This is a genomic window from Corynebacterium sp. HMSC064E08, assembly GCF_001811805.1.
Taxonomy (GTDB): Bacteria; Actinomycetota; Actinomycetes; order Mycobacteriales; family Mycobacteriaceae; genus Corynebacterium; species Corynebacterium jeikeium_D.
In genome coordinates this window covers 1-57,671 of record NZ_KV806693.1, presented here as the reverse complement: position 1 = coordinate 57,671, position 57,671 = coordinate 1, and the positions used below count along the sequence as shown (strand labels likewise).

The 57,671-nt window shown below is 57.9% G+C and carries 53 protein-coding genes and 1 pseudogene (1 of these 54 running past the window's edge); 13 read left to right on the top strand and 41 right to left on the bottom strand.

Translation table 11 applies throughout. The annotated features are described in order from the left end of the window. From HMPREF2820_RS01810 to HMPREF2820_RS01795, 4 genes are all read left to right on the top strand, one after another. Positions 1–39 carry the end of a DeoR/GlpR family DNA-binding transcription regulator gene (locus HMPREF2820_RS01810; protein WP_016422628.1) on the top strand. The gene continues 741 nt to the left of window position 1, outside the view, so only the last 39 of its 780 coding nucleotides appear in the window; its start codon lies off the left edge, out of view; its stop codon occupies positions 37–39. Then, positions 36–1,007, top strand: a complete 972-nt coding sequence (locus tag HMPREF2820_RS01805) for a 1-phosphofructokinase family hexose kinase (RefSeq protein ID WP_070602489.1) — start codon at positions 36–38, stop codon at positions 1,005–1,007. Before HMPREF2820_RS01810 ends, HMPREF2820_RS01805 begins: the two co-directional genes overlap by 4 nt. Positions 1,008–1,042: 35 nt before the next feature. Then, positions 1,043–3,202, top strand: coding sequence for a PTS fructose transporter subunit IIABC (locus HMPREF2820_RS01800; RefSeq protein ID WP_083308398.1), 2,160 nt, complete (start codon positions 1,043–1,045; stop codon positions 3,200–3,202). A gap of 140 nt (positions 3,203–3,342) precedes the next feature. Beyond that, positions 3,343–3,615 (top strand): HPr family phosphocarrier protein, encoded by a 273-nt coding sequence (locus tag HMPREF2820_RS01795; protein WP_016422625.1) that lies wholly within the window; start codon positions 3,343–3,345, stop codon positions 3,613–3,615. 93 nt (positions 3,616–3,708) lie between these two features. Here the strand turns inward: HMPREF2820_RS01795 and HMPREF2820_RS01790 are convergent, their stop codons facing one another. The 5 genes from HMPREF2820_RS01790 to HMPREF2820_RS10620 form a co-directional block, all read right to left on the bottom strand. Continuing rightward, entirely contained in the window at positions 3,709–5,052 is a 1,344-nt protein-coding gene (locus HMPREF2820_RS01790) for a uracil-xanthine permease family protein (RefSeq protein WP_224784238.1), read from the bottom strand. 116 nt (positions 5,053–5,168) lie between these two features. Then, positions 5,169–6,776 carry a GTPase HflX gene (gene hflX / locus HMPREF2820_RS01785; RefSeq protein WP_141751975.1) on the bottom strand — a complete coding sequence of 536 codons (1,608 nt, stop codon included), beginning with the start codon at positions 6,774–6,776 and terminating at the stop codon, positions 5,169–5,171. Positions 6,777–6,851: 75 nt separating this feature from the next. Next, complete coding sequence (locus tag HMPREF2820_RS10785) at positions 6,852–7,169, bottom strand: FeoC-like transcriptional regulator (RefSeq protein WP_101687554.1); 318 nt, start codon at positions 7,167–7,169, stop codon at positions 6,852–6,854. A 102-nt stretch (positions 7,170–7,271) separates the two neighbouring features. Then, the gene (gene feoB / locus HMPREF2820_RS01780; RefSeq protein ID WP_070602487.1) at positions 7,272–9,245 is read right to left on the bottom strand and encodes a ferrous iron transport protein B; all 1,974 of its coding nucleotides are present in this window, start codon (positions 9,243–9,245) and stop codon (positions 7,272–7,274) included. Between the two features lie 56 nt (positions 9,246–9,301). Then, entirely contained in the window at positions 9,302–9,559 is a 258-nt protein-coding gene (locus tag HMPREF2820_RS10620; RefSeq protein ID WP_083308396.1) for a FeoA family protein, read from the bottom strand. Positions 9,560–9,839: 280 nt separating this feature from the next. Here HMPREF2820_RS10620 and HMPREF2820_RS01775 point away from each other — a divergent pair, with 280 nt between their 5' ends. After that, positions 9,840–10,619, top strand: coding sequence for a hypothetical protein (locus HMPREF2820_RS01775; protein WP_016422619.1), 780 nt, complete (start codon positions 9,840–9,842; stop codon positions 10,617–10,619). Between the two features lie 60 nt (positions 10,620–10,679). Here HMPREF2820_RS01775 and dapF read toward each other — a convergent pair whose 3' ends face one another. The 3 genes from dapF to HMPREF2820_RS01760 are packed head-to-tail and all read right to left on the bottom strand — an operon-like array spanning position 10,680 to position 13,308. Next, positions 10,680–11,603 carry a diaminopimelate epimerase gene (gene dapF / locus HMPREF2820_RS01770; RefSeq protein WP_070602485.1) on the bottom strand — a complete coding sequence of 308 codons (924 nt, stop codon included), beginning with the start codon at positions 11,601–11,603 and terminating at the stop codon, positions 10,680–10,682. Positions 11,604–11,634: 31 nt separating this feature from the next. Then, positions 11,635–12,561 (bottom strand): tRNA (adenosine(37)-N6)-dimethylallyltransferase MiaA, encoded by a 927-nt coding sequence (gene miaA / locus HMPREF2820_RS01765; protein WP_371455652.1) that lies wholly within the window; start codon positions 12,559–12,561, stop codon positions 11,635–11,637. 42 nt (positions 12,562–12,603) lie between these two features. Further along, entirely contained in the window at positions 12,604–13,308 is a 705-nt protein-coding gene (locus HMPREF2820_RS01760) for a hypothetical protein (RefSeq protein WP_070602483.1), read from the bottom strand. Between the two features lie 161 nt (positions 13,309–13,469). On the opposite strand from HMPREF2820_RS01760, the gene HMPREF2820_RS01755 reads away from it, so the two are divergent. Then, positions 13,470–14,834, top strand: coding sequence for a DUF349 domain-containing protein (locus HMPREF2820_RS01755; protein ID WP_016422615.1), 1,365 nt, complete (start codon positions 13,470–13,472; stop codon positions 14,832–14,834). A 164-nt stretch (positions 14,835–14,998) separates the two neighbouring features. Here HMPREF2820_RS01755 and HMPREF2820_RS01750 read toward each other — a convergent pair whose 3' ends face one another. The 5 genes from HMPREF2820_RS01750 to HMPREF2820_RS01730 all read right to left on the bottom strand — a co-directional run bounded on the left by HMPREF2820_RS01750 (position 14,999) and on the right by HMPREF2820_RS01730 (position 19,700). After that, positions 14,999–15,748, bottom strand: coding sequence for an Rv2732c family membrane protein (locus tag HMPREF2820_RS01750; protein ID WP_246822120.1), 750 nt, complete (start codon positions 15,746–15,748; stop codon positions 14,999–15,001). Continuing rightward, positions 15,741–17,288, bottom strand: a complete 1,548-nt coding sequence (gene miaB, locus HMPREF2820_RS01745; protein ID WP_070602479.1) for a tRNA (N6-isopentenyl adenosine(37)-C2)-methylthiotransferase MiaB — start codon at positions 17,286–17,288, stop codon at positions 15,741–15,743. The genes HMPREF2820_RS01750 and miaB overlap by 8 nt, the downstream gene beginning before the upstream one ends. A 106-nt stretch (positions 17,289–17,394) precedes the next feature. After that, entirely contained in the window at positions 17,395–18,003 is a 609-nt protein-coding gene (locus HMPREF2820_RS01740; protein ID WP_070566274.1) for a regulatory protein RecX, read from the bottom strand. 43 nt (positions 18,004–18,046) lie between these two features. Further along, positions 18,047–19,150 (bottom strand): recombinase RecA, encoded by a 1,104-nt coding sequence (gene recA / locus HMPREF2820_RS01735; RefSeq protein ID WP_049189631.1) that lies wholly within the window; start codon positions 19,148–19,150, stop codon positions 18,047–18,049. A 316-nt stretch (positions 19,151–19,466) separates the two neighbouring features. Then, a complete protein-coding gene (locus HMPREF2820_RS01730; protein ID WP_005509697.1) occupies positions 19,467–19,700 on the bottom strand; it encodes a DUF3046 domain-containing protein in 234 nt (77 codons plus the stop codon). Between the two features lie 79 nt (positions 19,701–19,779). Between HMPREF2820_RS01730 and HMPREF2820_RS01725 the strand changes: the two genes are divergently transcribed. From HMPREF2820_RS01725 to HMPREF2820_RS01715, 3 genes are read left to right on the top strand one after another with little or no spacing between them, the layout of a single operon-like run. Next, complete coding sequence (locus HMPREF2820_RS01725; RefSeq protein WP_070602477.1) at positions 19,780–20,397, top strand: biotin transporter BioY; 618 nt, start codon at positions 19,780–19,782, stop codon at positions 20,395–20,397. 34 nt (positions 20,398–20,431) lie between these two features. After that, positions 20,432–21,133, top strand: coding sequence for an energy-coupling factor ABC transporter ATP-binding protein (locus HMPREF2820_RS01720; protein ID WP_070602475.1), 702 nt, complete (start codon positions 20,432–20,434; stop codon positions 21,131–21,133). Beyond that, positions 21,130–21,750 carry an energy-coupling factor transporter transmembrane component T family protein gene (locus tag HMPREF2820_RS01715; protein WP_070602473.1) on the top strand — a complete coding sequence of 207 codons (621 nt, stop codon included), beginning with the start codon at positions 21,130–21,132 and terminating at the stop codon, positions 21,748–21,750. The genes HMPREF2820_RS01720 and HMPREF2820_RS01715 overlap by 4 nt, the downstream gene beginning before the upstream one ends. A 5-nt stretch (positions 21,751–21,755) precedes the next feature. Here HMPREF2820_RS01715 and HMPREF2820_RS01710 read toward each other — a convergent pair whose 3' ends face one another. From HMPREF2820_RS01710 to dapB, 11 genes are all read right to left on the bottom strand, one after another. Further along, on the bottom strand, positions 21,756–22,583 hold the full coding sequence (locus HMPREF2820_RS01710) for a PspA/IM30 family protein (protein ID WP_048733488.1): 828 nt from the start codon (positions 22,581–22,583) through the stop codon (positions 21,756–21,758). 141 nt (positions 22,584–22,724) lie between these two features. Next, a complete protein-coding gene (locus tag HMPREF2820_RS01705; RefSeq protein WP_048733491.1) occupies positions 22,725–23,159 on the bottom strand; it encodes a helix-turn-helix domain-containing protein in 435 nt (144 codons plus the stop codon). 51 nt (positions 23,160–23,210) lie between these two features. Further along, on the bottom strand, positions 23,211–23,753 hold the full coding sequence (locus HMPREF2820_RS01700; protein WP_048733535.1) for a CinA family protein: 543 nt from the start codon (positions 23,751–23,753) through the stop codon (positions 23,211–23,213). Between the two features lie 24 nt (positions 23,754–23,777). Further along, the gene (pgsA, locus tag HMPREF2820_RS01695; protein ID WP_048733493.1) at positions 23,778–24,344 is read right to left on the bottom strand and encodes a CDP-diacylglycerol--glycerol-3-phosphate 3-phosphatidyltransferase; all 567 of its coding nucleotides are present in this window, start codon (positions 24,342–24,344) and stop codon (positions 23,778–23,780) included. Between the two features lie 31 nt (positions 24,345–24,375). Then, a complete protein-coding gene (locus tag HMPREF2820_RS01690) occupies positions 24,376–25,509 on the bottom strand; it encodes a TerC family protein (protein ID WP_070602732.1) in 1,134 nt (377 codons plus the stop codon). Positions 25,510–25,743: 234 nt separating this feature from the next. Beyond that, positions 25,744–29,037 (bottom strand): DNA translocase FtsK, encoded by a 3,294-nt coding sequence (locus HMPREF2820_RS01685; protein WP_070602730.1) that lies wholly within the window; start codon positions 29,035–29,037, stop codon positions 25,744–25,746. 105 nt (positions 29,038–29,142) lie between these two features. Next, complete coding sequence (locus HMPREF2820_RS01680) at positions 29,143–29,760, bottom strand: TIGR03085 family metal-binding protein (RefSeq protein ID WP_070602471.1); 618 nt, start codon at positions 29,758–29,760, stop codon at positions 29,143–29,145. A gap of 89 nt (positions 29,761–29,849) precedes the next feature. After that, complete coding sequence (locus HMPREF2820_RS01675; protein WP_070602469.1) at positions 29,850–31,931, bottom strand: ribonuclease J; 2,082 nt, start codon at positions 31,929–31,931, stop codon at positions 29,850–29,852. Then, positions 31,931–32,836: a 4-hydroxy-tetrahydrodipicolinate synthase gene (dapA, locus tag HMPREF2820_RS01670; protein WP_049170841.1), complete on the bottom strand. Its 906-nt coding sequence runs from the start codon at positions 32,834–32,836 to the stop codon at positions 31,931–31,933. The genes HMPREF2820_RS01675 and dapA overlap by 1 nt, the downstream gene beginning before the upstream one ends. Before the next feature lie 58 nt (positions 32,837–32,894). After that, positions 32,895–33,647, bottom strand: coding sequence for an FAD-dependent thymidylate synthase (thyX, locus tag HMPREF2820_RS01665; RefSeq protein ID WP_016422599.1), 753 nt, complete (start codon positions 33,645–33,647; stop codon positions 32,895–32,897). Positions 33,648–33,667: 20 nt separating this feature from the next. Next, on the bottom strand, positions 33,668–34,420 hold the full coding sequence (dapB, locus tag HMPREF2820_RS01660) for a 4-hydroxy-tetrahydrodipicolinate reductase (RefSeq protein WP_016422598.1): 753 nt from the start codon (positions 34,418–34,420) through the stop codon (positions 33,668–33,670). Positions 34,421–34,683: 263 nt separating this feature from the next. Between dapB and HMPREF2820_RS01655 the strand changes: the two genes are divergently transcribed. Further along, positions 34,684–36,072 (top strand): MDR family MFS transporter, encoded by a 1,389-nt coding sequence (locus tag HMPREF2820_RS01655; RefSeq protein WP_246822185.1) that lies wholly within the window; start codon positions 34,684–34,686, stop codon positions 36,070–36,072. A gap of 99 nt (positions 36,073–36,171) precedes the next feature. Here the strand turns inward: HMPREF2820_RS01655 and HMPREF2820_RS01650 are convergent, their stop codons facing one another. From HMPREF2820_RS01650 to HMPREF2820_RS01635, 4 genes are all read right to left on the bottom strand, one after another. Continuing rightward, positions 36,172–37,128, bottom strand: coding sequence for an aldose 1-epimerase family protein (locus HMPREF2820_RS01650; protein WP_070602466.1), 957 nt, complete (start codon positions 37,126–37,128; stop codon positions 36,172–36,174). 157 nt (positions 37,129–37,285) lie between these two features. Continuing rightward, positions 37,286–39,553, bottom strand: coding sequence for a polyribonucleotide nucleotidyltransferase (locus tag HMPREF2820_RS01645; RefSeq protein WP_070602463.1), 2,268 nt, complete (start codon positions 39,551–39,553; stop codon positions 37,286–37,288). 510 nt (positions 39,554–40,063) lie between these two features. After that, complete coding sequence (gene rpsO, locus HMPREF2820_RS01640) at positions 40,064–40,333, bottom strand: 30S ribosomal protein S15 (RefSeq protein WP_016422594.1); 270 nt, start codon at positions 40,331–40,333, stop codon at positions 40,064–40,066. A gap of 141 nt (positions 40,334–40,474) precedes the next feature. Further along, positions 40,475–41,470, bottom strand: a complete 996-nt coding sequence (locus HMPREF2820_RS01635; RefSeq protein ID WP_070602461.1) for a bifunctional riboflavin kinase/FAD synthetase — start codon at positions 41,468–41,470, stop codon at positions 40,475–40,477. A gap of 64 nt (positions 41,471–41,534) precedes the next feature. On the opposite strand from HMPREF2820_RS01635, the gene truB reads away from it, so the two are divergent. Further along, positions 41,535–42,521, top strand: coding sequence for a tRNA pseudouridine(55) synthase TruB (truB, locus tag HMPREF2820_RS01630; RefSeq protein ID WP_070602459.1), 987 nt, complete (start codon positions 41,535–41,537; stop codon positions 42,519–42,521). A 16-nt stretch (positions 42,522–42,537) separates the two neighbouring features. On the opposite strand, the gene HMPREF2820_RS01625 is transcribed toward truB, so the two are convergent. The 9 genes from HMPREF2820_RS01625 to rimP all read right to left on the bottom strand — a co-directional run bounded on the left by HMPREF2820_RS01625 (position 42,538) and on the right by rimP (position 52,361). After that, a complete protein-coding gene (locus tag HMPREF2820_RS01625; RefSeq protein WP_070602457.1) occupies positions 42,538–43,251 on the bottom strand; it encodes a 4'-phosphopantetheinyl transferase family protein in 714 nt (237 codons plus the stop codon). Next, entirely contained in the window at positions 43,230–44,621 is a 1,392-nt protein-coding gene (locus HMPREF2820_RS01620; RefSeq protein ID WP_083308394.1) for an MATE family efflux transporter, read from the bottom strand. The genes HMPREF2820_RS01625 and HMPREF2820_RS01620 overlap by 22 nt, the downstream gene beginning before the upstream one ends. 4 nt (positions 44,622–44,625) lie before the next feature. After that, positions 44,626–45,687, bottom strand: a complete 1,062-nt coding sequence (locus HMPREF2820_RS01615; protein WP_049170820.1) for a DHH family phosphoesterase — start codon at positions 45,685–45,687, stop codon at positions 44,626–44,628. Positions 45,688–45,729: 42 nt separating this feature from the next. Beyond that, positions 45,730–46,161 (bottom strand): 30S ribosome-binding factor RbfA, encoded by a 432-nt coding sequence (gene rbfA / locus HMPREF2820_RS01610; protein WP_016422588.1) that lies wholly within the window; start codon positions 46,159–46,161, stop codon positions 45,730–45,732. A 361-nt stretch (positions 46,162–46,522) separates the two neighbouring features. After that, positions 46,523–47,251 carry a hypothetical protein gene (locus tag HMPREF2820_RS01605; RefSeq protein WP_070602456.1) on the bottom strand — a complete coding sequence of 243 codons (729 nt, stop codon included), beginning with the start codon at positions 47,249–47,251 and terminating at the stop codon, positions 46,523–46,525. 20 nt (positions 47,252–47,271) lie between these two features. Then, positions 47,272–50,112, bottom strand: coding sequence for a translation initiation factor IF-2 (gene infB, locus HMPREF2820_RS01600; RefSeq protein ID WP_070602454.1), 2,841 nt, complete (start codon positions 50,110–50,112; stop codon positions 47,272–47,274). 129 nt (positions 50,113–50,241) lie between these two features. Continuing rightward, on the bottom strand, positions 50,242–50,634 hold the full coding sequence (locus HMPREF2820_RS01595) for a YlxR family protein (RefSeq protein ID WP_016422585.1): 393 nt from the start codon (positions 50,632–50,634) through the stop codon (positions 50,242–50,244). Between the two features lie 171 nt (positions 50,635–50,805). Continuing rightward, positions 50,806–51,792, bottom strand: coding sequence for a transcription termination factor NusA (gene nusA, locus HMPREF2820_RS01590; protein ID WP_069358754.1), 987 nt, complete (start codon positions 51,790–51,792; stop codon positions 50,806–50,808). Then, a complete protein-coding gene (gene rimP / locus HMPREF2820_RS01585) occupies positions 51,789–52,361 on the bottom strand; it encodes a ribosome maturation factor RimP (protein WP_069358755.1) in 573 nt (190 codons plus the stop codon). The genes nusA and rimP overlap by 4 nt, the downstream gene beginning before the upstream one ends. Before the next feature lie 100 nt (positions 52,362–52,461). Here rimP and HMPREF2820_RS01580 point away from each other — a divergent pair, with 100 nt between their 5' ends. After that, positions 52,462–53,427 carry a DUF4439 domain-containing protein gene (locus tag HMPREF2820_RS01580; protein WP_070602452.1) on the top strand — a complete coding sequence of 322 codons (966 nt, stop codon included), beginning with the start codon at positions 52,462–52,464 and terminating at the stop codon, positions 53,425–53,427. Here HMPREF2820_RS01580 and HMPREF2820_RS01575 read toward each other — a convergent pair. Continuing rightward, positions 53,424–55,196 (bottom strand): proline--tRNA ligase, encoded by a 1,773-nt coding sequence (locus HMPREF2820_RS01575; RefSeq protein WP_070602450.1) that lies wholly within the window; start codon positions 55,194–55,196, stop codon positions 53,424–53,426. The two genes, HMPREF2820_RS01580 and HMPREF2820_RS01575, sit on opposite strands and share 4 nt — an antisense overlap. 60 nt (positions 55,197–55,256) lie before the next feature. Between HMPREF2820_RS01575 and HMPREF2820_RS01570 the strand changes: the two genes are divergently transcribed. Beyond that, positions 55,257–55,994 (top strand): YaaA family protein, encoded by a 738-nt coding sequence (locus HMPREF2820_RS01570; RefSeq protein WP_042389272.1) that lies wholly within the window; start codon positions 55,257–55,259, stop codon positions 55,992–55,994. Here HMPREF2820_RS01570 and HMPREF2820_RS01565 read toward each other — a convergent pair. The 3 genes and pseudogenes from HMPREF2820_RS01565 to HMPREF2820_RS01555 form a co-directional block, all read right to left on the bottom strand. Further along, complete coding sequence (locus tag HMPREF2820_RS01565; protein WP_239271971.1) at positions 55,991–56,272, bottom strand: hypothetical protein; 282 nt, start codon at positions 56,270–56,272, stop codon at positions 55,991–55,993. The two genes, HMPREF2820_RS01570 and HMPREF2820_RS01565, sit on opposite strands and share 4 nt — an antisense overlap. After that, on the bottom strand, positions 56,265–57,356 hold the full coding sequence (cobA, locus tag HMPREF2820_RS01560; protein ID WP_070602448.1) for a uroporphyrinogen-III C-methyltransferase: 1,092 nt from the start codon (positions 57,354–57,356) through the stop codon (positions 56,265–56,267). The genes HMPREF2820_RS01565 and cobA overlap by 8 nt, the downstream gene beginning before the upstream one ends. 10 nt (positions 57,357–57,366) lie before the next feature. Beyond that, positions 57,367–57,671 (bottom strand): annotated as a pseudogene (locus HMPREF2820_RS01555) (cobyrinate a,c-diamide synthase); the annotation flags it as partial.

Sequence of the window (57,671 nt, the reverse complement as noted above, 5' to 3'; positions counted from 1 at the left end):
CTCAGGGAGCAAGGTGTCGAGGTTGTGGTTGCTTCATGATCCTGACCTTGACTGTAAATCCGTCAATCGATCGACTTGCTCGACTCGATACGGAGCTCAAGCGAGGTGGCGTGTTCCGTCTACCAATGGCTGAGGACATGGCTGGTGGCAAGGGAATTAATGTGTCCAAGGCGTTGCACTACGCCGGAGAAAAGACGCTCGCGCTCTACCCGGCATCGGACTCCGGAAAATTCACGCGCCTGTTGGAAGTCTCTGGCATACCCCATGAAGCCATCAACACGACTAACGAAGCCCGCGTTAATCTCACACTCGCAGAGCCAGATGGGACAACCACCAAGCTCAATTCCCCCGGCATGACATTGACGAAAGCGCACCGTAGGCGTGTCCTGGAGAAACTTATCCACCATGCTAAACACGCCACGTGGGTAGTTTTCGCAGGTTCATTGCCCCCTGGTGTCCCCAGGGATTTTTACGTTCAATGCACCGAGGCGGTGTATTCGGTCAACCCGAATATTCGTGTTGCTATGGATACGAGCGACGGCCCACTGACTGAGGTCGTTCGCGCATTTCCAAAGGTGCGACCTTTTTTGATGAAGCCGAACGCCTACGAACTTGGTCAAATCATTGATCAGGACGGCGAAGAACTTGAGGCCGCTGCAGCCGAAGGGAACTATCTTCCCGTAGCGCAGGCTGCTCGTGCGCTGAACGAGCTTGGCGTTTCCGAAGTCCTGGCCACTCTCGGCGAAGCAGGGGCGGTGCTTTCAGTGAAGTCAGGCGGTTGTTTCGCTGGTACCTCCCCCTCGATAGTCGCTCAGTCGACGGTCGGTGCTGGAGACTGTGCTTTGGCCGGCTACGTTATGTCCCGCGAACGCGGTGATAGCTACCAAGATGCACTAACCACCGCCGTAGCTTATGGGGCGGCGGCAACCAGTCTTCCCGGTACGACCATCCCCTATCCAGAACAGGTTCACCCCGAGGCCGGCCGGTTATGGCAGCTCGACGCTTAGCTTTTCGATGCCTAGATAAGGAGCATTAGAAAACCATGTCTTCTTCGGCAGATTTTTCCGCTATTGCATCAGACCTAGCCGATGAGTCGACAGTGTTCCTTGACCTAGATATCGGTCCGCAAAAGGAGAAGATCCTTAACTATCTCATCGCTAAAGCTGTAGAGACCGGCCGCGCCACCGACAGCAACGGCATCGTCGCAGCAGCCCTCGAACGCGAAGAGAAGGCCCCGACAGGTCTGTCGGGAGGGATAGCCATCCCCCACTGCCGCCATGAGGACTGGTCGAAGCCGACCCTGATGTTTGCCCGCTTAACCAGCGCTACAGAATTCAACACACCAGATGGGCCGGCGGACCTGCTCTTTTTCATTGGTGTCCCATCTAGTAACAGCGATGTCCACGTCGATATTCTGGCCGCACTCGCAAAAGCACTTCGCGATAAGGGGTTTCGCGCAGCTCTTCGCGGTGCTGAAAGCGATGAAGAGACTGCCCGGATCATTAGCGAGCACGTCACCAAAGCGCCTCGTCGGAAAGCGAAAAAACCTCCGGCGAAGACCAATATCGTCGCCATCACGGCCTGCCCCACGGGCATCGCGCACACTTATTTGGCAGCCGAAGCGCTTACTGGCGCGGCAGAAAGCATGTCTGATGTCACACTAACTGTAGAGACGCAGGGCTCGGCAGGAACCCAGGAAGCCCCCGCAGAGGCAATTGTCCGGGCCGACGTGCTAGTAATCGCAGCCGATATTGGGGTTACGGGGCTTAAGCGCTTCAGCGATAAACCACAGGTCAAAGTGCCAATTCGTAAGGCAGTCAATGAACCTACTGCGGTTATTGAACAAGCGAAGGCAAAAGCAGAACAATCACGGGTTCGCGCCTACGACCGAAAGGCGCCGCAACCTAAGGATGACCACGACAAGGAGGCCGGTCCGCAAACCGGTACTACCGGCGCGGACCCTTCATCTGAGAGGGTACAAGCAACTACGAAGGTGGGGGCACATAAATCATCGTTAGGCGGTGACAAAGCCTTCGGACACTGGGTTCGTGATGCCATTATGACCGGTGTCAGCTATATGGTGCCGTTCGTGGCCGCATCGGGGTTGTTGATTGCGCTGGGATTCCTCGTCGGCGGTCATCAGGTTGGTGTAGTAGCTGACGCCGTGACTAGGGATTTGCGGCTGCCGGAGATTATCGGACTCGATGCCCCGATTGCTGTGCCGACAAAAGATCTCGGCACCGTACTAATTGATCGTAGTGGGCTGTGGCTGTATCTCGGCTCGGCGCTTTTTGCCATTGGCAACCACGGCATGCAGGTCATTGTGGCTGTAATGAGTGCTTATATCGCCTTTGGCATGGCTGGCAGAGCCGGCATTGCACCAGGCTTTATTGGCGGTGCCATCGCGGTCACGGTTGGCGCCGGCTTCCTTGGGGGCCTGGTGACAGGCATCCTGGCGGGACTAGTTGTAGCCCTACTGTTGAGGATGAAAGTCCCGGACTGGCTGCGACCGCTGATGCCGGTTGTCGTGATTCCTATGCTCGGCGCTATGTCCGTTGGGCTCACCATGTACCTGCTGCTCGGGATGCCGCTGGCGTGGCTGATGACGGCTCTGCAGCAGTGGCTGCAATCACTGGATACGACGGCGGCGTTCCTGTTCGGTGGTCTTCTCGGCGCAATGATGTGCGTGGATATGGGCGGAATGATCAACAAGGCTGCTTATCTTTTTGCCGTCGCAAACATCGCCTCAGCAGATCCCGCATCATGGAAGGTCATGGCCGCTGTGATGGCGGCGGGCATGGTACCTCCATTGGCTACATCTCTGGCAGTTGTGCTCCGACCAAAGCTGTTCAGTTCGGCGGAGCGTCAAAACGGCAAAGCGGGCTGGGTGCTCGGTGCGGCCTTCATTTCAGAGGGAGTAATTCCCTTCGCCGCCGCAGATCCGCTACGTGTGATTCCGTCGATTGTGATTGGCGGTGCCGTCACCGGTGGCACCTCAATGGCTTTGGGTGCGGCCACACGTGTTCCGCACGGAGGTATTTTTGTGCTGTTTGCAATCGACAACCCTGTCGCATGGCTTACTGCAATCGTCTTGGGCAGCATAGTGGCAGCAATTCTCGTTGTGGCAGCTAAAAGCCTGTGGCCGCGGCAAGTCAGCACCGATAATCAAAGCCTAGAAGCAGACGTTTCAGCGGAAGCGTAGTTTTTACCGCACCGGCTGGTTCATCCCAACGAGCATTTCTACGATTTTCAGCAAACATTCCCCAACCCATCCGGGCAACCTATTAAGCTCAGAAATGGCATCGAGGAAATCGAGAAGCAGAAAGGCAGGATGCCGCTCGCATGGTTACTCAACATGTCCACGTCGGCTCCAAGGTGGGTATTCATGCCCGCCCTGCAACGGTCATCGCTGAGCGTGCCTCCCGTTTTCAGGAAGAAATTCTGGTCGAGCTCCTTGACTCAGACGAGCCCGACAACGAACCGGCCGATGCTTCATCCTCGTTGATGCTCATGGCACTCGGTGCCGAATTCGGCGATGAAGTCACTGTGACCAGTAGCAACGCGGTTGCGGTAGAGAAAATCGCCGAACTCATCGCCCAAGATCTGAGCGATTAATAAGCAAAAGAGCTTAACGACGAAACATCGTGGCAACGGTCACGTGGTTCCGTCGTTAAACATTCGTGCGAGATTCTGCCCTGGACGGGTGGCCTACGAGCGGTTCTCGCCGATGCGGTTGTAGAGCCAATTCAAAATTGGATAGCCGATAATAATGCCGACCGACCCCCAAGCAATGCCCTCCAGCGTCAGCGAACCAATGTCGAGGGTGAGGTTACCGATACCCGCGATCAGCGCGGTGGCGGCAGCGGTGAGATTAACCGGGTTGTTGAAGTCGACCTTTTCGTCCATCCAGATGCGCACACCGAGCAAACCGATCAGGCCGTAGAGCACCATCGTTGCCCCACCGAGCACGCCGGTAGGAATGGTCAAGATGAGTGCGCCGAACTTTGGAATGAAAGCCAGTGCAATGGCGGTGAAAGCTGCCACCCAGTAAGCTGCGGTCGAATAGACACGGGTAGCGGCCATAACACCGATATTTTCAGCGTAGGTAGTGGTACCAGAACCACCAGCTGAACCGGCGATGGTGGTGGCTAGACCGTCTGCAATAAGAGCATCGCCAGCGATGTCATCGAGGTTTCGGCCGGTCATGGCAGCAACAGCCTTGACGTGACCGACATTCTCTGCGATGAGTACTACGATGACGGGCAGACCAATCAGCATCGCATTGAAGTGGAACTCCGGCGCGTGGAATGCGGGCAGACCAATCCAGGCGGCATTGCCGACAGTTTCTGTAGCCTCGGGCGAGAGATTTCCAGTGGCAGCGGCGAAGACCCAGCCGATTAGTACGCCGATAAGGACACCCAGACGGCTGACCATACCGCGGCCAGCGACGGTTGCGAAGACAATGGATGCCATCGTGACAAATGCGACCAACGGCTGAGTGGCGAAGTTCTCCGTGGCGGCAGGCGCCAGGTTAAGTCCGATGAGAGCGACGATGGCACCGGTTACTGCAGGTGGCATCACTGCATCGAGGACACGCTTGCCGGCGAACTTTACAACGCAGCCAACGAGCATGAGCGCGATGCCGGCGCAGAGCACGACACCGAGCTGAACACCAATACCCTGCGCCTGTGTCGCGGTCAGTGGTGCGATGAAGGCAAACGACGAGCCCAGGTAAGAGGGCAAGCGGTTTCGGGTGATTAGCAGGAAGACAATCGTGCCGATACCCGAGAACAGCAGTGTGGTGTTGACTGGAAAGCCGGTCAACAGCGGCACCAGAAGAGTTGCACCGAACATGGCAATGACGTGCTGTGCGCCGATGCCAATCGTGCGAGGCCAATCGAGGCGTTCGTTGGGAGCCACCACGGCTCCCGGTGCAATCTTTCGACCGTCACCGTGAATATCCCAACCGAAAAGACGGCCACGTTCGGCGTTTTCAGCAGGCGGATTTGCGGAGGTTCCCTGTCGGGTCTCCGCGTCAGAAGTTGAATTCATGGTTGTAATGCTAGTGGATGCCCACCGCAGATCACGTCACGGATACCGCCTTAACCCCAGGGCGGCCGGAGTTCTTTGCCGCTCTCCCTATTCCAACTCCGCTCGCCCTATTCCGACTAGGCGTCGTTGCTACTATCCTCATCCGCATCGGCCGAGAAGTCAGTATTCTCTGCAGGTTCAATGTGGTATGCCGACAGTTCATCCGCGAGACTAGTGGGCAATCGCACATCCATCTGGGTGCCTTGCTCTGTCCATGTCTCCGACAGCACGGTCGCATCTTCGTGGAGCATGGAGACGATATTGCCCTTGTCATAGGGGATCAACATATGGACGTGAGACTCCAACTCATTGAGAGCAAGCTCGAGTCGGGTCTCCAGTTCGCCAATCCCCTCACCCGTTCGTGCAGAGACAAAGACCGCATCATCGAGCTGGTGGCGCAGTTGTGCCAGGGTAATGCCATCGGCCTTGTCCACCTTGTTGACTACCAACAGCTCGGGCGGAATCTCAGCCTTTTCTTCCTCTGCGATTTCGTTGATGACTTTGTTGACAGCCTTAATCTGCTCCAGCGGGAATGGGTCAGAGGAGTCTACGACGTGCATGATGACGTCGGCTTCGAGCACCTCTTCCAAGGTCGAGCGAAAAGCTTCAATGAGCTGGGTCGGCAAGTGGCGAACAAATCCGACCGTATCGGTCATAATCACCGTGCGTCCGTCGCAAAGCTTGGTGCGACGAGTCGTCGGATCCAGCGTGGCGAACAGCGCATCTTCCACCAGCACACCGGCGCCTGTCAGTGCGTTGAGCAACGAAGACTTGCCCGCGTTGGTGTAGCCGACAATTGCCACGCGCGGCAGGTGTCCAGCCTTACGACGTGCGCGCTTGATCTCGCGCGCAGTCTTCATGCCAGCCAATTCCTTGCGGATTCGCGCCATATCTTGGCGTAGCCGCTGACGATCGGTTTCGATCTTAGTTTCACCCGGACCACGCAGTCCCACGCCGCCGTTGGAGCCCGCGCGACCACCAGCCTGACGCGATAGGTTGCCGCCCCAGCCGCGCAGACGCGTGTACAGGTACTGCATTTGTGCCAGCGAGACCTGCGCCTTGCCCTCCTTGGACTTCGCGTGCTGAGCAAAGATATCCAGAATCAGCATGGTGCGGTCAATAACCTTGGCGTCAAGGCGATCCTCCAGCGCCACCAATTGGCCGGGAGACAGCTCACCGTCGCAAATAACTGTATCTGCGCCGGTAGAGGCGACAATATCGCGAAGCTCGTTGAGCTTGCCGGATCCCACGTAAGTACCAGGGTCCGGCTTATCGCGGCGCTGCAGCACCATCTCTAAAACTTCCGAACCTGCAGTCTCTGCCAGTGCGGCGAGCTCCTCCATCGCCACTTCGGCTTCCTGAAGGGTCCCGGATGTCCAGACACCGAGCAGCACCACGCGTTCCAGTCGGAGCTGACGGTACTCGACCATCACCTCTTCGGATTCGGTATGCGCTACTGACCTGGTCAGCCGGCGCAGAGAGGAACGCGCCTCCAGATCCAAATCACCGACGGTAGGTTCCCTTTGCGTGCCGACGTTCGTTGCGAACGCATCCCCGGAGGCACTATCGGCGTTTTCGCCAGCATCGTTAGCGTCGATGAAAAAATCGTCCATCTCGTGCGAGGTGCGAGCTTGCTGCGACGTTTCGTCGCTGACCTCATCAAAGTTGTTGGAAAAATTCGTCATACTAGCTGCTATTGTCGCATGACAAGCCAAATTCTCCGCATTGTGTGCGGAGAATACCGAGCCGAAGCTCAAGACTTAGGCTGCAGAAGGTGGCCTGCGTGTCAGAACCAGTGCGACCGGACCACTCTTAGAACTACCACCAGCACACGTACCACTGTCGGACATTCCACAGTTGGAACAACCTCCGCCTGGGCACATGCCACCGAGGGATTCCCGGCGCAGTTGGCCGGTGTGTTCCATGCGGTCAAGGATGAGGTCTACCGTTGCTCGCTGCAGGCCAGTGATTTCGCAAATCTTGCGTCGGGAGCTAATGCCCTGCGCAATTGCATCCTGAACGGCTTCTGAAGGCCGACGAGTAACCGTCGTATTCTTCCTGGCTCTAAAGAGTCCCACGGCGATAGCTCCTTTCCGTATCGCGATTCTTGTTGGATCTGATTTCTAGTTCGCAAGTGTGCCCTAGTAGCTTTGCCGAAGCTACTAGGAATCAACGAGGCTTTACAGGAACAGCTTTAACCCTTGGAAAACAATCACGGCCAGTGCCCATGCAACGACCAGCTGCGCTAGCAAACCGAAGCCCGTCCACTTCAAGCCGATCTCTCGACGTTGTGCCGCGAGCGTAGCCACGCACGGTGTGTAAGCCAGCAGGAAGATCATATAGGCCCAGACTGCTGCCAATCCGTGTCCATCGGATGCATTGTCAAAGTCACGTCGAATATTCTCCGCGAGCGGGCTGGAGGCCTGTTCGCTCGAATCGGAGTCGGTGACGTCCTCCACTGCATAGGTCTGTGCCCAGGTAGAAATGACGGCTTCCTTGGCCACAAAGCCCGTCACCAACGGACCTGTCAGAGACCATGTACCGAAACCTGCCGGGTTAAACACAGGAGCAATAGTTTCGCTGACTGCACCGTATGCGGAGTCCTGCGGTGCTAGATTTTCATCGGCAAAGGAGTGCCCGGAGACAACCGGAATAGACATCAGTAGCCATACGACGATGACGGTGCTGACGATGATTCCACTAGCGGTCTGCAGGAAGCCCTTCAGACGCATCCACATCACAGATAGTGCCAGCCGTGCGGTCGGAAGCTGGTAGGTTGGCAGATCAATGACCAGCGGTTCCGACGGCATGGTGCGCCACAGGGTCTTACGCAGTGCAAGGCCGGTCAGAACGATCAGCAGAATCGAGATCACGTACATAGCGAAGACGACTGTGCCCGCGCGTTCCGGGAAGAACACCGCACCCAACATGACATACACGGTTAGGCGCGCCGAGCAGGAGGTAAACGGAACCAGTAGAGCCGTCAAAATGCGGTGGCGCGGATTACTCAGCACACGTGTTGCCGAAATCGCTGGCACGTTACAACCAAAGCCAACAATGAGCGGAATAAATGCCTTACCCGGAAGACCAATTGCACGCATGACACGGTCAGCCACCACGGCTGCACGCGCCATATACCCTGAATCCTCGAGCACTGCGAGGCACAGGAACATGAGTGCCATCAGCGGAACGAAGGTCAGCACCATGCCGACACCACCGATGATGCCGTTCACAAGCAGCCCCGTGACAATCGGATGGTCCCATCCCATCGCTTCTAATCCACGGGTAACCAGATCTGCGAAATTACCGGTAATAAGGGTTTCCAAACCGTCCTGCAACGGCGCTGCCACCGTTGTCGTGATCTGGAAGACTGCCCACATGACCGCCAGGAACACAATCGGTCCGAGCACCGGATGAAGAACCACGTTATCAATGCGGTCAGAGAACGTCTGTCGGTCCTCTACCCCGCCCGTAGATGCCGCAACCGCCGCATCAATCGCGGCAAAGCGTGCGTCGTCCAGACGTTCAATCGAGTCACCATCGACCTGGCGAATCGGTGACGACACCGAACTACATCCGTCCAGAGCCGCTGCTACCGCGTCGGCCAACCGCGCCATTCCCGCTTTACGACGGGGATCCAGCGCCACCACCGGCATCCCCATAGCTGACTGCAATGCGTCCGGATTCACATCGATGCCCTTGGCCTTGGCAACATCTAGTTTGGTCAGAGCCAGAACGATGCGCTGGGGCTGTTCCGCCAATTCCGCGGCCATGTAGAGGCCACGGCCCAGTGCCGTGGCGTCGACAACGACAACGACGAGATCCGGGCGTTCTTCTTCCGGTTTCTCGATGAGCATCTCGCGAGTGAGCTCTTCGTCCGGACTCATGGCATCCAGCGAGTAGGCACCCGGGAAATCGATGACATCGTACTCAGCGGCATCGGTCTTCCACGCGCCGCGGCTGACCTCTACGGTCGTACCAGGCCAATTGCCCATCTGCGCTTTCGCACCAGTCAAACTATTGAACAGTGTTGACTTACCGGAGTTCGGTGCGCCGACCACTGCGACAACAGGTGCACCATCCTTTGCTGGCGCTCCGCCACTGCAAGCATGACAGCTGGGCGTGGATGCGAATTTTCGCGTTGAGGAATCCATAGGTGTTGTCATTGTTAACTTTCAGGAGGGAGGTGAGAAAAAGAGATGTAGGGAACCTAACCCGCGACGGACATCTTGTGCAGCGTGCTGCCATCGATGGCGTAGCGTGTTGCGCCAGCATGGACGATTCGCCCACCGCCGCTGGTGCTCCGCCCCACAGTGACACTCATTCCAGGGCGAAGCCCCAGTTGCGAAAGCCTGCGACACAGGCGCTCATCCACATGCGACGCTCCCAGAGTGACGGTTGCCCCCACCGGGACGTCGGCAAGCGATTGAATGTCATCCGACTGCTTTCGAGACCGCAACCCGAGCATGAGAAACCTCGCTTATATAGATAAGAATTAACCTAAGCAAATGGTGTTTACAGAGACGAGCTTACTCTTAGGCATGCCTAAATGGAATAAACCGGGCGCGCCTAAGGAAAGTTATTTATGCCACACTTAATATTTGCCTATTTAGCGTGGCAGAATTGTTAGTCCCAGTCGAATAGTTGCCGCGGTGCGATGGAATGGTTTTTGGTTCCCCAGAGCACAATGTGCTCACGTGCGATTCGTTAGTTCGCAGATGAAGATATGGGAAGTATCATCGAAAAGTATGACTACTGACTTGCGAAGCATTGGCATGGACTACCCCAGCTGGCGAGACGCGATGGAAGCCGCGATTGCCAGTGACAATCTGTCGGTCATCGGCGAGGTCCGCGGTGGCCAGCTGGTCCGTTTCGAAGATTCCTCTGGTGCGCGTCTGCACATCCTGGGTGTTGAACCATTTTCTACCTACGCCGGCTTCGCGGGCAGCCCGACCGTCACTGCCCATGTATCCAGCGTGGACGATGTCTTAGCACTCGTGGAAATCGTCGAGGATGATCCCTCATCGGATAACTTTGACAAGGTCATCGAGGTCGCTACCTGCCTGCTGTCACAGGGGCCGATGATTGTTGATGCCGGAACTCAGACTTTTGAGCATGTCGCGCTATCAGCTCTGGCAACTGATTTCACCCTCGACGCATCCGCTGAGGAGTACGAAAAGCGCACTGGGGCAACCCCGACAACATTGGACTTCGAAGGTGCTAAGGCAATTGTCGGCGATCAGGTCGGCAAGGCATCGCCTAGCGCAACCGTCAAACTGGCTGGTGTTATCAATAACTCCCGCAAGCATGTCAATGAGCTGACCGGCAAGAAGTTCTGGGTGCTCAACCTTGCTCTTCCGACCCCCATGGACGTACTTGTCCCCGGCGGCGACGAAGCTCCCCAGCCGGGTATGGTCGTCTCCGGCACTTTCTCACTGACCGGTGAGATCATTCCGCCTCAAGGTTGCGGAGGCGGCTGTGGCGATGGCGGCTGTGGTTGTGGCGACGGTGGCTGCGGCGGACACTAGTCCGCTGATTCCCCACCGCTTCCACTACCCCGCTAGTGCTCCTGCAGCACTAGCTACCAGTCACAGGGCTTCCAGCTCAATATCGCCGAGCGTGTGAATCACGCTCGGCCCGGTCAAGGTCGCCGAGAAGTCCCCATCCGCATTGCTGGCCTTGTGGACATCCACAGTCACCACACCGCCGGGCACCTTGACTGTCACAACCCCCTCAGTCCGGCCGGCATCGGCCAGCGCGACAATAGCTGCCGCAACCGTACCGGTGCCACACGAGCGGGTCTCACCAACTCCGCGTTCAATTACTCGCATGGACACCGAATCAGAGGCATCCAGCGGGGTGACAATTTCCACATTGAGGCCGTTCGGGAACATGGCTTCGTCGGCACGCACTGGCTTCGCGACACTACCCGCCGCTTCCAATTCCAGCTCCGCCAGAGCGGCGGCATTTAGGCCAGGCATGACGCAGGCCAAATGCGGATTTCCCACGTCGACACCAATCCCGGCGAATTTCTGGGCATTGTTGCCCGAACCGATGAACGCAGTAGCGAGGCCGAGGACTTCCGGCTGGCCCATATCCACCCCGACGACCGCGTGCCTGCGGCTGAGCTCATCAATCGAAACAGCGCGCAGCCCTGCTCGAGTGCCCACCCGCAAAGTTCCGTCGACGACACTGTCCGGGCTGTGAATCGCGGCAATATAGTGTGCAAAAACGCGGACACCATTCCCGCACATCTCGGCAACAGAACCGTCACTATTGCGGTAGTCCATAAACCAATCGCCGGCTTTAACCCCCTCCGGCAATGCCGCCAAAACACCGGCATCGACGAGTTTCCCCGCACGGGCAACCCGCAGGACGCCGTCAGCGCCAAGACCCCGCTGTCTATCGCACACTGCTGCGACCAGTGATTCGGTCAATTCAATCGACACCAAATCATCTGGAAAAATCAAGAAATCGTTTTGCGTACCGTGGCCTTTGGCAAATGAAACCATGCCCTTGATGCTAGCGGGAGGTCCGAATCTCTTACAGACCAAGTGCGGAAAACGCCTGTCCCGGCACGTCACCGGCAGCGTCTAGCCACATGATTCGATGATCACGGTTGAACCAGGAGCGCTGACGTCGCACATACCTGCGCGTCCCAATAATCGTGCGTTCACAAGCCGTATCCAGGTCGTAAACCCCATCGAAGTAGTCCAGCACCTGTGCATAGCCGATCGCGCGACTAGCGGTCACACCTTCGCGCAACCCTTGCGCAATCAAACTCTCAGTTTCTTCCACCAGGCCAGCGGCAAACATGCCCCGCGTACGCTGTTCTATCCGCGGATTTAGCCATTCCGCCTGCGTGCGCAACCCCAATATGCGAGTGTTCCACCGCGGTGGCTTATCAATCGACGGCTTCGACGCTGCAAAAGGTTTACCTGTCAGCTCGATGACCTCCAAAGCCCGGACAGTGCGCCGCGGGTCGTTGGTCTCAATAATTGCCGCCGCATCCGGATCAATCTCTGCCAGCCGATCGTGCAACGCCGCCGGACCAATCTCGTCCTGCACTGCCTCCCACTTCGCACGTACTTCAGGGTCCGTAGGTGGAAACTGCCAGTCGTCCACCAACGCCTGCACATACATCATCGACCCGCCGACAAGGATGGGGACTTTCCCCCGCGCGCGAATGGCCTCAACATCCGCGACCGCCTCACGCTGATACGTCGCCACACTCGCCGGCTGCGTCACGTTCAGCACATCGAGTTGATGGTGCGGAATACCCCGCCGCTGGTCCACCGACAGCTTCGCTGTTCCGATATCCATTCCTCGATAGAGCTGCATCGAATCAACATTGACGACCTCACCGCCAAGCTGCTCCGCAAGTACCAGCCCCAAATCCGACTTTCCCGACGCCGTCGGCCCTACCACCGCAATCGGCACCGGCAAGCTCTCACTCTCGAAAGCCGTCACTACCCAGTTCACACTCCTGCACAAAACTAAAAACGCGAGCTCTTACTTCGCAACACACTGCCAGCTGGCCACGTGGTAACCGATGCCGTAAGGCGCCCCGTCATAGTAAGAACGCTTTACGACGGTCATTCCAGACCCCGTCCAGCTTTCAGCAGCTTTACTCAGCTGCTGCCATAACTCGGCCGCGTACGCGCCGGGAGCTGGAAACACAATATTTTCCACGTTAATGCTTGAGCAGTCCTGACCAGCAATTAGACTGCACAGCGCATCAACCTCCGCTGCACCTTCAATTACGCCGACCGGGGAATCGTCCGCAAGGCCGAATGCGCCGTCGACAAGCACAAGCAGACGCGTGTGACCGGCAGCGAGTGCCTCAGCGATAGAGTCGAAGCACGTTGCCTGAATGACGCGGCCAGTGGGTCCTTCAGAATTCCGTCGCGCGTAGTCTTCGATAAGCCAGCGCCCCAGCAGCTCAGGTAATTCGGTTCCGCCTGACACCGTGACATCAACCCCATACGGAGAAAGACTGCCGGGTGCGCTGGTCTGGTGCGGGGACTTCGCCTGCATCCTGCCAATGATAATAGCGACCGCGCCGGGCTCTCCGGGTTCGTCATGTCTCCACAGCGTCGCGACGGTTTCACGGGCATGACGGCGCAATTCCGTGGCGATAGGTGCAAAACCACCCAGCTCCTCGACGATGAGGAGCGCACGCGGAACGATAACAAGCCGAGGCAAACGCGAATTCACGTCCTCAACGCTACCGTGAGGGGCTAGTCGATGCCTTAATCCGGCGGTGTTACGCGCGCTGTGCCAAAATTTTTGGGATACTCGAGCACATACCGTAAGTGTTTGATGGCAGCCGTGTCGCGCGGCAGTTCTGCATGAAGATTGGAAGAGGTTTACCCACTATGACCGGTACCAGCAATTCCCCTAAGCCAGGTCCACGCCCGGGTCCACGTCCGGGACCTCGACCAGGCTCAATGCCGGCTCATCGTAAGGCCCCTGGAGCTACTCCAGCGCCTGCGGGGTCGGCCGCTGTGGCACATGCCGTCCACAATGATCCAAAGAAGTTTGGCCGCATTGACGAAGACGGCACTGTTTGGCTGGTCACCAGCGCCGGCGAACGCAATATTGGCTCCTGGCAGGCTGGCACCGTAGAAGAGGGTTATGCCCACTACGGCAAGCGCTACGAGGATCTGGCCACCGAGGTCGAGCTACTGGAATCTCGTGTAGTCTCCCACCCGCAGGAGGCAAAGACCATTTCTCACAACGCAGTTGAACTGCGTGAGAGCCTTGCCACCGCCACGGTCCTCGGCGATATCGATGCGCTGGATAAGCGCCTTGCAGAGGTCATTGCCACCTCCCATGTCGCAGAGGAAAAAGTCGCTCACGACAAGGCAGAGCGCCGTAAGAACGCCATCGCACGTAAGGAAGAGCTCGCCGCAGAGGCCGAAGAGCTCGCAGAGAACTCCACCGAGTGGAAGGTCGCCGGCGACCGTATCCGCGAGATTCTCACGGAGTGGAAGCAGATTCGCGGCATCGACCGCAAAACTGATGATCAGCTCTGGCGCCGTTACTCCCGCGCGCGTGATTCTTTCAACCGCCGCCGCGGTGCCCATTTTGCGGAACTGGACCGCAACCGTGCGGCTGCTCGCCGCGTTAAGGAGGACATCATTGAGCGAGCTGAGGCCCTGAAGACCTCCACTGATTGGGGTGGCACCGCTGCTGCCTTCCGTGACCTGATGGCTGAGTGGAAGGCCGCTGGTCGAGCCCCGCGCGAGGTCGATGACAAGCTGTGGGCGCAGTTCAAGGCCGCCCAGGATGAGTTCTTTGGTGCTCGCAACGCGGTCAACGAAGCTCGAGACAGGGAGTTCGAGGAAAACGCTGCGGCCAAGGACGCACTGCTGGCTGAATACGAAGACCGCATTGATCCGTCCAAGGGCCTCGATCACGCTCGCAACGAACTGCGTCAGTTGCAGGAGAAATGGGAGGCCATCGGCTTTGTGCCGCGTGGTCGTGTGCGTGAGTATGAAAACCGCATTGGCGCACTGGAAAAGCGCGTCTCCGATGCTGCCGATTCGCAGTGGCGCCGTACCGACCCCGAAGCACAGGCTCGCGTCCAGCAGTTCGCCGACCGCGCAGCGGAGTTTGAGCAGAAGGCCGCCGAACTCGAGGCGAAGGGCAAGGCTTCTCAGGCAGCCAAGGCTCGGGAGCAGGCCGAACAGTGGCGACAGTGGGCAGAGCAGGCCGCGGAGACTCTCAAGGAGCTCTAACAGAAGCTAGTTTTGCGTCGGGAAGCAGGTTCTCGCTCTCCGGCTTCCTCAACCGAATCTGGCTCAGCTGGGCGCTGGCAACGCGTCGATGGTTAAACGAAAAGGGGCTCTCTTCCGGAGTGGAAGAGAGCCCCTTTACTTACTGCGCTAGTGAAAAAGTCTCACTACTCGTCGCTGACCTGTTCGTCCTGTTCGCCGGTCTGCTGAGAGACATTGTCCGTACTACTGCCCTGCTGGCCGCGATTGCGTCGGCGAGCACGTTCACGGCGGTCGTCGACGACCTCAACATCCGTAGTCGTATTCGGTGTCAGGCCCGCCCGCAGGTAAACCTGCTGCGCGCGCAGTACCGGATCGGTGTCAGCGTGCTTGCGACGTTTCGTCGCGATTGCGAGCTGCTCCTTACTACGTCGGAAAGCGATGAAAGTCACGGAGATGGCCAGTAGAAAACTGCAGAAAATACCGAGCATCAGGCCGAAGGAAATACCCTCGCCGGCCAGTTCCTGTGGACGAGACTGACGCATCCAGCCAGCGAAGACTGAGTAGACCATCTGAATACAGGCAAAAAACCAGGTGACAAATGCGAGAATCGTCGTCCGCGTAATCAGCGTGGCAATAGCTAGCAAGACACCTACCACCACGAGAATGGAGTAAATTCGCTCCGGTCGAGTCGTGAAGTACTGATGCGCAACATCCGTATCCAGCAACACATCAAAGCCCAAAACGACGCCAGAGTGCGGAAGGAAGAAACTCGTAATGAGGCCGATGACGGCAACCATCATCGGAATCACCGCACGGCCGAGATCCAGCTCGCCAGCGGCCTTGCGCTCCTGAATCCGCAACGCCTGCGCGGATTCCACCGACTGCTCGCTAGTGGATTCCATATCACTTTCCGGCGAAGCCTTGTCACTACTCACAGCCGCATCCCTCACTTACACTCGTTTTCTCCGGGCGTCCAATTTTTGGCAAGCCCAGACCAACTCCAATCGGAGCGGTCGTCGGAGTCTGACCGACCTCTACATTATCCCCCGCCTTAGTGCGGCGGTGTGTGAGCACACCGGAGTCAGCAATGAGGAAGTGCGGTGCGGAGTCGGTCACACGCACTGTCACGTAATCACCTGGGCGAATCTTGCGGTCGACGACGCCTGGTTCGCTTTCCGACGGGCTGAAGTGCACCAGGCGGCCATCCCGACTCCGACCTGACATGCGATGAGTCTCCGCATTTTTACGGCCATCGGACTGGCTGACCAGCAGCTCTACTTCCCTACCGACTAGCTTGGCGTTTTCTTCCTCGGAAATGCGCTCTTGAAGCGCTAACAGACGGCCATAGCGTTCCTTCACAACCTCTGGTGGAACCTGATCAGTCATGGTCGCCGCCGGAGTTCCCGGGCGAGGCGAGTATTGGAAGGTGAAAGCCGAGCTAAAGCGAGCCTTATCCACCACGTCGAGAGTTTGCTGGAAGTCCTCTTCAGTCTCGCCTGGGAAGCCGACAATGATGTCAGTGGTAATGGCCGCATCCGGCATTTTTTCCCTAACCTTCTCCAGAATTCCCAGGAATTTCTTGGTGCGGTAGGAACGGCGCATGTCTTTCAGCACTCGGTCAGAACCGGACTGTAGTGGCATGTGCAACTGATGAACCACGTTCGGTGTCTCCGCCATGGCGTCGATGACATCATCGGTGAACTCAGCTGGGTGCGGAGACGTAAAGCGCACACGTTCCAACCCTTCAATCTGGCCGCAGGCGCGCAGCAACTTGGAAAAAGCCGAGCGGTCGCGTTCCATGTCAGGGTCGGCGAAGTTAACGCCATAGGCGTTGACATTCTGACCGAGGAGGGTGACGTCAGTAACGCCCTGCTCCACGAGTGCCTGCACCTCAGCGAGAATCTCGCCTGGACGACGATCGCGTTCCTTACCACGCAAACTGGGGACGATGCAGAAGGTGCACGTGTTATTGCAGCCTACGGAGATACTCACCCAACCTGCGTAAGTGGATTCGCGCTTGGCCGGCAGCACCGAGGGAAATTCTTCCAGAGCATCCTTAATCTCGACTTCAGCCCGGTCATTATGGGCGGCGCGTTCCAACAGTGCTGGCAACGAACCCAAGTTATGTGTACCGAAGACGACGTCCACCCATGGGGCCTTCTTTACGACGACGTCCTTATCCTTCTGGGCCAAGCAGCCACCGACGGCAATCTGCATGCCTGGGTGAGCATCCTTGACTGGTTTGAGCTGTCCCAACGTGCCATAAAGGCGATTGTCCGCATTCTCTCGAACGGCACAGGTGTTGAAAACGACCAGATCAGGATTCTCGCCTTCTGCAGCCGCTACATAACCGTTTTCTTCCAGCAAGCCAGACAGTCGTTCCGAGTCATGGACGTTCATCTGACAACCGAACGTACGTACCTCATATGTGCGAGGCGAAGACTGCTGCTGAGAGTTCAAAGAAGGGGTAGTCACGGCAGTTTAGGTTAGCTGTTTATGGCCCATTTCCCCAATCAGCGATCCCTTTAAACCTGACCGGTCCGCAGCCGGCGTGCTAATCCGGCGTGTGGTGGCACCGGCGCTAATCTGTGTCCTCTTCAAGTTCTCGGTATCGCTCTTCTAACTGATCCCGAGCAATGCTCATGGACAATTCAGAGGGGAAACCGCGCCGCGCCAGCACACCGACGACTTTGCGTAAATCCTTTTGCTTGGAGTTGAAGTCAGGCGCCACTGTTTTAATAGTGGCCGCTTTCTTCGCCGCTAGCTTCCGGGCGACTTCTTCTTCCGCGTTGTGCGTAATCTGCTCCAACGCATCTGCACGAAGCGAAGCATCAATGCCCTTTTTCTGCAGCTCCCGGTTCAAAACCATCTTCGACTTGCCACGACTGGCAAAGCGCTGCCGCACCCATTCGGATGCGAAAAGCTCGTCGTTAACCAATCCACTTCGGGTCAGGTCATCAACGACTTCTTCAATCATCGAGGTTGGAAACTCCTCGACTGCCTCGAGCCTTTCTACGAGTTCCTTGCGGGAACGCATTCGCTGATCGAGCAAGCGCAGTGCCTTAGCACGAATCGGGGCCTTGGATTCCTCACGACCCGCATCGTAGAGCGAACTACCGTCAGCTTCCGCAATTTGCTGAGCAAGCTTTTCGATAGTCTCCCGCACATCGCGGCCGTTACGATCCTCCACGGTCCTCACTTTTCGTGTGTCGCGGCACTACGCCTCGAGCTAGCTAGTCTTCCAAATCATCGAAGTCGATGTCCGGCACGACATCGACAGGGGCATCGATATCGGTCTCGTCCTCGACCTCCGCGAATTCCCCGACACCGAGCTTCTTCTTGATCTTGACTTCGATTTCCTGGGCAATTTCTGGATTCTCGCGCAGGTGCATACGAGCCTTTTCCTTGCCCTGACCCAACTGATCGCCCTCGTAGGTAAACCACGAACCGGACTTCTTGACAATGCCGTTATCAACGCCCATGTCAATCAACGAGCCCTCACGCGAAATGCCCTCGCCGTAGATGATGTCAAACTCTGCCTGCTTGAACGGCGGCGACACCTTGTTCTTGACTACCTTCAAGCGCGTGCGGTTACCCACCGCATCCTGGCCGTCCTTCAACGTCTGAATTCGGCGTACGTCACAGCGAACGGAAGCGTAGAACTTCAGTGCTTTACCACCCGTGGTGGTCTCAGGAGAGCCGAACATGACGCCAATCTTTTCACGCAGCTGGTTAATGAAGATGGCAGTGGTGCCGGTGTGGGACAGCGCACCAGTCATCTTTCGCAGCGCCTGACTCATCAACCGCGCCTGCAGACCAACGTGGGAATCGCCCATTTCACCGTCGATTTCAGCCTTCGGAGTCAACGCGGCTACCGAGTCAACCACGATGATGTCAATAGCACCGGAACGCACCAGCATATCTGTAATCTCAAGTGCCTGCTCACCGGTATCTGGTTGGGATACCAGAAGGTTGTCCGTATCTACTCCAAGCTTGCGCGCATAAACCGGATCCAGCGCATGCTCCGCATCAATAAATGCGGCAATACCGCCCTGCCGCTGCGCCTCTGCAATAGCATGCAGTGCGACTGTGGTCTTACCTGAGGATTCTGGACCATAGATTTCTACGATACGACCACGCGGGAACCCGCCCAGGCCCAAGGCCACGTCGATAGCGATATTGCCGGAGGGAATAACCTGAATTGGAGGACGATTGTCGTCCCCCAGGCGCATAACTGCACCCTTACCAAAGTCCTTCTCAATATTCGCCAGAGCTACATCGAGCGCCTTCAGGCGATCATTGCCCTGGTTCGAAGCCGCAGCCTTCTTACGAGCCATAGTTCGTTGTTCTTCCTCATTGTCATTGTCGCGGTCATTGTCGCGTACGGTATCGGGTTCTGGAGCCGTACTCAGAGAATGTGTGTCCCGATTTTCATCCAAAACAGAAACTTCGCTCACACTTAATTAGGCGCGAAACGAGCCGTTCCGGTTCCAAATTGGTCCGCGACACCTCTACTGCCGGTTACACCCGGAAGTTATACCGAATCAGACGGATTGACTTCATCAGCACTTTCGATAATATGCGAAACCCTGTTCGAATGGCAACGACACGCAAGAGCCGTCGGCAAGCATTCACCGTCGTCTACGCCGGAACCTATTCGTCAGGACCGTACCAGCGGTCTTCGGGAATATCGTGTTCCCTACACAGCGCCCACCAGATATCCCGAGGTTCGACCCCGTCTTCGAGCAATTCCGCGGGAGTTTTTCCATATTCCATCAGTACGTGGGAATGCAACAGCCACGGGCCGTGCTGAGGCCCAAATTCGTGGTTGACGAAGTTGTGAAAATCGGCCAATCGCATGAGACCAACGTACAAGATACCTGTCACTGATACCTACCTGGCCGCCTTTTTGCATAAACAAATCCCCGGTCCCCTGCCTGAACAGTGCTCAACCCAGGGGTTTAAGATGAGAGCTGTGAATAATTCCAAGGTGTATGACCTCACTCTTATCGCTGCTTTCGCAGCACTGATCATCGTGCTCGGCGGCATTGCCATTCCCGTTGGCGGCCTCGGCGTGCCAATCGTGCTACAGAACATGGGCATCGCACTGGCCGGGATGATTCTCGGATTCAAACGTGGCGGCCTCGCCTCTACCCTGTTCCTGGCTGTTGGTCTCGTGGGTGTTCCAAACATGGCGGGCTGGAAACCACTTCTCGCCGCACTCCCCGGCCCTACCGTGGGTTACATTGTCGGCTATTTAATTGCCGGTTTCGCAATCGGCGCGATTGCCCAGCAAGCACCACGGGCGAAGGTTTCACGAATCAGCGTCTTCATCGGCGCAGGCCTCGTCGGAGTTCTACTACAGTACTTCTTCGGATCTGTCGGATTGACTTGGCGTATGGGACTTAGCTTCACCGACGCACTGATTACCAACGTCCCGTTTATCCCAGGCGACGTGGCAAAGGTTGTCGTAGCCGCGCTTATTGCTACTGCCGTACTGCAGGCTTTCCCTGATTTGCTTCCCGACGCTGCCAACCGTAAGCAAAGTCGTTTGGTTAAGGAAGCAGCCACCTCGGGCAATTAACCCCACAGAATTAGAAAGGGTCTCGAGTCGCACTATGCCCACCATCGCTTTTGACCGCGCGTCCGCAACCTATTCGGGACGCCAGATACTGAAGCCGACCACGCTAACTCTCACAGAGAACCGCATTGGCATTATCGGCGAAAACGGTGGCGGTAAGTCCACGCTGGTGCGACTCATTAACGGCCTGGGCCCGGTCACTGGTGGCACGGTCACGTATGAGGGCATGAATGTCGCAAAGCAGGCAAAGGCAATTCGCAAGAATGTCGGCTTCATCTTTTCTGATGCGGATAACCAAATTGTGATGCCGACAGTCGCAGAGGACATTGCCTTTTCACTACGCAAGCGAAAACTGCCAAAGGATGAGCGCAACCAGCTGGTGCAGGAAGCTCTTGAGCGATTTGGGCTCGCCAATCATTCTGACGCCTCGCCACACTTGCTCTCGGGTGGACAAAAACAGCTACTGGCGCTGGCGGCAGTGTTAATTCTTAATCCCACGACCATTATTGCCGATGAGCCCACTACGCTCCTCGACTTGCGCAATCGTCTCCACATTCGGAATATTTTCGCCCAGCTTGAGCAGCAAATTATCGTGGTCACTCATGATCTGGATTTTCTTATGGACTTCGACCGAGTTATCCGTGTAAGCGCAGGAGAAATCGTCGACGACGGTGCGCCGAAGGAAGTTATTGACCGATACGTCAGCGATATGACTCGTGCGGAAGAAGGCCGCTCATGATTCATCCAGCCGATGTCCCGTTAGGGCTTTACCTAAACCATAAGTCCCCTGTGCACAGGCTCCCGACGGCCCCCAAACTCATCATTGTCATCGCATTTTTATTGCTCACCGGGATTCTCGTGGATACCTGGCTAGGCGGGGCGATTGCCCTGGCAATTGTCACCCTCGCTTATGCGGTGGCCAAGGTGCCACCCATGGTTGCTTTCCGACAGCTCCGTGGAGCCGTAGTCATTTTGGCGCTGCTTTCGCTTCTCCTGTGGTGGCGCGCCGGAGGTGAGCAAGCGCTGACGACCTTCCTCGCACTTCTCGCCACAATCGCAGCGGCAATATTGCTAACGCTGACGACCCGCGTCAGCGACATCATGGATACTTTGACCGCTGCGATGCAGCCGTTCGCCCGTTTCGGCCTACCAGTCGACACCATCGCGCTCGCACTATCGCTGACGCTGCGTATGATTCCGCTTCAGGTTATGGCCGCTGCCGAGGTACTGGAGGCTCGAAAAGCCCGAGGGGCTACCGGCTCAATCATTGCCTTCGGCGTACCTGTGGTCATCCGAACCATTAATCGCTCGAAGGCAATGGGCGATTCGCTAATCGCACGTGGCGAAGGTGAGTAGGAGAATTAATTGCCCTCACGCAGCTGGCGCATGCGCTCAGCAACAGCAGGGTCAACGTTGGAGGCAGCGCTTCCCTCGATGGACTTCTGAGCCGCGCCACCAGAGAGCTCGTTGCCACCGTTCATTTCTGCGCGGATTTGCTCCAGGCGAGAGTGCCCAGCAAGCTGAACGCCTGCGGCCTCTACCTCAGCCATACGCCCCTGAACCGAGTTCTGAGCCAGCTCAGCCTGACCAAGAGCGTTAGCGTAACGACGTTCAATCTTGTCACGAACCTGATCCAGATTAGGTGTAGCCCCCGAAGAAATCTGATTCATCGACTGCAGGGACTCAGAGACCTTCTCCTGCATCTTTGCTTGCTCCAGCTGGCTGAGGAGCTTTGCGCGCTCCGCGACCTTCTGCTGCAGCTGCATGGAATTACGCTCGACGGCCTTCTTAGCCTGAGCTGCCTGCTGCAGCGACTGATCGTGCAGAGCCTTCAAATCTTCTACCGACTGCTCAGCAGTAACCAACTGAGCTGCGAAAGCCTCAGCTGCGTTCTCATACTCCGTAGCCTTGGCGGTATCCCCCTCAGCACGAGCCTTGTCAGCGAGCTGCAATGCCTGACGAGTGTTCCCCTGCAGCTTCTCAATCTCAGCGAGCTGACGGTTAAGGCGCATTTCCAGCTGGCGCTGATTACCAATCACCGCCGCTGCCTGCTGCGATAGTTCCTGGTGCTGCCGCTGAGCATCCTCGATAGCCTGCTGAATCTGCACCTTCGGATCAGCGTTTTCCTCAATCTTGGAATCAAAAGCGGCCATCAAGTAATTCCACAGCTTTACAAATGGATTAGCCATAGCGTCCCATACACCTTTCTTATTGCAACTACCTCAAAGCAGGTCTGTGCTTATCGCGCACCCAATCTTAACTAAAGCCGAGCGTCTTCGGGTGCTAAGTACCGGGGCAATGGAATGAAATTCCACCGCCGCAACCATTTTCTACATCGCTGCCAATTCTGGGCTCGCCGAATGCAGGGCCATCGCTGTGGCTGCTTCCATCATCAAATCCGACACCGTCACACCAAGCGCCGCGCATACCGACGCCAGCAGCTCAGATGAGACTTCTTTCCGTCCACGCTCAAGCTCAGACAAATAACCAGGGCTAATAGCCGCATTTTCAGAAAGCTCACGAAGCGTCTGTCCACTGCGCGAACGGATATCACGCAGCGTCTCCCCCAGTGCCTCTCGCAGGAGTGGCTCACGGGATTCTCCGCGTTCCGCCAAATCCTGTGCCGTTAACTTTGCAACCGATCCAGGCTGCTCCGCTACAGCCACTCGCGCCGACGGTGCTGTGGCGTCCATGGAAGCCTCCAAAGCGGCAGCGCTATCTACCTCTGGGTAGCGAATGGTCATAAGTGCAGTATTGTTGGTCATCACTCTCTCTAACGCTTTAGAGGGCCGACCTGTTCCCAATATTCAAAAATTCTACTCACCGTCGAGATTCTGCAACAACAGTTCTAACGCCAATACCACTGCTTGACGACGAATCTCCGCGCGCGAACCCTCTTTATTCACCGGCAACCTAACAGCGGTTACCCCATCAAGGTACGAAACTCCTGGCGGTTTCAGACCACACCAGACTTCACCTACTGGGTGCCCATCCTGCATCGTTGGACCAGCAACGCCAGTTAGCGAAATCCCCCAGTCCGCCACTGTCTTATTCGCCACTCCAAGTGCCATATACCGGGCCGTCAACTCGGACACGGGGCCATATGCGGCCAAAACATCCTTTGGCACGTCGGCAAGCAACGCCTTCGTGTCAGTGGCGTAGGTGACCACGCCACCGCGCAGAACGGCGGAGGCTCCCGGTACGGAGGCAACAGTGGCGCAGAGAAGACCTGCGGTAAGTGATTCTGCGGCCGCAAAAGTCTCTCCGCGGGAGGTAAGCGCTTGGACGAGTTTAAGCGAAACGCCGTCGACAGCGTCATCGTTTCGGTCGCTCTGGGCGAGGTGTCCGACTGTGTTCACAGCGTTAACCTCCACTTAATTCCTCTACGAAACCTTACGCGCATCCACAATGTACTGGATTCCGGTACCGACGGTGACGACAATCGCGGCAATCATCACAATCCAGGACGGCCAGAACAACCAGTCCACTGGCATCAGGAATAGCCCCACTGCTACAGACTGCAGGACCGTCTTTATCTTGCCGCCCCGAGAAGCCGGAACAACACGCCCCTGACGCAGTGCGAACATACGCCAGATGGTGATGCCACCTTCGCGAATCACGATGATGACAGTCACCCACCACGGCAGAATCTCGATGATATTCATACCGATCAGCGCGGCCAGCATCAGCGCCTTATCGGCAATCGGATCGGCAATCTTGCCAAAGTCGGTAATGAGATTACGGCTGCGTGCGAGGTGCCCGTCCAACTTGTCAGTCGCCATCAGAAGCGCGAAGACGACAAACGACCACCAGCGCCAATTGGTGGCTTCGCCGCCCTCCTGAAGAAGTACCCACAAGAACACCGGCACTCCGAGGATGCGAAGCACGGTCAGGAAATTGGGCAAGTTCCAGTTGGAAACACGGCTTGTATCAGCACTTGGAGCAGTCACAGTTGTTACCTTATCTCACAATCGTGTTCGATTAATGCCCAGGCTCGTTCTTACCGGTGTGCGAACCGTTAGTTTCGTTTCCGGCCGACGCTGACCTCTCACCGACAGAGGCAGAAGAAGCGTGAGAGCCAAGGCCATCGTCGTTTCCATGATCATCGTGGTGAACACGCGGAAGGGCAATCGCACCCATGTTTTCATCACGCTTAATCTTGAGCCACGATGCCAGGACAGTCACCACCAGCACGATGACGATGACCGCCAGCGACACCCAGGTCGATACTTCAGGTACCGACACGTTCTCACCGCCGTTAATAAACGGCAGGTTGTTTTCATGCAGTGCGTGCAATAGCAACTTCACGCCAATGAAGGCCAGGATGACTCCCAGACCATAAGCCAGGTACACCAACCGATCCAGCAGACCGTCAAGCAAGAAGTACATCTGACGCAAACCCATGAGAGCCAGGGCATTTGCAGTAAAGACGATGTATGCCTCATCCGTCAGGCCGTAGATAGCCGGGATAGAGTCAAACGCAAACATCACGTCGATAAAACCGATGGACACCAGCGCGATGGCAAGTGGCGTCAAGTAACGCTTGCCGTTTTCCTTAACGGTCAGCTTGTCCCTGTTGTAATGGTCCGAAATCGGGACAATTCGACGCAGCCATTGAATCAGCTTCATATCCGACGGATCGGGTTCCGGCTTATCGACGGCTTCGTCGTACACCGTCTTGATAGCCGTGTAAATCAGGAAAATTGCAAACAGGTAGAAAACGTCGGACCACTTGGCAATAACGGCAGCACCAGCCCAAATGAACAGGCCTCGGAATACCAGCGCCATCGCAATACCGAACAGCAAAACCTTTTGCTGGTACTGGCGTGGAATCTTAAACGCACCGATGATGAGCGCAAAGACAAACAGGTTGTCTACGCTGAGCGCCTTTTCAGTGATATAGCCCGATAGAAACTCAATGCCTCGGTGGTGATCCCACAACAACCACACCATTCCGCCAAAAATTAATGCCAAGACTACGTAGAAAGCGGTCCAGCCGCCGGCTTCCTTCATAGTTGGGTTATGCGGCGTGCGAACGTGTGCATAGAAGTCAAAGGCGATAAAACCCATGACGACCACAATGGTGATGATCCATACCAATGCGGGGACATGCATATTAAAAAAGACCTCCGGTCGTGCGAACATGAACCGGAGGTCTCTCCTGCTTCTGCCAAAGTGGCAAAAGTGACGGCACCGGGATTGAATCTGCACAAAGCGAGTCTGTGCGTCCAATCCGTGCTGACGATAACCGTCACGGGCTAGCGGAAAACATCCGCTTTACCGGGGATACTCCCCTCCACGTGTGCCGACTATACACGCAATCAGAAACCGCGGTGAGGCTAGGTCGTCCTACGCCATAGACTGATTCGGATCAGCGTCGACTACGTTTACTTCTTCCTTAGGAGCGTCCTCCGGATTTGCGCCCTTGATCATCCACTTAATGGTTTCGAGCTCCTCTGGCTTGACCAGCACCTCACGTGCCTTAGAGCCCTCTGATGGCCCGACCACTCCGCGAGTTTCCATCAGGTCCATCAGTCGACCAGCCTTGGCAAAGCCGACTCGCATCTTGCGCTGCAACATCGAGGTCGACCCGTGCTGTGCGGTGACCACCAGCTCGACTGCCTGAAGCAAATCTTCCAGGTCATCTCCAATATCGGGGTCAATGTTGCGCTCAGCCTCAGCGCTCTTATCCTCTGTGACACCCTCGGTGTAATCCGGCTCGGCCTGTGCCTTAGCCGCATCGACTACTGCCTGAATCTCCTCGTCTGTGACGAAGGCACCCTGCAGCCGTCGCGGCTTGCCTGCACCCTGTGGAATGAACAGGCCATCGCCCATACCAATGAGCTTTTCAGCACCTCCCTGGTCAAGAATGACGCGGGAGTCCGTGAGTGACGAGGTAGCGAATGCCAATCGCGATGGCACGTTCGTCTTAATCAAACCGGTGACCACATCCACAGACGGACGCTGCGTAGCCAACACCAAGTGGATACCGGCGGCACGGGCCTTCTGCGTGATGCGCACAATCGCATCTTCGATATCGCGGGGTGCGGTCATCATCAGGTCTGCCAGCTCGTCGACGACACAGACAATGTACGGGTACGGACGGTACTCGCGTTCCGAGCCAAGTGGCGTCGTAATCTCACCGGACTTGACCTTACGGTTGAAATCCTTGATGTGACGGACGCGGGCGGCCTTCATGTCCATGTACCGCTGTTCCATCTCTTCAACCAGCCACTGCAGAGCCGCCGCGGCCTTCTTCGGCTGAGTGATGATTGGCGTAATCAGGTGAGGAATCCCCTCGTAGGGAGTCAGCTCGACCATCTTCGGGTCCACCAGAATCAGTCGGACATCCTCCGGGGTTGCACGCGTCAGCAGCGACACCAACATCGAGTTTACGAACGCGGACTTACCCGAACCGGTCGAACCGGCAACGAGAAGGTGCGGCATCTTCTGGATAGAGTGCGAGATGAACTCGCCCTCAATATCCTTACCGAGCCCAATCAGCATCGGGTCATCGTTCGCAACGGTTTTGGGGGCGTTGAGTACGTCGGCAAGCCGAACCATCTCACGGTCGTTGTTCGGGACCTCGATACCAACGGCTGACTTGCCTGGAATCGGAGTCAGTAGGCGGACATTGTCGGTCGCTACCGCATAGGCAATGTTGGACTGGAGGTTCGTGATCTTCGAGACCTTCACGCCCGGGCCAAGCTCGACCTCGTAGCGAGTCACCGTCGGACCGCGAGAGAAACCAGTCACCGCAGCGTCGACCTTGAATTCTGCGAATACCTCAGTAATCGCTTCAATCATGCGGTCGTTCGTCGCCGTACGTGTCTTGGGGCGCTCACCTGGGATCAACAAGTTAGTCGATGGCAGGTGGTAGTCAGACTCCGGCGTGCATGCCGACGAAGCGGACGTACCCTCGGCGTCCTTTTCCAATTCAGACTTCGGAGTTGTGGCCGGAATCTTAGAGGCATCGATGCCAGAACGAGCGGCAATGGCATCCATGGTGCGGCGCGTAGCCTCAGAAACCGCATCCCGCGAATCATCGACAGACGACTCGCTCTGCGGCGCACTCGCCGGCGCTACAGCCTCAGGCTGAGCGGGCTGTTTCGGAGCTCGGGAAGCGGAAACACGATTGCGTTCGCTGCTGCTAGCTGCAGCAGCCTCCTGCGTCGGGTACTCGGAGTACTCGTCATACTCCTCGTCGGCAGCGTGGTAGTTCGTGCCCCCGACAGCCGGAATAGTCGATTCCGTTTCGGCGGTGTCCCGATGCACAGCATCCGACTGAGTTTCCTCCACGTACTCAGCCGCCGGAAACGCCGGCTCCACCGGGGAGACTCGGTTGGAGTGCTGTGCCCCATGCCGGACATCAAACACTGTGGTCTTTGCCGAATCATAGTCGACATCCTCAACCTGACGGGCAGGTCGCGGAGCCTGTCGAGTCCTCTGCGGCTCTTCGTCCAAAAGATCGTAGAGATTACCGTCAGCATCCGGTTCGTCGTAAGGCGCGGGTTCGGGTGCAGACATACGGCTATCCGCGCCACGGCGAGGAGCTCGGTAAGCAGAGCGATCGGTCGAACGCGACGAGGAATGATGCGTGCGGCCGCTGTGGCTTGGGCGACGCTCGATTAGCTGCGTCGGCTGGTCAAAGTCCTCATCGGCATATGCGGTATCCGAATCCCAGCTCGCACGACGTTCCAGCATGTCATCGACATTGCCGTAGGGATCGTCCGATTCCGGCTCGTCGCCGGCACGACGCGAAGACCATTCGGAAAAGTTGAAGTACTCCTTAGTGGCATCGATAAGTTGACGCACCGTCGCGCCAGAGAGCACCAGAGCGCCGTAAAAAACGATGCCCAGCAACAAAACGACGGCGACCCACGAGGTAAACCCGGCTGCTAGCGGCGAACCGATATAACCACCGATTGCGCCACCAGCTGCACGTCGCCCCTGCCAGTCCGCAGGACGACCAGAGCCGATATGCACAATTGCGAGCAGACCCACCACAATCAGCGAAGCTCCAGTAATGGTAGGTGTCAGACGTTCACGACGCGGCATCGCATCCAGCATCATCAATACGGAAACAACACCGAGCAGCACCGGAAGTACAAAAGCGCCGATACCAATGAGCGTGCGCACTGCCGTTTCAATGAACTCCCCCACTGGCCCTGCCAGGTGGAACCATGTCGAACCAGCCAGCACAATTGCCAACGCCAGCACGAGTAGTGCCAGGCCATCCTTCGATCCCGGTTCGCCACCCTCATCGAAGTCTGCATCGAACTCGTCAGCTGGCACGGAGGCCGGTGCCGGAGGTTCAATTACATCGTCATAACCGCTAGCTGCTTTACGACGCTTCCTACGGGGCTTCGTCGAAAAATCGGCGTCACTTTCGCGCCGCGACATATTCTCCTCTTCGTTTCGCTTATTTTTGCGACCGCCTACCCGACGGGCGAGACCAGCCACGCCGCGGGCAGTTTCAGTCCAGGCGCTGGCCAAGCTATTGCCCACGATCGACATGGCGCTAGGAGTGCGCTCGAATTCCTCCGTGGCGCTGTGCACGGGGTATCGCCGCGTGGCATCTGTCTCCGCAGAGCGGGAAGATCCACGACGATTGTCAGTTCTGGTTCGGCTGGTCGCAGACATGACCATTACCTTACAGCTAACACCGGATCGTTTTCACATTAGTCACACGCGTGTCATTGTTTAACAGGCGTGCTGTCGCGACCACCCAGAACTGAGAACGTGATTTTAAAGACTGTTGCGCTTGATGCCCGATTCGTCGCCGTCGATGGTGACGCGTACCTCGTCACGGCCATAGAGCCACAGCACCAGTTCCCCGACGCTTCCGTGGACAGTCACAACTGGAGCACCTTTAGCACTGTTGTCGATTAGGGTCACCGCAACTCCGTCGTCACGCATTAGCACCACGGTCGAGGTCGAACCGCGCAACATCATACGGCCGGCAGTAGTGACCAGACGCCACAGGTCCGAAACTCCGGAGGGTGGCAGCTGACGAACGGTCCAGCCTTCCTGGGCACGACGGACATCCTCGTGATGGACGAAGTTCTCCGCAGCGTTGACGTAGCGGTCTGCCCAGTTCATTGGATTCCATCGCGGAGCACCACTACCCCACTTCCCCACCACTTCGACGTAGGGCATTCGATTGACCTCAGCGGTAACAGCATCGAGGCGGTCCGAAAGCGCCTTGACGAACATCCCGCCAGCGGCATCCAGACGATTTTCGCGAATGTATAGGTGGTTCGCAAGATCCCGGGTCGTCCACCCCTCGCACAAGGTCGGTGCGTCAGGGCCGACGCTGAGCAGTAGATTAGCTAGGTCTTCACGTTCCCGTTCAGCAAAAGTCATAGCTCCAGCCTAGACCAGGCACGGAGAAGCCCGCATCCACACGGTTGTAGGTGGATGCGGGCTCTTAGGCTAAAAGACGCTCTAGAAACTTAGATGCTTTCGCGCGACTCCTGGATTTCCTCATCGGTAACCTCTTCGGCTGCCTCAGAGGACATCGGCACGATGGTCGGAACGACCATCGGGCTGCGACGCCACTTCTGGTTAATGACACGCTCGGTGCGGCGACGAACTTCCTGAGCCATACGGTACGGGTTGTTCTCGCCACTGCCAGCCAGGTCAAAGAGAGTATCGTCAACGACCTGCTCGACGGTTTCGAGCACTTCCTTGGCGTCGTCCGAGTAACCGCGAGCCTGAGCCCGTGGCTTCTCCAACGGGCGGCCAGTGCGGTTATCAATGACGGCTGTGACGGTGATAAGACCACCTTCACGCATTTCAGCACGGTCTGCCAGCACGTCAGCGTCGACGTCACCCATGGTGACGCCATCGACGTAGAGGTTACCGACCGGAACCTGGCCAACTACACGAGCGCGGCCATCAACAAGGTCGACTACCACACCGTTCTGAGCCAGGACAACGTTCTCTGGCTTCACGCCAGTGGACACAGCCAGCTCCTTGTTGGCACGGAGGTGGCGCCACTCACCGTGAATCGGCATGACGTTCGACGGACGAGCTGCGTTGTAGAGGAACAGCAGCTCGCCGGCAAAGCCGTGACCGGAGGTGTGAACCTTCGCATCCTTGCCGGTGATAACCGTGGCACCAATTTGGGCCAGCATGTTGATAACGCCGAAGACTGCCTCTTCGTTACCGGGTACCAGCGAAGAACTGAGGATAATCAGGTCGCCATCACGGACGGTGATCTGACGGTGCTCACGGCGGGCCATGCGAGACAGCGCAGCCATTGGCTCGCCCTGCGTACCGGTAGTCACCAGCACGACCTTGTGGGGCGCCATGCGAGCGGCCTCGTTCATCTCCACAATGGTATTTTCCGGAGCGGTCAGCAGCCCCAATTCCTGCGCGATGCGCATGTTGCGAATCATAGAGCGACCGTTGAAGGCAACCTTGCGGCCAGCCTTAACAGCTGCGTCGATGACCGCCTGCACGCGGTAGACATTCGATGCGAAGGCCGCGACGATAACGCGCTGCTTGGCATCCATAATCAGACGGCGCAGAGTTGGAGCCAATTCCGCCTCGGATCCCGAGAAGCCCGGAATCGTAGCGTTGGTGGACTCACACAAGAAGAGGTCGATTCCCTCATCACCGTAGCGGCTCAGCGCCGGCAGGTCAGTCGGCTTTCCGTCCGGCGGGGTCTGGTCCATCTTCACGTCACCGGTGTGGACGACCATGCCTGCTCCGGTCTTAATGACGATGCCAAGGCACTCCGGAATCGAGTGGTTGACATTGAAGAAACGCAGATCGAACGGACCACGCTGAATGTGGCTGGTGTCGTTGACCTCGATGACCTTCGGGCGCTGACGGTGTTCCTGTGTCTTGGCCTGAATCAGTGCCAGGGTAAAGCGAGAAGCAATAATCGGGATGTCCGCGCGCTGCTTGAGCAACCAAGGGATAGCACCGATGTGGTCCTCGTGACCGTGGGTGACCACGAGAGCTTCCACGCGATCCCACTTGTCTTCCATGTAGGAGAAGTCAGGCAGGATCAGGTCAACACCCGGCTCATCCGAGCTCGGGAACAGCACGCCGCAGTCGACGATGATCAGGCGGTTCTTGTACTCCAACACGGTCATATTGCGACCGATTTCGGAAATACCGCCCAGTGCAACCACGCGCAGGCCGTCCTTGGGGGCCTTCGGCGGTGCAGGAAGACGCTGGGTCAAGTCCGCACCCTGCATCGACTGGACTACGTTACGACGGTTGCCACCGCGTCCGCCACGGCCACCCCTCGAACTATTTCCGCGATTACCTCCACGGCCACCGCGACCACCGCGGGAACCGCGGTTGGAAGAATTCGAGGAACCTTCGGACTTCTTAGCGTTACCGGAGTTCTTACGCTCACCGGAACGCTGCGAGGACTTCGAGCCGTTGGATTTAGCTCCACCCTTGTCGGAACCCTTGGATGCAGAGTTATTGGACTGCTCTGCTGCAGCCACGTCGGACTCGGAAGGCGGACCAGCCTTACGAGTTACCTTGCGGGCGCGATTGCGTCCTTCAGCCACTACAGAACACCTGCCTTCCGCATAGCTTCTTCAAGCACCTCAAGCTGCTGGTCATTTGCTGCAATTTGCGGCAAGCGTGGATCTCCTATCTCAATGCCCTGCAGACGCAGAGCGGATTTAGCAAAACTTACACCGCCAAGTGCAGCCTGAGCGGCAAACAGCGGAGTCATCTTCGCGTGGGCAGCCTGCGCACCAGCAAGGTCTCCCTTGTCAAAGCAAGAGCGCACCTCAGCCAGCAGCTGCGGGGCTGCATGTCCAATAACGGAAATAAACCCGGTGGCGCCAATAGACAGCCACGGAAGGTTCAGCACATCGTCACCGGAGTACCACGCCAAATCAGTATTAGCGATAATGCCGGCGGCAGCTCCCAAATCCCCCTTGGCGTCCTTAACAGCCTGGATTCTCGGGTGCTCCGCCAACCGGTAAATGGTATCAACTTCAATCGGAATAACCGAACGCGGCGGAATGTCATACAAACACACCGGCGCCTCGGTTGCGTCAGCCACTGCCGTAAAGTGACGGTACAGCCCCTCCTGGGACGGCTTGGAGTAATACGGCGTGACGACGAGCAGCGCATCCGCGCCCGCCTCCACAGAAGCCTTTGCCAGCTCGATGGACCCGGCCGTGTCATTGGTGCCGGCACCGGCCACGAGCTTAACCTCGTCACCCATCTCTGCACGGACAGCTCGGAGAAGCTCAAGCTTTTCCTCAACCGTCGTAGTAGGCGACTCGCCGGTAGTACCGGCCAGAATGAGTGCATCGCAGCCACCGTCTACAAGATGACCAGCGAGCTGCACACCCGCCTTGACATCGAGGTTTCCGTCCTTATCAAAAGGGGTCACCATAGCTACGGCGACGGTGCCGAAAATGTCAGCACCGCGAGTTGACGCAATTCCTGTGCTCATTGTTGACTACCTTTTCTTAAAAATCTCAATCGACTATATCTTCACACTGTACGTGCGATTACCCCTCGAAGGCATAAGGACTCGATGCGACGACCGACCCATCCTTCAGAGTGTTAATCTCAAAATCCCCAAAAGCAACAGGAGCACAGCGCTGCAGCTCCCGTAGGCAAGCCACTGCCAACTCCCGAATTTCAGCATCGGCATGCTCAGTCGCACGCATCGAAATGAAGTGGCGCCAAGACCGGAAATTACCAGTAACCACGATTCGAGTTTCGGTGGCATTGGGCAAAACCGCCCGGGCTGCCTGGCGTGCCTGCTTTCGCCGCAAGATAGCGTTGGGCTCGTCGGCCCACTTCTCTTCCAGTGCGTCTAATAACTCACCATAGGCGAAACGGGACTGATCAACCGCGCTTTCGAAAACTCGCAACAGATCCGGGTCCTCCGCAATTGCGGGAGGAACCACAACATTGTTGGAACTGGCCGGCACAAACCGCTGCGACAACTGCGAAAAGGAAAAGTGGCGGTGCCGTGTGAGTTCATGTGCACACGAGCGCGACAGCCCACGAACATAGATGCTTGCACTTGCGTGTTCAAAAAGTGAGGTGTGGCCTACCTCAAGCACATGTCGCAGGTATCCCCTATTCGTCGCCGTTCGTGGATTGGGCTTGTCCCACGTTTCATAACAAGCCCTGCCGGAGAACTCAATCAATGCTTCCCCACCATCGGCATCGCTATCAAAGTCGATGTCCTCCGGCGGGAAGAAGTTGGTCGCGGCGATTAGCTGCGCCTTGAGAGTGACATTTTCAGACATTTTCAGTTAACTCCCGGCCATTAAAGTCCCAGGAACGGCTCCAGTCCCACAGTCAGGCCCGGAAAATCCTCAATCTTGCGCACACCCAGCAGAACGCCTGGTACGAAGCTGGTGCGCGAGTAGGAGTCCTGCTTGATGGTGAGCGACTGCCCTTCTGCACCGAAGATAACGGTCTCGTGAGCCACCGAACCGGTCATACGGACTGCGTGCACCGGAATGCCCTCGACCTCAGCACCGCGAGCACCATCGAGAGTTTGCTCAGTGGCGTCCGGCTGCTCCCCCATGCCGGCTTCCTTGCGAGCACGAGCAATAGCCTCAGCAGTGTGGATAGCGGTGCCCGAGGGGGCATCCTTCTTAAAAGGGTGGTGCATTTCGATAACTTCAGCGGAATCGAAGTACGGAGCGGCTAGCTCCGCCATCTTCATGGTCAGTACCGCGGAGATTGCGAAGTTCGGTGCAATAAGAACATTGGCCTCACCGTCGGCGTCGTCAAGCCAGCGCTGCACCTGATCGAGGCGCTCCTTGGTAAAGCCCGTAGTACCCACGACGGCGTTGATGCCATTCTTAATGCAGAACTCAAGATTGCCCATCACAGCGTCGGGCTGAGTAAAGTCAACAATGGTCTGCACACCAGCGGTGACAAGTTCATTCAGGTCATCGCCAGAGTCGAGACCCGCTGCCAGCTCCAAATCGTCGGCGGCTTCAACTGCCTCGCAGATGGTGGACCCTACCTTGCCCTTGGCGCCAAGTACGCCGACCTTGATATTGCTCACAGCTATTGTCCTTTCCCAACGAGTTTATCTTTCTCCCTTACCTTAGAATGTGTTGGCCAACTTGTGTGCCAATGCCCCCGTCCGCTTTGCCTTTTGTCGACTTACGACGGGGTTTTTGTTGCGCTAAGATTCCATGTCTTCGACAATTACCTATTTCTGTACCGATATATAGAAAGAGACTTCAATTGGTTTCTGAATCTGAAGATTCCGAACTCAGCCCAAGTTCGGAGGCACCACAGGCCGATGCGCCCAAAAGTGCTTATATGGCCATTTACGTGCTACTAGCTGCGGCATTCATGGCTATCTTGAACGAGACGGTCATGAGCGTCGCAATTCCCGTCGTCAAGGCGGACCTCGGAATCAGCGCAGCTACCGCAGGCTGGCTGACAACATCGTTCCTACTGACCATGGCAGTTGTCATTCCGGTCACTGGATTTCTCATTTCGGCAGTGCCGTTCCGCATTCTTTTCGCGGTCAGTCAAGGACTATTCGTCGTGGGCACTCTCATCGGTGCTTTCGCGCCAAACTTCGCGATCGTTCTGCTCGCACGCATTGTCCAAGCGTCCGGTACCGCAGTGCTGCTGCCGCTGCTGATGACCACGGTGCTCAACGTAGTACCGGAGCATGAGCGCGGGCGCATGATGGGACGAATGAGCGTGGTCATCGCTGTCGCGCCTGCTATCGGACCGACCATCTCCGGTCTCATTCTGGAGATCGCCAATAACAATTGGCATGCGCTTTTCGACACGATGTTGCCGCTCGGCCTAATTGTGCTGGTAGTGGGTGTCATTCTCGTTCCCAATATTGAGGAAAACTCCGCGAAGCCCATCGATATCCTCTCGGTGTTCCTCAGTGCCGGCGCATTCGGCCCGCTGGTGTACGCGCTGAGCCGCGTAGGCGCAGAGTTTTCGCTTATCGACGGAATCCTGTGCGCAGTCGGCATCGTGCTGTTGGTGTTCTTCATCATGCGCCAGCGCCGTTTGGCACCGCACAACCGAGCTCTGCTGGATCTTCGAACCTTCCGCACAAAGAGCTTTAGGCTGTCCACAATCATTCTGACCATTGGTTTCATGCTGATGTTCGGTGTGATCATCATTTTGCCGCTCTACCTCAATCTGCGAGGTGTCGACGTCAAGACTATTGGTTTGATTGTGATGCCTGGTCCACTGGTTATGGGTCTGATGGGACCGGCTGTCGGCCGGCTCTTTGACAGCTATGGTCCGCGCCCACTGGCAATTCCCGGCTCCATTGTCCTTGCCCTCGGTCTTTTCGGGCTCGGCTTCATCTCAGCATCGACTCCGCTATGGTGGATTGTCGCCTGCCACATCGTCCTTGAGATTGGCCTGGGGCTGCTGTTTACTCCGCTGTTCACATTCGGTCTTGGTGATCTTCCGAAGCGCCTCTACCCGGATGGCTCAGCAATCATGAACACGCTACAGCAGGTTGCCGGCGCTGTCGGTACCGCACTGTTTGTGGCGCTGTCAGCTGTTATTGCCACTGGCCTGTCCGGCACTGGTGCAGCAGCTCCTGCCGCCGACGACGTGATTCGTGGCTATAGCATTGCGATGTTTACCGCCGCGGGATTTGCCGTGGTGCTAATCTTCCTCACCACGCTGCTCAAGCCGCAGCGGAAGAAGATTGCATTACAGTAGCCCCCCCCAAGACCGGGGGGGAATACCGCCTAAACTAGGCGGCTTGCTCCCGGCCCGGGATTTCCATTGAGGGGGCTGCACTCTTCTGCGCTGGGAAAACTATTTTCCGCCCGTTTCCGCGCGCAGTCCCATGGCAAGAGTTGTTGTCTCTCCAGCCTGAACTCGCAGCAAACCGGTACCGGAGCGTAGCGCATCCGGCGGACATGTCATTGGCTCCACCGCAATCGCATTCCCGTGCCCAGGAAATCCTTCTCGTCGTCCGGCGTCCGCAACATAGACCTGGAAGAACCTGAATTCATCATCGGCCCAGAGCACAGCACCCTTGCCATTTGGCCCAACCAAATGCGCTTCACGACGGCGCGGCGAGTCACTCCCCGCTGTCTCCTCGGCAGCAAAGAAGCAGTGATCCAGCCACAGTCCATCCAGGGATACTCCCTCTCGAAGGCTGGGAACCACCGTCTCGGCTGGCACCGCTGGGCCGGCGGGCAAGTTTCGAATTGGCTCCAGTGGCAGGTTGTTATCAACGGGCAACCGCAGTGTGCAACTGCCGAAGTCAGCGCCCAACGCGCTTAAATAGGGATGCCAGCCCAGACCAAACGGGCACTCCCTATCGCTGCGATTATGCACTGTGAACTCCGCCGATAGGCCATCTGCAGACGTGACTTGCCAGCGCACGGTCATACCGAGTTCCCAAGGCCAGCCCGGTTGCGGCTCAACTTCCACGCCCAAGGTGACGCTGCTGTCATCAGAATCGACCACAGACCAAACGCGATCTGCAACAAACCCGTGAATAGCATTCGCCCGGGACGGCTCCGAAATATCTAGCCGATGTACTTCCCCATCAAAGATGAATACTCCGTCAGCGACCCTGTTCGGCCACGGAGCCAGGAGCGTACCTGCGGACAACGGTGGATTGAACCCTTTGGGATAGTCAGTCAGCAGTGGCAGGCCACAGTACTCCAGTGATCTCGGACCACCACCGAACTGGGAAATACTTGCGACATAGTCACCGGCCGCAATGTCAATGAATTCATGATCGTGCGCGACAAGTTGCATGCGCAAATCACCTTCCACGTGGGTTCGAAGATTAATCCCTTCGAAAGCCGAGATTAACCCAAAACAAAAGCGCGGTTAGGTCAATTTGTGACCTAACCGCGCCCTCGCTACTCGCGTTGTCGGAGGCTACCTACAGCACATCCTCCGTCGTCAAGCATTAGTTGTCTTCGACCGGAACCAGCGAGATCTTGCCGCGGTTGTCGATATCAGCGATTTCGACCTGAATCTTGTCGCCGACATTGATGACATCCTCGACCTTCTCGATGCGCTTGTCGCCACCGAGCTTGGAGATGTGAATCAGACCGTCACGGCCCGGAGTCAGGGAGACGAAAGCACCGAAAGCGACAGTCTTCACGACAGTGCCCAGGTAGCGTTCGCCGACCTTCGGCAACTGCGGGTTAGCAATCGCATTAATCTGCTCGATTGCAGCGTCCGCGGCCTTACCGGAAGTTGCCGAGACAAATACGGTGCCGTCGTCCTCGATAGAGATATCAGCACCGGTTTCCTCGGTGATGCCGTTGATGGTCTTGCCCTTCGGACCGATGAGCTCACCGATCTTCGAAGCCGGAACCTTAACGGTGGTGATCTTCGGAGCGAGACCACTCATCTCGTCCGGAGACTCGATGACCTCAGCCATGGTGGACAGGATGGCCAGACGTGCATCACGAGCCTGGGACAGAGCATCGGCCAGAACCTTCGACGGAATACCGTCGAGCTTGGTGTCCAGCTGCAGTGCGGTAATGAAGTCCGCAGTACCAGCGACCTTGAAGTCCATGTCACCGAATGCGTCTTCGGCACCGAGAATATCGGTCAGTGCGACGAAGCGGTTTTCACCGTCAACCTCGCCGGAAACCAGGCCCATGGCGATACCGGCAACCGGAGCCTTCAGCGGCACACCGGCGTTGTACAGCGACAGAGTCGAAGCACAGACCGAGCCCATGGAGGTCGAACCATTGGATCCAAGAGCCTCGGAGACCTGGCGAATGGTGTACGGGAATTCCTCGCGGGACGGCACGACCGGCAGCAGAGCGCGCTCAGCCAGTGCCCCGTGACCAATCTCGCGGCGCTTCGGAGAGCCAACACGACCGGTCTCGCCGGTGGAGTACGGCGGGAAGTTGTAGTGGTGGATGTAGCGCTTGGAGGTAACAGGAGTCAGCGAGTCAATCTGCTGCTCCATCTTCAGCATGTCCAAAGTGGTGACACCCAGAATCTGGGTCTCGCCGCGCTCAAACAGCGAAGAGCCGTGGGCACGCGGAATCAAGCCGACCTCAACGCCCAAGTCACGAATGTCGGTGACACCGCGACCATCGATGCGGAAGCCCTCAGCGAGAATCTTCTCACGGACAATCTGCTTCATCACTGCGTTGTATGCAGCGCGAATCTGCTTAGATGCAGCTTGCTCGTCGACATCATCGGATACGAAGCGCTCCAGCAGCTGCCCCTCGACGTCCTCCATGTACTCATTGGTGGCGTCATCTCGTTCCTGCTTACCCGGAATGGTGAGCAGCTTGGCCAGCTTCTTAGCGGACTTCTTCTCGACTGCGTTAAAAATCTCATCGCCGTATGCCGGGAACAGCGGGAACTCCTGCGTTTCCTTCGCTGCGCGCTCAGCCAGACCCTTCTGTGCCTCACACAGAACCTTGATGTGCGGCTTTGCTGCCTCGAGGCCAGCGGCGACGATGTCCTCGGTCGGCGCCGGTGCACCGTCAGCAATACGCTTGACGACGGTCTCCCCTGCTCCGGCCTCCACCATCATGATGGCGACATCTTCGACGTTCTTGCCGCGACGCTTGCGGGTGACGATACGGCCAGCGACGACCATCTCGAACAGAGCCTGCTCGTGCTGCTCCTCGGTCGGGAAAGCGACCCATGCACCCTCTGGGTGCTTGTCATCAGCAACGAGCGCGATGCGGACGCCACCGACAGCGCCGGAAACCGGCAGCCCGGAAAGCTGAGTTGCAGCTGACGCGCCGTTGATTGCGACAACGTCATAACGGTCCTTCGGATCCCAGGACATGACGGTGACGACAACCTGTACCTCGTTGCGAAGGCCCTTGACGAAGGTCGGACGCAGCGGACGGTCAATCAGACGACATGCCAGGATGGCGTCGGTGGACGGGCGGCCCTCACGGCGGAAGAACGAACCCGGAATCTTGCCCGCGGCGTACATACGCTCTTCAACGTCGACGGTCAGCGGAAAGAAATCAAAGCCCTCGCGGGGCTGGTTGGAAGCGGTGACGGTGGACAGGAGCATGGTCTCCTCGTCCAAGTAGGTGGTCACCGAACCATCGGCCTGACGAGCCAGTTGGCCCGTTTCAAAGCGAATGGTGCGGGTGCCGAAATCACCATTGTCGATGGTGGCAACGGCCTCGGTAATACCGAAATCCTCATCAAAGAAAAATTCGACAGCCTTGCTGTTGGCCATAGGTTTCTTACTCCTAGAAATAGCGGCGATCATCGATGTCGCCTGTAAAAGATCGAATGAACTTCGTTTGCGTCACGCATTCTACCAGCTAACGCGGAAAGTTCTTGTATTGGACGGATCGGAGATCTCTCACTGCATCTGGGTTCTTGCACCTACGCGGGGTTCTAGGAGTTTGCGGGGCGGGGGGGCACTTATCGATGACTTTTCTTGACTCATCGATGGTTTACCGTGTCTTATCGACGAATTACCGTGTCTTATCGATGGTGCCCCGGCACTTATGCGCACGCTTTCGATCAGCCCCTCCACATGTCGATGAGGTATTCACTTGTGGCCACGCTACAGCGCATCGATGAGTGAATACCACAACGACAAGTGATCAAAAAAAAAGACCCGCCGTGAGCTTCCATCCAATGGAAACCCAAACGGCGAGTCTAAAAAGCTTAAAAGCCTTGAATTAACAGAGCAACTTACACCAATGAAGCTCTGACAAACAGGATCTTAAGGAGAACCTTAGCGACGCAGACCCAGGCGCTCGATCAGCTTACGGTAGCGCTCAACGTCGTTGTCCTGCAGGTACTGCAGCAGGCCCTTGCGGCGACCGACCAGCAGCAGCAGACCACGACGGGAGTGGTGATCGTGCTTGTGGAACTTCAGGTGCTCGGTCAGCTGACGAATACGTGCGGTCAGCAGTGCAACCTGAGCCTCCGGGGAACCGGTGTCGGTCTCGTGCAGGCCGAACTCCTTGAGAATCTCAGCCTTTTCTGCAGTGTTCAAAGCCATGTAAATCTAACTCCTTGAATCAAATTATGGTCGTTTTTTCAGTCCACATTCTCGGCTTTCCCGGAACCAAACAGCGTCTGGCAGCTGGTTCCTCGCAACTGCTTGTGGACCGCAGTCACAGCCGACGTTTTACTTTAACAGCTAATCGGTCTTAGCCAAAATGGCCTCGGTGTCTGCCACGTCCTGGTTCATCCGGTCAATGAGCTTCTCGACCGAGTCGAACTTCTCCATTCCGCGAATCCGGTCGACAAACTCAACCTGCCCAGCGGTGCCGTAGAGGTCCGCATGACGGTCAATCACGTAGGCCTCGACCGTTCGATCAGTGTCTCCAAAGGTCACATTAGTGCCCACCGACACCGCCGCTGGGTAGCGCACCCCAAACTCGATATCGCCCTTCGGGTCCGGCTCCGGGCGGGCTGCCGTCGGCTGAGCCGTGAACCATGCCGCGTAGACACCATCAGCCGGGATTGCCAGGCCCTCAGCGAAGTCAATATTGGCGGTCGGAAAGCCCAGCTGCGCTCCCCCACGCCCCTGACCTGGAATAACATCACCATCAACACGGTAGAAGTACCCGAGACACGAGGCGGCTGCGGACACCGCACCGTCGGCAAGCAAACCGCGAATACGTGTCGACGAAACACGTTCGGTCGAGTCCGCGGCAGTAACGTCGAGGAGGTCGACGATGGTGACATCGACACCACACTTACGGCCGTGCTCCGGCATAGTCTCGGCGGTACCTGCGGCCTTCTGCCCATAGGTGAAGTTCTGGCCAACGAAGACGGCCTGAGCATTCAGTTTGTCGCGGACAACGGTGCGCACAAAGTCTTCTGCGGGGATGCTGGAGAAGTTCTTGTCGAAAGGCACGACAAGCATGGCATCGATTCCCTCCGCTTCTGCCAGCTCGGCGCGACGGGACACAGTGGACAGTGCCGGCGGCACCTTATCCGGGGCAAACAGCGCTACGGGATTGGGGTCGAAAGTCATCAACAGCGATTTCACGCCACGAGCACGAGCGTCACTGACCGCAGCAGCTATCAGGCGCTTATGCCCAAGATGAATACCATCGAACACTCCGATGGTTACGACCGTGTCCCCCAGCTCTTCGGGTGCATTGTCCAAGCCATACCAAATCTCCACAGAGAGCCAGTGTAACTGGTCACCGTTTAACACACCGCATATAGCGCAACATAGGATTGCGTCTATGACCGACTTCGATCCGATTGCAGACTCCGGCATTGTCATCGTGGACAAGCCCCAAGGCTGGACAAGCCACGATGTAGTGGGCAAACTCCGTCGCATCTTCCGCACCAAGAAGGTCGGCCACTCAGGCACCCTCGACCCAATGGCCACCGGTGTGCTCGTCCTCGGCATCGGCCGCGGCACCCGTTTCCTGCCACATGTCCACGCGGACACGAAGTCCTACCAAGCCACCATTCGGCTCGGCGCTGCCACGCTTACCGACGATGCCGAGGGCGAGTTGCTCTCCGAATCCTCGGCGGCATCGGTGACCGATGAAATGGTTCGAAAGGAAATTGCGAAGTTCACCGGCACGATCATGCAAAAACCCGCGGCGGTATCCGCGGTGAAGATTGACGGTGTCCGCGCCTACGAGCGCATCCGCCGTGGTGAGAAGGTCGATATCCCTGCGCGCCCAGTGACAATCACCCGCTACGAGGTTCAGGACATCCGCCACGACTCCGATCCTTCCCGTCCCGGGGAGTGCATCGATATCGACGTGGAGGTCGACTGCTCTGCCGGCACGTTCATCCGCGCCCTAGCTCGTGACTTGGGGGATGCATTGGGGGTCGGTGGTCATCTCACCGCGCTTCGACGTACTGCCGCCGGCGTTTTCACTATTGATGAGGCGTTGACTATCGACGAGCTCACGGCGAAGGCCGAGCAGTTCGACACCGCCAATCCAGAAATTGCGGAGATGCGACGCCCAGTCCCGGAGCGCGCCGCTTCCTTGCTGCCGATGAGTCTGGACGAGGCCTGCCTGCGTTGCTTTGATACCCGCGAAATTACTGAACAGCAGGCGACTGATTTGGCTCAGGGCAAGTGGCTGGAGCCGATCGGAAAACCTGGAGTCTATGCGGCGGTGTCACCAACGGGAAAGGTTCCGGCGCTGCTCACAGAATCTGGCAAACGGGCTAAGACGGTCTTCGTGGTGCGCCCGGCCACGCTGTGACTACCTCTCAAGGATTTTAAGACTGCTCGAGCCACACCGCGGTTGCAACGATGCCTGCACCGCGAGCCCAGAAGCCTTTTACTCCGCAGAAGGCGTCGGGAATCTCACGGTGAAACGTTAGCTGTAAAGGTCCGCCTGTGAGTCCTCGGGAAAAACCTCGCCCTGCTATCCGTTTCTTCCTCGGTTGCACGGAGACTTCGTCGAAGTCCAGCCACTGCCCGACTATCGGCTCCCAGAGTTTGTACATTGATTCCTTGGCGCTAAATTGCACCAGCGGGTCAAGGCGTGCTTCGTCAGTGCGCAAGACTGCATCGATGATTCCTAACTCTAGAGTCTGCTCGACCTCGACATCGATGCCAATCCCCTGCAGCTGTTCAGCGCTCGCGGACACGGCTGCCACGGCCCTGCCGCAGTGGCTAATTGACCCCACGATCCCTTGTGGCCACAGCGGCGCTCCGGTGGCCGACATGCCAATCCCATGTGGGGCAGACTCTCCTAGCCGTTGCACCGCCTCATGCGCAGCGAGGCGCCCTCGGGTGAAATCACGGATTCGAGCAGGTGCTGCACTATCAGACAGCCTCAACTCAGCAGTACGGAGCTGCTGCAATTCCGCATCACTAAACGGACGCTCGGCATTGGAGTCAATAACCAGCCGGCTACCGGCGGGCAAATGCCTGGCCAGGTACTCCTGGACGTCGGCAAGCACACTCATGCGCTGATGCCGTACCATTTCTCTCCACGGAAACGGGTAGCGACAAAGATGAGTCGCAGAATCATGAAGGCCAAGAGACCGCACCACACGCCGGTCAGCCCCCAGCCAAATGCCTGCGCCAGCCAGACCGGTGGGAGGAATCCGCACAGGACCGCGCTAACGGTGGCGTTACGGAGGAAGGCTGCGTCGCCGGCGCCGAGCAACACGCCATCGAGCGCGAAGACGACACCGCCAATAGGAATCATTGCGACGAGAATCCACCATGGTCCAGCGGTGACTGCGTCAATCACGCCTGTGGCGTCGGTAAAAATGCGGACGATACTGGCATTACCTACTGCGAAAACAGCCGCTAGGCCGAGGGCAATGACGCTTGACCAGACAGTCACGCGCTTGCCAGTCCAGCGGGCAACGGCCGTGGAGCTACCGCCCAACGCTGCACCGACGAGCGTCTGTGCAGCAATCGCTAGCGAGTCGAGCACCAACGAAATCAGGTTCCACAGTTGCAGCATGACCTGGTGCCCACCGAGCGTGGTCGGCCCAACGCGGCCAGCAACCGCTGCGGCGGAGAGGAACGCTACCTGGAAGGACAAGGAGCGAACGATGAGATCGTGGCCGAGGACCAGCTGGCTTTTGATAATGGCGCCATTCGGGCGCATGGAGAGCTTGCGGCTAGAGCACTCTTTGAAAAGACGGCGGAGGAACAGCCCGCCGGTAATCAATTCGCCGAAAAGAACGGCCATCGCAGAGCCCTCGAGACCGAAGGCGCGGACCAGCGGCACAATCACAATGGCTGCCGGAACAAGGCCTGAGAGCACATATAGCAGCGGCGCGCGGGTGTTTTGGATACCGCGCAGCCAACCATTTCCGGCCTGTGCAATCAACGTCAGCGGAATGGCAAAGGCAGCAACTCGCAACCATTGCCCGGCATCATGAGCGACCTCCGGATGAGGAGCTAACCAACCGGTAAATACTGGTGCTAGCCCCACGATGATGGCAAAGAGACTAAGGCCCACAAAGATGGCGACCCACGTCGCTTGCAGTCCCTCTTCAACCGCCTCGTCCACGTTGCCCCTGCCAAAGGCTCGCGCTGATCGGGCGGTCGTGCCGTAAGCCAAGAAAGTGAGCTGCGTAGTTACCACGGAAAATACCGTCGAACCAGCGGCAAGCGCCGCAAACTGAACAGCTCCAAGCCGACCGATGACAGCCGTATCCAGCAGCACATAGAGTGCGGGCGCGGCAAGAACACCCAACGCTGGCAGCGCAAGCGAAACGATTGCGCGAAGGCTGACATCTGACTTCGCACTGTGCCCGGTTCGCTCTATGCCGGTTCGCTCTATGCCAGTTTGCTCAATCTCAGTGCGCTCCTGAGTTTCTCGCGAGTCCGACAATCCCCTAGGCCTCGCTCGTGCCTCGGCGTGCCTGGGCTGCGACATCGCTGGTGTCCAGGATGGCCTGCAGCAACTCATCCTTGCTGCACTCCCGAGTCAGACCGGCGGCACGCTCGTGGCCACCGCCGCCAATTTCCAGGGCGACCTGGGAGACATCGACAAGCTCGCGAGAACGCAGCGAGACGGCCCACTGGTTTGGCTCATACTCCTTAAGCACGGCACAGACGTCGGCCGCATTAGTCGTACGCACAATGTCCACGACCGATTCAATCTCATCGTGGCCAACTTCGGCGGTCTGGTCGTGCTCAATGACGACGTGGATTAGGCCAGCGCCGTCGCCCCACTCGGGCACCAATGTCGCGGTGGAAAGCACCTTGCCCAGGAATGGAAGGTAGGCAAACGGATGTTCTTCCAGCAGCTGTGCACCAATCGTGCGCGGATTGAGCCCCTTATCCAGCAGGCGCGCCGCTGCAGTGTGCATGCGGGAATGGCCGAACTGGAACGATGCGGTGTCCGTCAACAGCCCTGCATAGAGAGCATGAGCCATCGGCGTGGTCAGCTTGATACCCCAGACACCAAAGAAGTCCAGGAGCACCATGGTCGAGGACTCTGCGCGTTCGTCAACCATGTTGACGGACCCAAAGCGAGTGTTGGTCGCGTGATGGTCAACATTGATAACGCGGTCGGAGGCCATCACGCGATCTTCCAGCGCACCGAGGCGCCCCGGGCTTGCGCAGTCGACAGTCACCCACGTGTCAATGTCTTCATCCAAGTCCGTGTACTCGACAAATCGCTCCCATCCGGGGATGGTCAACAGCGACTTGGCTGGCAAATCGCTCTCACCGTAGCTGGCTACAGCCGAAATGCCACGCTGTACAAGTGCCATGACCATCGCAGATGCAGCACCAATCGCATCCGCATCGGGGTGAACATGGGCAATGACGCCGACCTTCTTGGCGTCGGCAAGCATATCCTGCATCTGCTGAATCGGCTTGGACATGCGGCGATTAATCGCCTGGGAAAGCTGGTGAGCTGCCTGCTCCTGAGCCTGCGGAGAAGTGGTCACGTGGGTGCCCCTTTCATCGATAGATGTAGCCGGTGGAGAGTTTTACTCCTCGTCGCGGTATGGGTTGGCATCGCCTGCGGGCTTTGCGTTTCTAGCCTGCTCAGCCAATTCCGCGTCGCGCGCGCGAGTCTTATCGAGCAGCTCCTCAAGGTGCGCGGAAATCTCCGGCACCGTGTCAACCTCAAAAGCCAGCGTCGGTGTGTAGCGCACACCGGTGCCACGACCGACCAGGGAACGTAGCTGCCCCTTCGCCTTTTCCAGCGCTGCTGCTGCCGACTCGTAGTCCGGTTCCTCGTCGAGCGTACGTCCGCGCACAGTGTAGAAAACTGTGGCGTCGTGCAAATCGCCGGTGACGCGGCAGTCGGTGATAGTCACAAACTCCAGCCGCCGGTCCTTAATCTCACGCTCAATTGCGCTGGCGACAATCTCCTGAATACGCTTGGACAGCCTGCGCGCGCGTGCTGGATCTGCCATTTTTGGCTACTCCCTATCTATCTCTACCTGTGCGTAACGATTCGTAGCTAGACCCCATTTAGCGTGGGGCCTGAAGTGCCCCTTCGCTGACAAAGACCCATTTGGGATCCGGCAAAACGGTTCAATACAAAGGACTGCTAATACTAACACGCAAAACACTACTCAACTTCGAACCGCATGTTTCGCGACTTCGCCCGCACCCGTTTACCGAGTGCAGTCAATTGCTTCGCCGCACGCTCGCCCTTTGTTATTAACCCATTAATCATCACGACAACACTGCCACCACCATCGATGTCATCGACGGCATGGGGAGTCGCTACTACGGAATTGCGCAGCTGAAACGCAGCCTACCCGTACGCTCTTAACGGCGCTCCACGAAGTTGTACATCGGTAACCCATTAACATGGGAGCAGTCAGGCAGTGAATCCATCACACTATCCTGCAATGGTGTTTCTCCCTCGATGCCGAAAATCCATTTAACCGCAGCATTACCTAGCTCCAGCGGATGGAAAAGGTAACTTACCTCACCATTTTTATCCTTGGGCGCCACACTGCCATGGGTTTGTTCCCATTCAGCCACATCCGTCGGATGTAGTACCTCGACGTGTTCACCGTTAGCGAACGGTACCTCAAAATCCAACAGTCGTCCAGAGCTGAAAAACCGCTGCATGTCAAAATCATAGTCTTCGCAGCTTGCTTCTAATTCCCTGGTAGGAGTCTTATAGTGGCAGAAATCGATAACACTATTGATGCACAGTGACCAACTTTCGCGAGGATCGTTCGCCAACGCTGGGTCCTCAATAAGGTCGTATACGTCGTCGGTCCCGAAAAGCAGCGTTGGCCCAAACGCTACCGCGTGGAAGTACCAATTATGACCATCCTCAATGGTTTCTTCGGAATCAAAGGCGAATTTCCCTGGCCAAATCTTGTCCAATTGCGCAAGAGTCTCCTCTGCGCTCGCAGGAGGATAATTCAAAATATTCGTTCGCGGCAGTTCATCTGAGAGTGCAAAGAGATTAGTTTTGAAGCCCATAACGAACACGATACGCAAAAAGGCACTCCCCGAGGGGAGCGCCTTATCAAAGTTCACGCAGTGTTTAGCTTACGTCGCTACGTGCGCGGAACCTCGACCATCTCGTAGACCTCGATAACGTCGTCGACCTGGATGTCCGGGTAGGACAGCACCATACCGCACTCGTAACCGGCTGCGACCTCGGTGGCATCGTCCTTCTCTCGCTTCAGCGACTCGATAGTCGCCGAATCCGTAATGACGTTGCCGTCACGAACCAGGCGAGCCTTCGCGTTGCGGCGGACCTTTCCGGACTCGACCATACAGCCGGCGATGAGGCCAACTGCGGAGGACTTGAAGATGGCGCGAATCTCTGCACGACCAATCTCCTTCTCCTCGTAGACCGGCTTGAGCATGCCCTTCAGAGCAGCCTCGACATCCTCGATAGCACGGTAGATCACCGTGTAGTAGCGGATGTCAACGCCCTCAGCATTGGCAACCTCGGTGGCCTTGCCCTCGGAGCGAACGTTGAAGCCGATGATGACGGCGTCAGACGCAGCAGCCAGCGTGACGTTGGTCTGCGTGACAGCACCGACACCACGGTCGATGATGTTCAGAGCGACCTCGTCGTCGACCTCGATCTTGAGCAGGGCTTCTTCCAGTGCCTCGACGGTACCGGCGTTGTCGCCCTTCAGGATCAGGTTGAGGGTGTTGGTCTCCTTCAGAATCTCGTCCAGGTTCTCCAGGGAGACGCGCTTGCGACGACGTGCTTGCAGCGCATTACGACGACGTGCGTCGCGGCGGTCTGCAATCTGGCGGGCCGTACGATCCTCGTCAACAACCAGGAGGTTGTCACCAGCACCCGGTACGGAGGTCAGGCCGAGCACCTGAACCGGACGGGAAGGACCGGCCTCATCGACGTCGTTGCCGTACTCATCGACCATGCGGCGAACACGACCATATGCGTCACCGACAACGATGGAATCACCGACGCGCAACGTACCGCGCTGAACGATAACGGTTGCCACCGGACCACGGCCACGGTCAAGGTGAGCCTCAATGGCGACACCCTGAGCGTCCATATCCGGATTGGCGCGCAGGTCCAGCGAAGCATCGGCAGTCAACAGCACTGCTTCGAGAAGCTGATCGATGTTGAGACCTTGCTTAGCGGAGATATCGACGAACATAGTGTCGCCGCCCCACTCTTCGTCAGTGAGACCGTATTCAGTCAGCTGACCACGAATCTTCTGCGGATCTGCAGTTTCCTTATCAATCTTGTTGACTGCAACGACAATCGGCACATCAGCGGCCTTGGCGTGGTTAATAGCCTCAACCGTCTGCGGCATGACGCCGTCATCAGCTGCAACAACCAGAATCGCGATATCGGTCGACTTGGCACCACGAGCACGCATGGCGGTAAACGCCTCGTGACCCGGGGTATCCAAGAAGGTAACCTTGCGCTTCTCACCGTCGAGCTCCACCGGCACCTGGTAGGCACCGATGTGCTGGGTAATACCACCGGACTCGTGGCCACCGACGTTGGCCTTACGAATCGTGTCCAACAGGCGCGTCTTACCGTGGTCGACGTGACCCATCACAGTTACCACTGGCGGGCGCTGCTCCAGGTCCTCATCGTCGCCCTCGTCCTCACCGAACTGGAGGTCGAAGGACTCGAGGAGCTCGCGGTCCTCATCCTCAGGCGAGACGACCTGGACCTTGTAATCCATCTCGTCGCCGAGCAGCTGCAGGGTCTCGTCGGAGACCGATGCAGTTGCCGTCACCATTTCGCCGAGGTTGAACAACGCCTGGACCAGCGATGCTGCATCGGCGTTAATCTTCTCAGCGAAGTCAGACAGGGATGCACCACGTGCGAGGCGAATGGTCGTGCCCTTACCGTTAGGCAGCTTAACGCCGCCCACCACGGATGGTGCCTGCATTGCCTCGTACTCGTTGCGCTTCTGACGCTTCGACTTACGTCCGCGACGCGGGGCGCCTCCTGGTCGCCCGAATGCACCTGCAGTTCCACCGCGACGTCCGCCGCGACCACCGCGCGGTCCGCCACCCGGGCCACCCGGGCCGCGACCACGGCCGCCGAAGCCACCGCCACCGCCACCGCGGCTTGCCTTTGCAGGCATCTGCCCCGGGTTCGGGTGCGAAGGCATCATTGCCGGAGTCGGACGATTGCCGCTCGGCTTATTACCACGGCCCTGTCCACCCTGCGGGCGAGGGCCACCCTGGCGTGCTCCCGGCTTCGGGCCCGGACGGCCGTTTCCACCCTGCGGGCGAGGGCCACCCTGGCGTGCTCCCGGCTTCGGGCCCGGACGGCCAGGACCGCCCTGCGGACGCGGCATGTTGGACGGCCGCGGTGCCGGACGGGAGGATCCGCCGGTCGAGAATGGGTTGTTCGCCACACGCGGTGCGCGTGCGCCTGGCTTCGGCCCTGGCTTCGGGCCAGCAGGCTTCGGCGGGCGTGGCATTTCCTGTCCCGGCTTCGGCGAACGGGACGGTGCAGCTGGCTTGGCCCCCGGCTTTGTCGCCGCTGGTGCAGCAGGCTTAGCACCTGGCTTAGCTGCTGGCTTGGCACCCGGCTTTGCCGCCGCTGGTGCAGCAGGCTTGGCACCTGGTTTTGCAGCTGGCTTGGCCCCCGGCTTTGCCGCCGCTGGTGCAACAGGCTTAGCGCCTGGCTTTGCAGCTGGCTTGGCACCCGACTTAGCAGCAGACTTAGCTGCAGCCTTGGTCGCTGGGGCCTGGGCAGACGCGTCAGCACCTGCGCCAGCATTCTTCTCTTCGTAGACCTTCTTCATCTTCCTGACGACGGGTGGTTCCACCGTCGAAGAAGCGGTCTTAACAAACTCGCCCTGAGCCTTCAGCTCGGCGAGTAGTTCTTTGCTGGTGACCCCGAGCTGCTTAGCGAGCTCATGGACACGTAGCTTTCCGGACACTGCTCTCCTCACTAGTGGGGGCCGAGCAGCGCCCGATGGCGGATTCGTCCGCGCACCGAGAGCGCCTGCAGGGCTCCCTCTTATCTATTGCCGTTCATCGCTGATGCTTCATCGTGTGCTCATCAGTGTTCAGGTCTTTCTGTTGTCATTTTTCCTGCCTCCCTGCTTAGCGACACGCACATCGTCAGCGGGGGCGAAACCCTCCGCCGCTTCGTAGTGCGTGGCGATAAACTGTTTAACCGGAAACGCATCTACCTGCGTAGATACCTTCAGTGCGCGGCCAAATGCACGGCGCTTGTCGGCGATCTCCCAAGCCTTTAGTGTTGGGGTGATCCAGGCACCTCGCCCCTGCATCCGACGATGCGGATCAGCAACGACGGCTACTGAGCCATCTGAACGGGTGGTGGCGACAATGCGCAGCAGCTCCGAGCAATTGTGGCGCTGCTTAGTTGCGATACAGGTACGTGTGGGTGCAGGCGTATGAGTTGTCGAATTCGGGTTTAGCACCCGCGAAGTCGTCATACTCCTGACGCACCCACCTTCCTGCTAAGAAATTCAGCGCGAAAATTCGCATAGGAAAATCACGCCTTGTCGTTTGGCCACCTCCCAGCATAACCCGAAAAGGCGGAAAAGTGCCAACCCCCTAGGCACTTTCCCGCCACTTTCGCAACCGCTGGGACGCTGACGTTGTGTCTACTCCGCGTCGGAGTGGATATCGATTCGCCAGCCGGTCAGACGAGCCGCCAGACGGGCATTCTGTCCCTCCTTGCCGATAGCAAGAGAGAGCTGGTAGTCGGGCACCACAACGTGTGCACGGCGCTCGTCCATGTCCAGAATCTTGACACTAACTACCTTGGCGGGCGCCAGCGAGTTACCAACGAACTTCGCCGGATCCTCGTCGTAGTCGATGATGTCGATCTTCTCGCCCTTGAGCTCATTCATAATCGAGCTCACACGCTGACCGCGGGGCCCAATGCAGGCGCCCTTAGCGTTGAGGCCCTTGACCGTGGGGCGTACAGCAACCTTGGTGCGGTGACCGGCCTCGCGCGCAATGGAAATCAATTCCACTGCCCCATCGGCAACTTCCGGAACTTCAAGTTCGAAGAGCTTACGAGTGAGCTCCGGGTGCGTGCGTGACAGGTGAATCGCAACACCCCGCGGAGTCTTGTTCACACCGACGACGTAGCACTTGATGCGGTCACCGTGCTTGAGTTCCTCACCTGGCAGCTGCTCAGCAGGCATCAGAATACCGTCGCGGCCGTTGGCCTCCGAACCGATGTGGACGACGACAATGCCCTTTTCATTGGCATAGACATCGCGCTGGACCACGCCGGAAATGACCTGATTAGACAGGTCTGCGTATTCGTCGAGAACCTTATCGCTCTCCGCATCCCGCAGACGCGAAAGGATGGTCTGACGAACAGCGAATGCAGCGGTACGCTCGAAGTCCTCCGGAGTGTCGTCCCATTCGGAGATGAGATTGCCCTCGTCGTCTCGCTCCTGGGCAAAGACTATGACGTCACCGGTCTCACGGTCGATTTCGACGCGCGCATACTGTGCCGGTGCGGTGGTATTACGGTAGCTTTCACGCAATGCTCGGGCGACCAGTCCCAGCATTTCGTCGACAGGAATACCCTTTTCCTTTTCCAAGGTTCGCAGGGCAGCTAGTTCAATCTTCACTTGTTATCCTCCAGCCTGGTCAAGGCATCGTCATAGTCTAGTCCCGCAAAATCTTTCTCGGCTGCGGGCGGATTAGAGAATTCAACTTGTACCACTGCACGGGCCACATTGGTTAATTGGACACGCTGACCAACAGCCTTCAAACGCCCCTTTGGCCCTTTAGAGGTAACGAGAATGATGGATTCTTCATCCGGCGACAACGCACCAATGCGGGCTGCAATCGCGGAACCGTCGGCAAGCGAAATCTCCGCAATACGACCACGGTTACGACGCCAGTGCCGAGGCTGAGTCAGCGGTGCGTCAATACCAGGAGTGGAAACTTCCAAGGTGTAGCCCTGAGCGCCGAAGTCCGCTTCACCACGTGCCTCCGCGGCATCCAGAGCCGAAGATACTTCATGCGTGGCCTGTTCCAGAACATCGAGGTCAGGACGCTCATCTGCGTCAACTAACACAATGACCTGTGACTTTGCGCCGGCGCGAACGACCTTGACATCTTCCACATCCAGGCCGATTTGTGCGAGCGCCGGGCTCACAAACTGTTCAATTTTCTCGGGTGCGGGTATCGCCATAGTCGTAGAGTCTACAGGTCAAGTACTAGGAATTGCGCACCTGGGCACTTTCCCGCACCGCATTGACACAAAGTGTCGGCCGGCGTGGCACCATAGTGAGGTGATTGTTGAACCTCCCTCCCCCAGTTTTGCTTCCGCATCGCATCGCACTCGTACTCTCTCGCGCCGTGGCTTCCTCGCTGCTGCTCTCGCCGTGGGATCACTTCCTGCGCTTTCCGCGTGCTCGCATCTGGTGGCACCGCGCCCCGATTACGCCATTGAGGTTCTCCATGCGCTGGCGGCGCGCGATGCACAGTCGCTTAGCGACGCCAATCCTGACCTCGCAGCGGTGCGCTCCGCGCAGGTTACCGAACTGGATAAGGAAATCACACGCGCCTGCGGCACCCACAAGGACGGTAAACCTGTCGATGAATGTGGCTCGGACGTAGCAGTCCCAGGATCCCTGGTTACCGGTTCCGACGCGAAGCTACTGCTCACGGACTCGCGAAACAATCCCGTACTGACGAATGCCCTGGATTCACGCACTGCATTGCGGGAGGAGCACACTGCGCGCCTCGCCACGGCTGTCGATGGCGGTATCGTCCTCGCTCTGCGTGTTGCGGGCGCTGAGTGGGAGGAGCTTGTCCCATTGATTCCCAGTGACAGGGATGAAATCTCGGGTGCCGAAGAACAGATGACTAAGGCACTGCAAGCCGAATACATGATGATTTACGGTGTCGGCGTAGCCGCACCACATGTCGGAGGCGATACCACTACTGCACTTTTGGCCCGTGGCGAGCGCCACCGAATTTTGCGCGATCGTGCCCGACTAATTTTGGAGGATTCCGACGTTGAGGTGCCGGAGAGCGCACCTGGCTATATGCCGGAAGGCGCTCCTTCGCCAGATACGGCACCCGTCGATTACATGATTGCATTGGAGCGCTATTGTGCCCAGGCGTGGGAAGACGTATTGCTCGCTGCTAATAACCCTCGGATGCGTATGTTCGCGCTGCAGGCAGCTGGCGTGGCTGCCGCCGGAGCGGCAGCGCTAGGTGGCAACAACTTGGAGCCGTTGCCCGGGCTCTAAGCCTTGCGAACCAGCTCCGCGACGTGAGCTGCAATGCCGTCAGCGGCGACCTCGTCGGTCTCGTTGGTCAGGCGGTTACGCAGCTCCACCTTGCCGTCCGCGTAGCCACGGCCAAAGATGACCACAAACGGCATACCCAGCAGCTCGGCGTCCTTGAACTTCACACCGGGGCTGACCTTCGGACGGTCGTCGAAAAGCACCTCAATGCCCTGCTGGCTGAGGTCTTCCGCCAGCTGTTCAGCGGCCTCAGCTGCTTCGGCGTTCTTGCCGGCCACAGCGATGTGAACCTTGTACGGTGCCGCGGCAACTGGCCACTTGAGGCCCTTTTCATCCAACTGCTGTTCCGCGAGGACAGCGACCAGGCGGGACACGCCAATGCCGTAGGACCCCATCGTCGGACGAGCACGCTTACCGTTGACATCGAGGATGTCGATTTCAAAGGCGTTGGTGTACTTGCGGCCCAACTGGAAAATGTGACCGATCTCGATTCCGCGCTCGATCTTTAGCGTGCCATGCCCCTCCGGAGCCGGGTCGCCGTCACGCACCTCTGCGACATCGCAAATACCATCAATCTGGAAGTCGCGACCAGCGACCACATCGACGATGTGCTTGCCTTCCTCGTTGGCTCCTGCAATCCAATTTGTGCCCTCCGCCACGCGGGGGTCAGCTAGGACCTTCACACCGCGATCGGCGAGCCCCTGCGGGCCGACGTAGCCCTTGATCAGGAAGTCATTGGCTGCGAAGTCCTTGTCCTCCAGCAAGCGCGCCTCACCCGGTTCAAATGCGACTTCAAGACGCTTTTCATCGACCTCACGGTCACCGGGAACCAGGATTGCGGTGAGCTGTTCCGGCAGGGCGTTGCCCTCCTTATCGACCTTCTTCGGGTCGACGGCGACGAGAACGCACTTCAAAGTATCGGCAGCAGTGACCTCGCGTCCGAGGTCCGCACCATTGGCCCAATCAACAAGTGCTGCGATTGTGGTGCAGTTCGGAGACTCGTAAACCTTCGCCTCCGGTTGTCCCTCAATCGGCTGCGGTTCAACTGCCGGAATCTTCACGGCTTCCACATTGGCGGCGTACTCACCGTCGGTGGAGACTACGAAGGAGTCTTCGCCACTTTCGCTAACAGCCAGGAACTCCTCGGAGGCCGAACCGCCCATAGCGCCGGAGGTGGCGTGGCAGATTTCGTACTTAATGCCCAGCCGGTCAAAAATTCGCTGGTAGGCACCGCGGTGCTGCTGATAAGAATTCTCCAGCCCCTCGTCGTCCATGTCGAAGGAATAAGAGTCCTTCATCACGAACTCGCGGCCACGCAGAATACCAGCGCGCGGGCGAGCCTCGTCGCGGTACTTGGTCTGAATCTGAAACAGCGTCGTCGGGAAATCCTTGTAGGAGCTGAAAAGATCCTTGACAGCCAGCGCGAACATCTCTTCGTGCGTCGGCCCCAGCAGGTAGTCCGCGCCCTTGCGATCCTTCAGACGGAACAGCTCGGAGCCGTATTCGGTCCACCGATTCGTCGCCTCGTACGGTTCACGCGGGAGCAGTGCAGGGAATGCCAGCTCCTGTGCGCCAATGCCTTCCATCTCCTCGCGCACAACCTTCTCTACGTTGCGCAGAACCTTCAAGCCCAGTGGCAGCCAGGAGTACACACCAGGGGCAGTTCGCCGGATGTAGCCGGCACGGACGAGCAGCTTGTGGCTAGGGACCTCGGCGTCAGCTGGATCCTCGCGCAGTGTGCGCAGGAACAGCTGGGACATTCGCGTAATCATGAATGCTGATTTTACCCGTCGATCATTCTTCGCAACATGCGGGGCATTACTATGGTGCCCATGCTCGTAGTCCTACCCCCATCTGAAACCAAAGCCACTGGTGGCAGCCATCCCGCAGTAGACTTTTCCTCGCTGAGCTTCGGCTCCCTCAACCCCATCCGCGAGCGCATTGCAGCCGATCTCGTGGCGCTAAGTGCGAACAGGGAAGCCGCGATGGAAACACTGAAGCTGGGGCCACGGCTTGCTGACGAAGTCACAGCTAATGCCGCGCTCCTAGAGTCGCCGACTATGCCGGCTCTCGAGCGTTATACCGGGGTGCTCTACGACGCACTCTCCCCCAGCGATTTGCCGGAAACCGGCCGTGCTCGACTCGCCATCGGGTCAGCGCTCTTCGGTGTCATTGGCGGGGACGACCTCATCCCCCACTACCGTCTCTCTGGTACGGTCAAGCTCCCCTTCGCGGATCAGCCTGCCGACGCGGCTCCCACAATGAAGCGCCGTTGGGGCACCGCCATCACCGAGGCTCTCAATGATGTCGACTTCCTCATCGACCTTCGTTCCGGCACCTACGCCAATTTGGGCAAAGTCAAGAGCGCGACAACGATGACCGTGCTCACCGCCGAGGGCAAAATCGTCAGCCACTTCAACAAGCACTACAAGGGCCTATTTGCCCGCGCCATCGCCCTTTCCGACACGACACCGACCTCCCCCACAGAGGCCGTCGACATCGCACGCGCCGCAGGATACGACGTCTCGCTTGACGACGACACCCTCATCTTCCGCGTCCCGGAAAACTAAATGTCGTCGTTGTAGCGCTTTCGGCCTGCCACAATGGCGGCGATCAGAGCGATAACAGCGATGAAAATGCTGTCGTATCGCGATCCTTCTCCGCCGAGGAGAAGGAGGCGGAAGATGATCATGGCTCCGAGGTAGAAGACCAGGAAGGTCGCAGCACCCATCCAGATGGCGCTACGCAGCTGATCGTCGGCAAGCAGTCGGGTAACAAGCCCTGCCTTTTGCTGCTCTGGCTCTGGTTTCTTCGACTTGTTGTTGCTCGACTTGTTGTTCTTACTCATCGCCCTCATCCAGACCGGCGACTTCACCGATGACGATAACGGCGGGCGGCTTGATTGCCTCTTCGACCATTTTCTCGCCAAGCTCGCCGAGTGTGCAGCGTAGCGACCTCTGATTCGGCAACGTGCCGTCCTGGATGACCGCAGCCGGAGTCTTCGGGCTGCGGCCGGCCTTCATCAGAGCCTCGGCAATCTTCGGCCCGTTCTTAACTCCCATAATGATGGCAATAGTGCCGTGCATCCGGCCCAGCGCATCCCAATTGACCAGCGATTTCCTGTGCCCCGGTGGGACGTGACCGGACACAACAGTGAATTCGTGGTTGACGCCACGCATTGTTACTGGAATACCAATCGTCCCTGGTACCGCCAGTGCCGAGGTGATACCCGGCACAACTCGAACCGGTACCCCTGCCTGCTGCAGCTCCTGAAGCTCTTCAAAACCGCGGCCGAAGATGTACGGATCGCCACCCTTGAGCCGGACCACAAAGTAGCCCTCGCGGGCACGATGAACTAGCAGTTCATTGATGCGCTCCTGAGCCATGGCGCGGCCGTAAGGAAGCTTGCCGGCATCAATAATCTCGACATCCGGCTCCAAGTCACCGAGCAGCGACAGTGGACCGAGGTGGTCTGCAACGACAACGTCGGCAAGCCGGAGCAAGCGACGCCCCTCAACGGTAATCAGACCGGGGTCGCCCGGGCCACCACCCACAAGCGCGACCTGACCAGCGAGGTCCCCAGCGCGCGACGCGCGACGGCCGGTCAGCGCCACAGGAGTAAGCGGGCTGGAAGCCCCGGTTTCATCGTCGACGAGAATACCTCGGCGGTGTCCCTCTAGAGTCACCTCACGCAACAACGCCTCGTCACAGCAGACCATGAGAGCCTTGCCCCAGCTCATCGCCTCGGTAAAACCGGTGCGGGTCAAAGTAATACGGCCGTCTGCAGCCCAGGCCTCAATCGCAGTTGTTACTTCCCCACCTTCACACACAGTGACATCAGCGCCAGAGTCCAACAGCCGAGGAATCACGCGCTCTGCAGCCGTGGAACCGCCAATCACCAACACACCGTAGTCTTTGAGAAGCAAACTCATAGCTAACACTTTACCCGGCGCACGAAGCGACAAAGCGACTGACGTTCCCCGGCGCACCCGCCGGATGAACATGCAGGTAACCGGCATGAATCCGCCCAGACTCGGAAACAAAGCCGTCGCGAACTGTTTCGCCTTGATATCCACGCCAACCCCAGGCTGGTTGCCACCCGGCCGCAGCAGCGACACTTGCGGTGTCATCGGTGAGGGCTGTCTTGTGGAACTCGTGACCGCGCACGCGCGTTCCTACCGGGCACAGCGCAGAATCAGTCAGCGCCACAGCCTCCCGGTACCCCAGCTTCAACCGTGCCATGTGCG

Excerpts from the sequence above, each read along its gene's own strand:
- rimP (WP_069358755.1), bottom strand. The coding sequence starts at position 52,361 with ATGGCGATACCCGCACCCGAGAAAATTGAACAGTTTGTGAGCCCGGCG.
- HMPREF2820_RS01795 (WP_016422625.1), top strand. The coding sequence starts at position 3,343 with ATGGTTACTCAACATGTCCACGTCGGCTCCAAGGTGGGTATTCATGCC.
- HMPREF2820_RS01650 (WP_070602466.1), bottom strand. The coding sequence starts at position 37,128 with ATGCAACTTGTCGCGCACGATCATGAATTCATTGACATTGCGGCCGGT.
- rbfA (WP_016422588.1), bottom strand. The coding sequence starts at position 46,161 with ATGGCAGATCCAGCACGCGCGCGCAGGCTGTCCAAGCGTATTCAGGAG.
- HMPREF2820_RS01805 (WP_070602489.1), top strand. The coding sequence starts at position 36 with ATGATCCTGACCTTGACTGTAAATCCGTCAATCGATCGACTTGCTCGA.
- HMPREF2820_RS01710 (WP_048733488.1), bottom strand. The coding sequence starts at position 22,583 with ATGGCTAATCCATTTGTAAAGCTGTGGAATTACTTGATGGCCGCTTTT.
- HMPREF2820_RS01625 (WP_070602457.1), bottom strand. The coding sequence starts at position 43,251 with ATGGTACGGCATCAGCGCATGAGTGTGCTTGCCGACGTCCAGGAGTAC.
- HMPREF2820_RS01680 (WP_070602471.1), bottom strand. The coding sequence starts at position 29,760 with ATGACTTTTGCTGAACGGGAACGTGAAGACCTAGCTAATCTACTGCTC.
- truB (WP_070602459.1), top strand. The coding sequence starts at position 41,535 with ATGACCGACTTCGATCCGATTGCAGACTCCGGCATTGTCATCGTGGAC.
- HMPREF2820_RS01595 (WP_016422585.1), bottom strand. The coding sequence starts at position 50,634 with ATGACGACTTCGCGGGTGCTAAACCCGAATTCGACAACTCATACGCCT.
- dapF (WP_070602485.1), bottom strand. The coding sequence starts at position 11,603 with ATGGTTTCATTTGCCAAAGGCCACGGTACGCAAAACGATTTCTTGATT.
- HMPREF2820_RS01715 (WP_070602473.1), top strand. The coding sequence starts at position 21,130 with ATGATTCATCCAGCCGATGTCCCGTTAGGGCTTTACCTAAACCATAAG.
- HMPREF2820_RS01655 (WP_246822185.1), top strand. The coding sequence starts at position 34,684 with ATGGCCATTTACGTGCTACTAGCTGCGGCATTCATGGCTATCTTGAAC.
- HMPREF2820_RS01575 (WP_070602450.1), bottom strand. The coding sequence starts at position 55,196 with ATGATTACGCGAATGTCCCAGCTGTTCCTGCGCACACTGCGCGAGGAT.
- HMPREF2820_RS01570 (WP_042389272.1), top strand. The coding sequence starts at position 55,257 with ATGCTCGTAGTCCTACCCCCATCTGAAACCAAAGCCACTGGTGGCAGC.
- HMPREF2820_RS01565 (WP_239271971.1), bottom strand. The coding sequence starts at position 56,272 with ATGAGTAAGAACAACAAGTCGAGCAACAACAAGTCGAAGAAACCAGAG.
- HMPREF2820_RS01705 (WP_048733491.1), bottom strand. The coding sequence starts at position 23,159 with ATGACCAACAATACTGCACTTATGACCATTCGCTACCCAGAGGTAGAT.
- cobA (WP_070602448.1), bottom strand. The coding sequence starts at position 57,356 with ATGAGTTTGCTTCTCAAAGACTACGGTGTGTTGGTGATTGGCGGTTCC.
- hflX (WP_141751975.1), bottom strand. The coding sequence starts at position 6,776 with ATGACGAATTTTTCCAACAACTTTGATGAGGTCAGCGACGAAACGTCG.
- HMPREF2820_RS01755 (WP_016422615.1), top strand. The coding sequence starts at position 13,470 with ATGACCGGTACCAGCAATTCCCCTAAGCCAGGTCCACGCCCGGGTCCA.
- HMPREF2820_RS01690 (WP_070602732.1), bottom strand. The coding sequence starts at position 25,509 with ATGCATGTCCCCGCATTGGTATGGATCATCACCATTGTGGTCGTCATG.
- dapA (WP_049170841.1), bottom strand. The coding sequence starts at position 32,836 with ATGAGCACAGGAATTGCGTCAACTCGCGGTGCTGACATTTTCGGCACC.
- recA (WP_049189631.1), bottom strand. The coding sequence starts at position 19,150 with ATGGCTCGTAAGAAGGCTGCGGCTTCGAACCAGGGCAATGATCGCCTG.
- feoB (WP_070602487.1), bottom strand. The coding sequence starts at position 9,245 with ATGGATTCCTCAACGCGAAAATTCGCATCCACGCCCAGCTGTCATGCT.
- HMPREF2820_RS01725 (WP_070602477.1), top strand. The coding sequence starts at position 19,780 with ATGAGAGCTGTGAATAATTCCAAGGTGTATGACCTCACTCTTATCGCT.
- HMPREF2820_RS01775 (WP_016422619.1), top strand. The coding sequence starts at position 9,840 with ATGACTACTGACTTGCGAAGCATTGGCATGGACTACCCCAGCTGGCGA.
- HMPREF2820_RS10620 (WP_083308396.1), bottom strand. The coding sequence starts at position 9,559 with ATGCTCGGGTTGCGGTCTCGAAAGCAGTCGGATGACATTCAATCGCTT.
- HMPREF2820_RS01790 (WP_224784238.1), bottom strand. The coding sequence starts at position 5,052 with ATGAATTCAACTTCTGACGCGGAGACCCGACAGGGAACCTCCGCAAAT.
- rpsO (WP_016422594.1), bottom strand. The coding sequence starts at position 40,333 with ATGGCTTTGAACACTGCAGAAAAGGCTGAGATTCTCAAGGAGTTCGGC.
- thyX (WP_016422599.1), bottom strand. The coding sequence starts at position 33,647 with ATGTCTGAAAATGTCACTCTCAAGGCGCAGCTAATCGCCGCGACCAAC.
- HMPREF2820_RS01800 (WP_083308398.1), top strand. The coding sequence starts at position 1,043 with ATGTCTTCTTCGGCAGATTTTTCCGCTATTGCATCAGACCTAGCCGAT.
- HMPREF2820_RS01685 (WP_070602730.1), bottom strand. The coding sequence starts at position 29,037 with ATGTCTGCGACCAGCCGAACCAGAACTGACAATCGTCGTGGATCTTCC.
- HMPREF2820_RS01720 (WP_070602475.1), top strand. The coding sequence starts at position 20,432 with ATGCCCACCATCGCTTTTGACCGCGCGTCCGCAACCTATTCGGGACGC.
- HMPREF2820_RS01645 (WP_070602463.1), bottom strand. The coding sequence starts at position 39,553 with ATGGCCAACAGCAAGGCTGTCGAATTTTTCTTTGATGAGGATTTCGGT.